Origin of the sequence: Chitinophaga dinghuensis (genome assembly GCF_003259435.1) — a bacterium.
In the GTDB taxonomy this organism is placed as follows: Bacteria; Bacteroidota; Bacteroidia; order Chitinophagales; family Chitinophagaceae; genus Chitinophaga; species Chitinophaga dinghuensis.
The window spans coordinates 57,672-115,342 of record NZ_QLMA01000010.1 but is presented as its reverse complement, the minus strand read 5'-3'; the positions used below and the strand labels follow the sequence as shown (position 1 = coordinate 115,342).

Sequence of the window (57,671 nt, the reverse complement as noted above, 5' to 3'; positions counted from 1 at the left end):
TATTTCCAAAGGCGAAATTGAATATATACGTGGTGTAAGTACCGACTACTCCATCCAGAAACTCCTGGAAAAAGAATTGATTATCATCAGCGGCCGTAGTGAAGAACTACCAGGAAAACCATTGCTGTATTCCGTTTCCCGCTCCTTTATGGACTATTTCGGCATCAATTCCCCAGCAGATCTGCCAAAACTGAGAGAACTCTTTGATGAGGAAATGGTTCAACCTACCCTCATCAATGATGAAACAGCCACCATCGGGCGCGGAGAACACTCCCAAAGCGAAGAAACCGGTCCTGAAGGCCATGCCATGATGGTATCCGGTGATGGTGAATTGTTAGATCCTGATCATCAACTGGATCACCTTACCAGTCCAGATGCCAGCTCCGATTTCGACATGATGGAAGACGAATCAACATCTGCTATTCCCGCATCTGAAGATGAAGAAGCAGAACCAGATGACGAAATCATTCATTTCGAATCCTTCCTGCAAGATCAATCAGAAGAAGATCGCAGTGGCGCCGCTGAAGATGAAGACGCAGAGCCAGATGACGCCCAAAGTGAAGATGAACAAGCGGAAGAAGAGGAATCAGATGATAATGTAGAAGACGACGAGGATGAAGCAGAAGATGATGAGGAGGAGGAGGACGCGGATGAAGAGGACGATGATGAGAACGATGAGGACGATGACGACGATGACGATGAAGAAGATGAAGATGAAGAAGAGAACGAAGATGAAGAAGGCGATGATAATCCGGGAGATGATGAGCCGGAAAATGACGATGACCATCCTGAAAAGAAATAAATCACAATGCCTTTTTGGCTAAAAAACAAGCCCGTCTCAACTAAGTAGAGACGGGCTTTTATATAAGTGAAAAAGTTCTTAGCAGATTACTGGTTGTCTCCCCCTAATCTTACAATTGTTTCCTTCAATGCTGCTGCTGCCAGATGAACGGCTATCTGCCAATCCTCTGCTGCCTTCCCATCTGCGCCATCGGAAATATATTTCAGGCAGAGAAAAGGAATATTTTCTTGTTGTGCAATCCAGGCTAATGGATATGCTTCCATATCAATCACATTATAGTCGCTGGTCACATGGCCTATTTCAAAGCTATCGCCCGTTCCGCAGATTCCCATAGGCAATCCTGCCGCCTGGAGACCATATTCCAGCACCGGCGCCTGACCAGACAACGGCGTTTCGTATTTTTCAAATCCCAATGGGCGTACATCCATATCCCGCTGTATAAAGCGATTACAGCAAACCACAGTACCTCTCTCCAAGTCATTACTCCCGGCAGAACCGAGGTTAATAATAAGATTAGGACGTTTTTCCGCAATTCTTTTAGTGAGATGATATGCTGCATTGACTTTACCAATGCCTATAAACAGCTTGTCGGCCTGATCAAATTCATGTGTACATTCAGATGCCAGTGCGAATACAAACAGGGGGTCCTGTTGCAGTAGTTGCTGCAGACTGACATTATCAACGAGAGTATTAGTTGCTTGCATAATTCGAAAATCTGCTGCAAGTTAATTCCCTTTCTGGGCAATCACATAAAAGAGTGGTGGAAAATATCTTTTTATCCAGAGGAGTACCTTTTCCATCCTGGCTATTTTCACCAGTTTTTTACGTCGGCGCATAGCGGAGAGGATCTTTCGGGCACAGACTTCCACCGGAATACCGTGTTCCTGGCCAGGGTCCATTTTCCCGAATGGCTTACCATCGCCGGTGATGGCGGAATAGGTAATAGGCGTATGGATACGTCCGGGGCAAATGATGGTCGTATATAGTTCAGGGATAGGCTGCTCCGTCTGAAGTGTCTCGAAATAGCCGTTCACAGCATGTTTGGCGGCATTATACCCGGATCGCCACGGGTATCCGAAAAGTCCTGCCATACTACTTACCACCACGATTTGTCCTTTTCCCTGTTCCTTAAAATGAGGCAGTAAAGCTTTTGTCAGCATGACTGGCCCAAAGAAATTCACTTCCATTAATTGACGGATAGCCGCAACAGAGGTGTCTATCAGCTTGGAGCGCTGGGTGACGCCTGCATTGTTGATCAGCACATCAATATGTCCAAAGATACCAATGGCGGCTGCTGCGCCGGAGGTTATCTGTTCCTGGTCGGTGACATCCATCAGCAGGGTTTCGCAATGAGGCGTATGCTGGAGGCATTCCTGGCGAACGGCTGTTAGTCGCTCTACATTCCTGGCAACGAGAATGAGGCGGGCTTTTTCCTTTGCAAGCAACAGCGCCAGCTCCCGACCAATTCCGGAGCTGGCGCCTGTAATGAGTATTACTTTATCCTGGTAAGTCATTATGATTTCAATGGTACCAATTTAACGCTTTTCCATCTTACCTTAATGCCTCCACCGGAGTGAATTTGAAGTGCAATCTGGCCGTTGGCTGCGCCGATTTTATCATCTTTCAGCTGGATCATTTCATGACCATTGAGCCAGGTGGTAACGCTGTCGCCTACTACACGGACTTTCATGGTATTCCATTCGCCCATTTTCAGGTATTGTTCTTTTTCCTGATCTGGTTTGATGAGCCATCCGCGTCCATAGGATTCGTAGATTCCGCCGGTATGTTGGTTGGGAGGGGCTACTTCTGCCTGCCAGCCGGTAATTTTGGTACCTTCCAGGGAAGAGTGGAAGAACACGCCGCTGTTACCATTGGCTTCCTGTTTGAATACGACGGTCAGTTCGAAGTTTTTGTAATCTTTATCTGTACCGAGGTAGCCGTATTCTTTATCGGGGCCGCTTTCACATACCAGTTCGCCTTTATCCACATACCATTTTTCGGTACCGTATACTTTCCATCCGTCGAGATTTTTACCATTAAAGAGAGAGATGGCTTTTTTCTGTGCGAATGTTTGGCTAGCGCCCAGGAGGATGCAGGCTCCCAGGATGAGCTTAAACAAGGGTTTTGTCATAACGAAATTTACATTTTTGCGTTTCACGAATAAAAAAAGTCCTTCGGTGATTAGCCGAAGGACTCAATATAAAATGTAAATTCTTTTTTTCTAAATTTCTTATATGAACTAACGGGCAACGTTCACCGCGCGTTTTTCGCGGATAACGGTTACTTTGATTTGGCCCGGATACTGCATCTCTGTCTGGATTTTGTTGGCAATTTCGAAAGAGAGGCGATCAGCGTCGTTATCGGAAACTTTATCACTTTCCACGATTACGCGCAGTTCACGACCTGCCTGGATAGCGTAGGCTTTTTCCACACCTTCATGGGAGAGGGCGAGGTTTTCCAGGTCTTTGATACGTTGCAGGTAGCTTTGCATGATTTCGCGGCGAGCGCCTGGGCGGGCGCCGGAGATAGCATCACAAGCCTGAACGATAGGAGAGATCACATACTGCATTTCCATCTCATCATGGTGAGCGCCGATAGCGTTAACTACAGCAGCGTGTTCGCCATATTTCTCTGCCAGTTTAGCGCCGAGGAGAGCGTGGCTCAGTTCAGTTTCTTCATCTGGCACTTTACCGATATCGTGAAGGAGACCGGCGCGTTTCGCTAATTTAGGGTTGAGGCCCAGTTCTGCGGCCATAACAGCGCAGAGGTTAGCGGTTTCTTTAGAGTGCATGAGCAGGTTCTGGCCATAGGAAGAGCGGAAACGCATTTTACCTACCAGGCGAACCAGTTCTTTATGCAGGCCATGGATACCCAATTCGATCACGGTTCTTTCACCGATATCCATTACCTGTTCTTCCAGTTGTTTCTTGGTTTTTTCAACTACTTCTTCGATACGTGCAGGGTGGATACGACCATCCTGAACGAGGCGTTGCAGGGACAGACGTGCAATTTCACGACGCAGTGGGTCGAAGGAAGAGAGTACGATTGCTTCAGGGGTATCATCCACGATCAGGTCTACGCCGGTAGCAGCTTCGATGGCACGGATGTTACGGCCTTCACGACCGATGATCTGACCTTTGATTTCGTCGCTTTCCAGGGTAAATACAGTGATCGTATTTTCGATGGTCTGTTCAGCGGCAGTACGCTGGATAGACTGGATGATGATTTTCTTCGCTTCTTTGTTCGCTTTTGTTTTAGCGTCTTCGATAATTTCCTGGATATGAGCCAGGGCTTGTGAGCGGGCTTCTTCTTTCAGGCTTTCCACCAGTTGGTGTTTTGCTTCTTCTGCAGTGAGGCCAGCTACCTTTTCCAGGCGACGGATATGTTCTTCCTGGTGTTTTTCCAATTCGGTACGTTTGATGGTAACCAGTTCCATCTGACGGTTCAGCGTATCTTTAATCGCGTCATTTTCATTGATTTGTTTCTGAACCTGTTCATTTTTCTGGTTAAGACTCTGTTCCTTTTGTTTGATACGGTTTTCAGAGTCAACGATTTTCTGATTGCGTTGGAGCACTTCCTTTTCGTGCTCGCTCTTCATTTGCAGGTATTTTTCTTTGGCTTCGAGCAATCTGTCTTTTTTCATGTTCTCGCCAGTAACCTGAGCATCGGCGATGATTTTTTTAGCTTGCTGTTCAGCCTCGTCTATTTTCTGTTGTGTATTTTTAGCAAATATCACTTTTCCTGCCGCAATCCCTATTATTAACGCTGCTATAGCAGTTATTATAAGTGTAACACCCATATGAATTCTTTAAAACTTGATTTATGTAGCATTCTCTAAGCCCTGTGCATAAAGCAGTTTCAGGGCGAGAACTGACCCGCGAAAATACAAAAAAATAGCAGTAAAGCGTGTTTAATACGTGATTATTAGCCAATTAGCTAATTCATTGTTTAACAACGCGTAACGTGTTAACCCAGTGCTTGGTTGATTAATTCTTCGAGTTTTTCGAGCTTTTCCTGTAAAAATGGGGCAGTACTAGCTTGTGCTTTGCCACCGCTGGTTACGGGGTGGGTAGCATACATAATTAGGGCCATAGCGATGTAGTCCTGAAGGTCCTTCCCTGCGTAAGCGGCCTTGAAATCAACGATTTTCTCATTCACTTCTTTCATAATGCGACGAACCTCTTCTTCTTCTTCCGGCTTAATTTTAATCCGGTAAGAGCGGTCTGCCACGACAATGTTAACTGGAATGAGTTGGTCCATTCGGATATTTAGTTTACTTCAAGTGACACTTATGCGTTCAATAGGGCGATACATCTGTCAATTTCTTTGATATAATCATTGATTTTGCCACGCATCTCCTTACGGAAGGCTTCATCTTCCTCTGCTATGGGACGAGTACCCTGGGTACTGGCAGCGATTTTCATCAGCTGTAGTTTTTCCTCCAGGCCCTGTATAACTCCCTGCTGCTCATGCAACTCCTGTTGCCTGGTGTTAAGTTCTTCCCGCAATGACGCATTTTCGGCCTGCACCTGCTGCAGCTTTTTCAGCAGCAGATGCAGTTTTTCCTCCACACGTTGTATGTATTGCTCAAGAACCATATTACTGTTTGATTATTTTCGGATCTCCGCCTGCAGTTGTGTCTGGAAGTTTTTCACCAGTTTATCCATCACACTGTCAATTTCTTTATCAGTGAGGGTTTTCTGGGTATCCAGGAAAGTGAAGCTCACGGCATACGACTTTTTGTTCGCACCCAGTTTTTCGCTCTCGAACACATCGAACAGATTGATATCCTGCAGTAAAGGCGTTTTTACAGCCCTTGCTGCTGCTTCCACGGCGGCAAATTTCACTTGTCTGTCCAGCACAAGGGCCAGATCACGACGAACTGCCGGGAAACGAGGTATTTCTTTGTAAAAGTTATTACTTTTTTGCAACAGTCCGATCATTTTATCCCAATTAAAGTCCGCAAACCAAACTGGTTGTTTGATATCAAACTGTTTCAGTTTCTGTGAAGATACGCCACCAAGGGTAACTACCACCTGATTTTTTACCTTAATTTCCCAGGATGGAGTCAGGCCGGTCCCTTCGCTTTCTGCCCATCTTAAGTCTGTATAACCCAGTTGTCTGAGTACATTGATAACATACCCTTTCAGGAAGTAGAAATCCACAGGCGCAGCTTTATGCATCCAGGTTTCTGCGGTTTTCTGACCTGTCAGGTACAGACTTAAATGATTGTTTTCGAAGTACTTACCTTCTTTAGCAAGATATGTTTTCCCGAATTCAAAGAATAACAGGTTTTCATTCTTACGGTTCAGGTTATGGGAAAATGCTTCCAGGCCAGTTTCCAGCATTGACGGACGCATGATGTCCAGTTCTACGGTGAGACTGTTCATCATTTTCACGGCAGTAGCCAGTACTTCTTCCGGATAGTATTTACTGTTAGTGATAGAGTTGGTAAAGATTTCATTGAAGCCATTACCAGCCAGGTAATCTGCAATTTTTTCCTTCACTTTTTCAGGATCAGGTTGTGCAGATAATGCTGGAGAAACAGAAACGGTAGATGGGATCTCAATGTTATCAAGTCCGTCTATACGCATTACTTCCTCTACCAGATCGGCAGGGAGACTGATATCAGGTTTGCTGAATGGAACGGCTACACGAATACCTTCTGTCGTTTCTGCGAGGATATCGAAGCCCAGGCTAACGAGGATATTCTTGATTTTATCAGCGGAGTAGTTGCTGCCACTCAGTTTGCGTACATAAGCGTAGGTGGTTTCTACTTCCGTTTTTCTTTTCACGGAAGGGTAAACATCCTGCACTTTGGAGGCTATTTGTCCGCCAGCCAGTTCCACAATCAGGTTAGCTGCGCGTTCCAGTGCGAAAACCACATTGGAGATATCCACACCTTTTTCGAAACGGGTAGCTGCGTCTGTGCGAAGGCCGTGACGGAAAGAAGTGGTACGGATCATGCCTGCATTGAAGAAGGCACTTTCCAGGAAGATTTGAGTCGTAGTATCTGTTACGCCGGAATGAGCGCCGCCGAATACGCCGGCAATACACATTCCTTCACCAGCGCCGTTGCAGATCATCAGATCGGTGGCATCCAGTTTTCTTTCTTTATCGTCCAGGGTGACGAAGATGGTATCCTGTGGCAGATTTTTAACCACGATAGCATTTCCTTTCACTGCTGTAGCGTCGAAAGCGTGTAAAGGCTGACCCGTTTCATGGAGTACGTAGTTGGTGATATCCACAATGTTGTTGATAGCGCGTACGCCGATGGCTTCCAGTTTATTTTTCAGCCAGTCAGGGGAAGGACCCACTTTTACGCCGGAGATGCTTACGCCGGAGTAACGTGGACAACCATCTGTATTTTCGATGGTGATGCTGATCGGTAATTCAGGACCGGAAGGAGTCAGGCCGTTGAATACCGGCAGTTGCACCTGGTATTTATGCGTATGTTCCAGGTTATTGAGGAATGCGCAAACATCTTTTGCCACGCCGATATGGCTCATTGCGTCCATACGGTTGGGGGTAAGACCAATTTCGTATATCCAGTCCTGTGCAACGTTGAATATTTCGCTGGCAGGAGTGCCTGGTACGAGGGAAGGATCGAGTACGAGGATGCCATCATGGCTGGTTCCCAGTCCGATTTCATCTTCGGCGCAGATCATGCCCTGGCTTTCTTCTCCTCTGATTTTTGCTTTTTTCATGGTTACGGGTTCTCCAGTAGCAGGGTAGATGGTAGCGCCGATAGGGGCTACGACTACTTTTTGTCCTGCTGCAACGTTTGGAGCGCCGCAAACGATGTGCAGTGGTTCTGCAGCACCGATGTTCACTGTAGTCAGGCTCAGTTTATCCGCATTGGGGTGTTTGGCGGCAGTGAGTACTTCTCCGATCACTAAACCTTCCAGGCTTCCTTTAACCGCTTCAAATTTTTCAAGACTTTCCACCTCGAGGCCGATACGGGTTAAGATAGTGGATAATTCCTGTGGTGTAGGCTTCACCGGTAAATAATCACATAGCCAGTTGTATGAAATCGTCATTTTATTAATCTGATCAGTTTATTATATAAGAGCCGTAAAGTTAAGCCTTGGAGCGCAAAGGCGCAAAGATTTTGGGGCGCAAAGTCACGAAGAAGCAAAGGCACAAACGATAAGTCTCACACTGAATAAAATAAATATTTATATAAACTTGATTATCAATAATAAATGATATTGTTTCGGAAGACGCGTGTCTCCCGAAACAATATCATTTATTCTCCTTTGCGATCTTATTTTCTGTGCGACTTTGCGAGATAAAACCCTTGTTCTGAGAAAAAAAAGTAAATGTGAAAATCTTTTTTTCACAAATGTGTGTGAATAATCAGACCTTTGCTAGGGATTTTCCTGGCTTTTGGTGGAAAACTAGGGTTGCGTCAGTGGATAACTGACATTTCGCCGGTGGATAACCTGTGATTGAGGCTTAATAAATTTAGTCCGTTTCGGGACAGTGATAAATGAAAAAATGCCATTACCTTAGTTTGTACGGCTCGAAAAAATTTACAATTTCTTAAAGTAGCAATAAGCGTCAGAATGCGAGAATAATGCATACCAATCAATTGTAAAGCACCAGGAAAAGCCCATTGACAGTAACCTTTTATTAACTTTTTTTAACACACTAACCATAAATGGATCTCAATCTCAAGAAAGACCGCAATGTGCGTAGAAAATCGTCCATTGAGGTATCGTCCTTAGTGTACGGAAAAGTACCACCACAGGCTAAGGAATTGGAAGAAGCTGTTTTGGGAGCCATCATGCTGGAAAAAGGTGCCTTTGATGTTGTAGTAGAGATATTAAAAGGAGAGTGTTTTTACGTAGAGGCACACCAGTTAATATTTTCCGCCATGACCCGGTTGGCCTCTAAGTCTATGCCGGTGGATATTCTGACTGTTACCGAAGAGCTGCGTTCTATGGGATCTCTGGAATCTGTTGGCGGGCCGTATACAGTGATGAAACTGACCAACGCGGTGGTTTCTTCTGCCAACATTGAGGCGCATGCGCGTATTATCCTGCAGAAATTTATCCAGCGTGAGCTGATTCGCATATCCGGAGAGATCCTTACAGAATCATACGAAGATACTGCCGATGTATTCGACCTGTTAGACAGTGCCGAATCGAAGCTGTTTGAGATTACCAATAACCACTTGCGTAAAAACTATGATTCCATCGACCGCGTATTGGTGAACACCATGAAGCGTATTGAGGATCTGCGTAATAAAGGCGATGATATTACCGGTGTTCCATCGGGATTCCCTTCTCTGGACAAGGTAACATATGGCTGGCAGTCAACGGATTTGATCATTATTGCGGCACGTCCGTCTGTGGGTAAGACCGCCTTCGCGTTGAACCTGGCCAGAAATGCGGCATTGCATCCAAGATTTCCAAAAGGCGCGGCGGTATTCTCTTTGGAGATGTCGTCCGGACAGATTGTACAACGTATTCTCTCGGCCGAGTCGGAAATCAAACTGGAAAAAATCTCCCGAGGTAAACTGGAAGAATATGAAATGAAGAAGCTGATGACCCATGGTATTGAACGCCTGGCAAAAGCGCCGATTTTCATTGACGATACTCCGGCCCTCAACATCTTTGAATTACGTGCCAAGTGTAGACGCTTGGTGCATAATCATGGCGTAGGCGTTATTATCATCGACTACCTCCAGCTGATGAGCGGAAGCGGCGATGGTAAAGGAAGTAACCGTGAACAAGAGATCAGTAAAATTTCGAGAGATCTGAAAGGACTTGCAAAAGAGTTGCAGGTACCAGTAATCGCTCTGTCACAGTTGAGTCGTGATGTGGAAAAACGAAAAGACGGTAACAAAATGCCACAGTTATCCGATTTACGTGAATCCGGAGCGATCGAGCAGGATGCGGACATGGTAATGTTCCTGTACCGTCCTGAGTATTATGAAATTAACACCAATGAAATGGGCGAATCCAATAAAGGTGAAACCCACGTTCGTATAGCCAAGCACCGTAATGGTCAACTGGATACCATTAAATTACGAGCAGTACTGGAATTCCAGCGCTTTGAAGATGATGGTAGTCTGGAAAATCCAGGTGGCGGCAATCCATTCGCTGGAATGCGTCAGCAACATGGCGGCGGTGGCGGCAATGATGAAGCAAAACTCTATATTCAGAAAGGGTCCAAAATGAATGATATGGACTTTGATGAAGGATTTGAAGATGCTCCCTTTTAGCAGGTAAAACTTATTTGCATAGAAGCCGGCGTCGTATGATGCCGGCTTTTTTTATGATATGAATTAACAGAAGAACCAATGAAACAATTGTATTTAAAGTATAGCCCCTATTATCGGGATAATTTTAGTTTAGCCTATCCCGTAGTTATCAGTCAGCTAGGTCATACCCTGGTGGCGCTATCCGATAGCCTTATTATTGGACATACGGGGAAAGTGCCGCTGGCAGCGGTTTCTCTAGGCAATAGTTTGTTCTCCATTTTTATGGTGACAGGTATTGGTATGTCGTATGGTTTAACTCCATTGATTGCACAGGAGAACGGTCGTGGTAATAAAAGCAGTATCGGCCATTTGCTTAGTCATAGTCTGATCATCAATATGACAGTAGGAATATTGTTATCAATGGTTATTTACTGGGGCAGCGGACATATGAATTTATTAGATCAGGAACCAGATGTAGTGGAACAGGCGAGGCCTTTCCTACGTTATCTTGGTTTTTCGTTTATTCCGCTTATGTTGTTCCTGACCTTCAAGCAATTTGCAGAAGGACTGGGCTTTACCCGACAGGCGATGAATATTTCCATCATTGGTAATATCATCAACATTGTAATTGGGATATCGTTGGTATATGGACTCTTTGGATTGCCGCGAATGGGCGTGGTAGGTGTGGGTATTGCCACATTTACAGACAGGCTGTTGATGGGCATCACGATGATGATATATGTATTGCGTTCGCCCCGTTTTAAGGATTATCTGCGTTCTTTTGGATTCGGCAATATCCAGTTTGCGAATATTAAGAAGATTCTGGGGATTGGAACGCCGGTGGCATTACAGTATATTTTTGAGGTGAGCGCATTCAGTGGCGCCGCTATCATGGTCGGCTGGATGGGTGCGGCGGAACTGGCTGCGCATCAGATCGCGCTGAGTCTTGCTGCTATGACCTATATGATGGCCAGTGGAATTTCTGCGGCAGCGGGTATTAAAAGCGGGAATAACTTCGGTAAGAAAGATTTCAGAGGGTTGCGTATGTCGGCCATTGCGAGTTATCATATGGTATTGGTATTGATGGGCGTTACTGCTTTGTTGTTTATGTTTGGTAATCATCTGTTACCGATGTTATATATCCAGGATCAGCAGGTGGTGAGTATTGCGGCTCGTTTGTTGATTATTGCGGCATTCTTCCAGTTATTTGACGGTACGCAGGTCGTGGGATTGGGCGTGCTTCGTGGTTTAGGAGATGTGAAAGTGCCTACTATCATAACGTTGCTGGCATACTGGGTAATGGGTATCCCATTGGGTTATTTCCTGGGTATTACCATGGGCTATGGCGTAGAAGGCATATGGTGGGCATTGTTGCTGGGATTGCTGACTGCGTCTGTGTTACTGTTCATAAGATTTCATACACGGACTAAAAAACTGGAATTAGAAGCAGATATTTAGGACTTTTGCAAAAAACTGACTGATTGTAATATGGAATTACCTGTATTTTATGCGCCGGAAATCCGGGAGGATGCGGTCTCTTATACGATGAATGAGGATACTTCGAAATATTGTATCCAGGTATTGCGGCATGAAAAGGGAGATACGGTATTGCTGGCCGATGGCAGGGGCAATAAATACACTACAGTCATTACGGACGACAACAGGAAGAAATGTGTGGTGCAGGTGAGTGGGCGGGAGCAAATGCCTGCACCATCGCCTGCGCTTCGTATAGCCATAGCATTTACAAAAAATGCTTCCAGGATTGAGTGGTTTTTGGAAAAGGCGACAGAGATTGGAATACAGACAATTATTCCGCTGGTGAGTGCGCGTACAGAGAAGGAAAAGATAAAAGCGGAGCGATTACAAAATATATTGGTATCCGCGATGTTGCAGTCGAAGCAGTTTTATCTGCCGATATTAGAGGAGCTGCAGTCGTTCGATAAATTGGTGGCGACTAATCGGGATGCGCAGCGTTTTATTGCGCATTGTTTGCCGGAGCAGAAAATTGCTTTAGAAGATGTGATGGAAGCGGGTAAGGATACTATTATCCTAATTGGACCAGAGGGAGATTTTACTTCTGATGAAATAAAAACTGCGTTGGCAGCGGGTTTTCAGCCGGTGTCATTGGGAGACACGCGTCTTCGGACTGAAACTGCCGGAATGGTCGCCGCTGTAATCATGAATATCAAATCTTAACTATTTTTCTCACCTGGATCTGTTCATTTTCATTTAGATCTGTTCATTCCATTCGCGGAAAAGATTCTTTACAGGCGTGGGTTTTCGATGATTTTTTGATCTAGTTTTGAGTGGTGAATGTTTGTTTTCAACATCAAAACTAGATCAGAAAATGATAGCCATCGGAAGTTCACGCTTATATTTTTATTGTCTGAACCTTTTGTTGGTTAACCTTTTCTTGCCTTTATCAGCATTCACTGCACTATGGGCTGCTGTATGATCTTCTTGCCTGGTATTTTCATTTCTTAACATCTAAAAATTATTAACAATGTTAACATCTGAAAGATTTAAAAGATTAGGAGAGGAGTACCAAAGAAGATTGGATTTTGCTGTTTCCTCTTATGAAAATTGGGAGTATTCTGTATTGGATTTAGAGTTACCCGAGGAGAATACAAAATGGTTGTTAGAGTATTATAAGGTAGTTTTTCCTAAACAAGAGCCTAGTGAGGAATTCTTTCAAGCCATGATTATTTGAGTGCCTTATTCTTAATTTGTTAACCTGATTTTATGAAAAAATCATCACTTATTTATACAGCAGATCCTGGTCTGCGGTTAGGGTTTCATGGCTGTGATGGTGATATTTATTCGTAATCCTAACTGTATAATATAAAGGGGTTCTTTAATCCCCGTGAAGAGATGGAATGGCCCATTGCCAACAGGGCTCATTCTGCAGAAGTGCCAAATATTTTGAGTTAATATTCCTGTAGCTATGTCTCATTCCCTTTTTTCTTAAGGGTCTGTTCATTTTCAAAGTACTGCCCTAAATCTTCTTCCATGGCTGATTCTAAGCCATTGCATTCTCATTTTCTCTCATTCTGTTCATTTTGTTCAATTTATCATGATCCTGTTCATTCTCATTCGGGGATTTTAAAGTTGAAAAACGCGGTTTTGGCTTTTCGCTTTTGAATAGTTTTGATCTATCAATTAAAAACGCCGTTATCAAAATGAGAAGCATAATAAAATACGAAGACCATAATCTATATAGTAGCATCACAATTTCAACAAACAGATGTTTGTTAACCCCTTGTTTGTTAACCCAATTTTTCTGTCATGAATCAAAAACCTACCAATTTGTATCTATTCAACAGCAACAACGGCTGACTATTTCTTGGTCGGCCCCTTAATTTTAAAAAAAATATTTACTGAAGGATCACTGGAGGATTGCAAAAGGTGTGAGGCAGAGAGGGGAGGTTCATAGGTATCTGTCGCACCGCCGGACGGGCCGGCTCTTTTCCGGCCGGCCACAGTTCCGGATTCCGACATCAGTGGTATCCTTCACATACTAACCCTTGCGTTTTCCAGGTAGTGGAGGGATGCAGCTATAGGCATCCCAATAGTGCAACCAATAACGGCTGGCCATTTCCTGGCCAGCCAACTATTGAACGCAGGTACATTTATATGGTACATGGTGTTTTACGTGGAGTTGATATTGGATGTAAAAATCCAATGAGGGAGCCTGTTGCCTAACAAATCATTGTAGATGGATTTATTACTACTGACCTATTTTTTTCGAAATACGCCATACAATTGTTGATTATTTTTTTGGGGTAACGAGTTAAAGAATGAGTAGCAGATGCGATTCGCTCGTATGCTGTGTATCCTATTCGTAAGTATTTATCTAAGTGTATGCGTTAGCGTATAGGTAAGCGTGTGTGTAAGTGCATATGTAGGTGTGTATGAAAATGTGAGTTGGAAATGTGAGTTGTGAAAGTAAATGTGAATGTGAAAGCAAATACAAATGTGAATACAAATGCAAATACAAATACAAATGCAAACGTGAATATAAATGTAGTGTATTTGTGAGTTTGGTTGGCCATAAAGTCGCTGGCCAAAGTAGGAACGATCTTTCGTGTACTGCGACAGATCAAAGTGGCTGGCCATTTGGGAGAATGGTCAGTCCTTTGATCTAAAATGAAAAACGGTTCGAAGTTCAAAGAGACATTGTATATCCATTCCACTTGTATGTATTGTCAGCCAATGAAGAATTAGTGTTGACAAGATATATGCAACCTAATGGAGTAGGCATTCGGCAAAAGGGGAGCGGTGTCACGATTTATACGTGACCCTTGTGTGCAAAGTGGCTGGCTTAGAAACAGTCAGCCCTTTGTTTCCATAACTGAAATTTTTATGATTGGAAGACCCGTAGGATGGCGAAAAGCAGCAAGTGTAGTGTGGTTATCTGCTTCTCACTACATTTTGCTGCACCTTTCGCCAGGTTGCTGAAACGGAGAAGTACTTAGTATGGCGCTAACCCATCCATGTTTGTTAACCCAATTGTTTTCACATTTCTGAGTGAAGGTGATGGATAGGTATAGCTTTGATAATGTTTTCTCCCTTTGTTGGGATTAGTGTTTTTCTATGAGATTGCTGTGTGCAACAGCCATGTTTGTTAACCCAATTATTCCCTTTTTGGGGAATTGATAAGCGGAAGTTTAAGTTAGTACTCAATTTTCAGAAGTAGTGTTTTTCTGGAAGTTATTGGAGTGCTGCGACTTTATAGTGATTAACCCAATGATTGCTGTAGTAGTTTTTGGGAGATCTTATAATTAGATCTGTTTCATGTTTGTTAATGCATTTTGTTTGAAAGAATGATTTTATTGGAGTGATATGATGACATAATGATTAGATGATTTGAAGTTTGTGAACCCAGTGTTTACTGGGACATAATTCTAGTATTGAGTTTTTATTTTTTGTTATTGGATTTTAAAGTTTTATAGGTTGAACAAGTTGTTGATTGATTAAAAACAATACGAATTCCTTCGATTGTTGTTCTGTTCCAAGGAGGCTGGCCCTGACACGGTCAGTCTCTTTTTTTTGGGTATAAATGAAAAGCGGCTGATTCCTCAGGAACCAGCCGCTTAAGATAATATAGTGATAAATGATTTTACTAACCTATTCTTTGATAGTAGGTTCCTTCAATTCTACTGGTTTATTGTTCTTGCGCACGCGCATATTCAGCAGTTCCACCGCAAAGGAGAAGGCCATAGCAAAATAAACATAGTTTTTCAGGTGTAAAGCGTGTGCCTGTTCAGCATTCCAGCCTTCAACAATCAGGATGGCGCCTACCATTACCAGGAAGGATAATGCCAGCATCTTCAGGGTAGGGTGTTTGTGGATAAAGTCGCTGATACGCGGTGCAAACAGGAACATTACAATCATGGCAATAATAACCGCGATGATCATTACCGGTATCTGACGGGCTAATCCCACCGCAGTGATGATACTGTCGAATGAGAATACCGTGTCGATCAGGATGATCTGTCCAACGATATTAAGAAAAGACGCTCCTCCTTTCTTGGAGTTGGCCGAAGCCGTTTCTTCCTCTCCTTCCAGCTTATGGTGTATTTCCAATGTGGTTTTCACCAGCAGGAATAAACCTCCACCGAGCATGATAAGATCGCGCAGACTGAACCCGTGATCGCCAATAGAGAAAAGTGGATGTACCGCACGAACAATGTAGCCAATGCAAAGCAGGAGGACAATACGTATGGCCATACCTGCAAACATCCAGATCCGCCGGGCTGCTGGTCGCTTTTCAGCAGGCAAACGGTTTAGTACAATAGATACAAAGATAACGTTGTCTATACCCAGGACGACCTCCATAAGTATAAGTGTGAGCAGACTGATGAGAGACTCAGCAGTTAGAAATTGTTCCATATAGGTTTTAGTTCAGAATAAACATGCTACTATCGGCGGAGTCCAGCACAGATCTTCTTCACAATAGTTGGCCCTTCGTAAATGAATCCGGTATATACCTGTACCAGGGACGCGCCTGCATCTAATTTTTCCTGCGCATCCTTTGCAGAAAATATGCCACCTACTGCAATAATGGGAAAATTCCCATTACTTTTTTTGTGAATATACCTGATTACCTCGGTGGACTTGTCTTTTACCGGGAGTCCACTCAAGCCGCCAGCCCCAATGGAAGCGACTTCCGAAGCGGGAGTCAGCAGATCTTCCCTGCTGATGGTGGTATTTGTGGCAACGATACCGGCCAGTTTCGTTTCCTGGATGATCTCCACGATGTCGTCCAGCTGTTCTGTAGTCAGGTCTGGCGCAATTTTCAGTAATATAGGTTTGGGCTTAGGTTGTTGATTATTGAGCGTTTGCAGGTGGTGCAGGAGTTGTTTCAATGGTTCCTTTTCCTGTAATGCACGAAGATTAGGCGTATTAGGAGAGCTCACATTTACCACAAAATAATCCACTACCGGGAAAAGGGCATGGAAACATTTTTCGTAGTCGCTGATGGCTTCTTCATTAGGAGTTACTTTATTCTTACCGATATTACCTCCAATAATGATGTTGGATTTTTTATGCTGTAGCCTTTTCGCAGCGGCCACTGCCCCTTCATTATTGAAACCCATGCGATTAATCAGGGCCTTGTCTGCCGGCAGGCGAAATAACCTCGGTAGGTCATTTCCTGGTTGTGCCACCGGGGTAACAGTACCAATCTCCACAAATCCAAAACCCAGACTGGCCAGTTCATCAATGAATTTGGCATCCTTATCGAATCCGGCAGCCAATCCTACTGGATTAGGAAATTTCAGTCCAAATACCTCGCGCTCGAGCGTTTTGTCTTTTACGCCGCAAAATGCTTCCAGGATTTGCTTGCCCAAAGGCAAAGAATAGATGGTTTTCATACCACGCATCACGCTGTGGTGAATGTTTTCCGGCGGATAGCGGAAAAGTATTTTCTTTACTAGATTGTACATGTTGCAGGCAAAGGTAGAAATTTTTTCAATCCTTTATAGTTGAATGGAGATGACCTATATTTGCACCTCATCATGTTGGCGCTCCAATCTTTTGAGGAATTGTTCAGGGAAAACCATGCCCACTGTCTTGCTTTTGCGACTCACTATACAGGTGATTCCCATGAAGCGGAGGAAATTGTGCAGCAGGTATTCCTGAAGTTATGGGAAAAAAGGGATACTATCGTAATCACCGGTCCCGTAAAGGCATACCTATTCTCTGCAATTAGGAATGCTGCCATCAGTCAATGGCGTAAAGCCGCTGTTCGCAGCGAAAAAGAAACCGCCTACGGCCTTTCCCGCGAATCCGCCACCCAAGCCGCGGATGTAAGGGAACTGGAAAAACTATACCACCAGGCCCTGGACAGACTCCCGGAAAGATGCCGGGAAGTATTCATTCTCAGCAGACATCAGCAAATGAAATATGCCGAAATCGCCGAAGCCATGAATATTTCGGTGAAGACGGTGGAAAATCAAATGGGTAAAGCCCTGAAAATTTTGCACCAGGAACTGAAAGAGTACTTGCCATTGCTGATAATATTCCTCTTCTGAAAAATATTTTCAGTAACATAGGGGAAAGCAGATAGCAGATGCGTCTATTAATAATACCAATGACTGTCATGCTATCATTAAATGGACTTTAAAAACCGTACACTGTATAATGATACCATCATTCTCTGACGAAGCACTGTATACCTTGCTCTGCAAATATCTGCTGGACGAAGCGGATGAGGAAGAGCGTGCCTGGGTAAACAGCTGGCTCACAGATCATGAGGACAATGTACAGTTATTGGAAGCGCTCCGGAAAGTATTGGATACCGCTGCTGCCCAGCAGTATGCGATTCCTGCCAATACGGATTCCTCCTGGAACCAGTTATACAGTCGCATGACCACGGAAGAACAACCGGACGCAGAACCCATCCTGACACCTGTCAGGAATTTCTCCTGGTCTACCTTCCTGAAAGTTGCCGCTGTATTGCTTGTACTAGTAGGCGTAGGCGGATGGTTCCTGGCTACCAGGCCAGCGGCCCGCTATAACGGCCCCGTAGCCGCTACCCTGGAAGATGGGAGTAAAATCGAACTGAAAGGAGATGCCTCCAGCCTCAGTGTAGCAAAAGGATTTAATGATAAAAACAGAAAAGTTGTGCTGAAAGGTAGCGCCGTCTTTGATATCGCCGCTAATGCCACACAACCATTTATCGTTTCCCTCGGTCATACCGAAGTAAAAGTCCTCGGTACAAGGTTTACTGTAAATTATGAACCCAATAAGTCTGTCCTGCAAGTGCATGTCAGCAGCGGAAAGGTAATGGTGATAGACCATTCCCGTTCCGATAGCGTTATATTAACAGAAGGTATGCTCCTGCAACAGGACGCCCAGAAACCTGATTTTCGTATAGCCGCTCATGTACTGGACCCTGAAAATAAATCCCTGGCATTCCGCAACGTGCCCCTGGAAGAAGTACTACAGTCGGTTACTGCCGTGTATGATGTAAAAGTAGTGGTAGATAATACCTCCCTGCTTAAACTGAGTATTGATTCCGATCTGACAGGAGCGCCCATCGACAGTGTCATGGAAACCCTGGCTCGTAGCATAAATGTACAATGGGAAAAAACAGGCGACAGACAATATCGCCTTTTTGAAAGACGATAGTATCACTATAATCTGTAACTCATACTTTTAATTTAACCATAATATGTCGTTAGCCGGAAAACTGTTAACGTGCCTGCTGTTTATATGCATGCCGTTACAGGTTTTGGGTTGGGATTGGCAGACAAAGGTATCCGTAAGTGTAAAAGATCAGCCTATTCGTGCTGTAGTGGAGTTGTTGGAAAAAAATTATGGTATCCGTTTTTCCTATAGCCGGGATCTTGTCAATTTATCCAGGAAAATAACATTAACTGTCCATCAGCAACGTCTGAAAACGCTGCTGGAAGACCTGTTTGGCCCTGATCGTATCCGCTATACCCGGGTAGGAGATCTTATTGTATTACAGCCCCCCAGTCAGGCTACACGTACTATCAGTGGCTATGTACAGGATGGCATTACCGGAGAAAAACTCCCCGGCGCTACCATTTGGTCGCCCTCCCTCCAGCAAGGAACCGTCACCAATCAGTTTGGCTTCTTCAGTTTTACCACTACCGCAGATACCAGCGCCGTCATTATTTCCTATATAGGCTATCAACCTAAATGGCAACAGCTGTCCTCCCAGAATAAATTCCTCAGCGTTTCGCTGGAATCCACCACCAATCTGGAAGAAGTAGTCGTAAGTGCGGCAGAATCACATAAGCTGCAAAACCAAACGCAGATGAGTAAGGTGAATATCAATTCCGCAGACGTCCGGTCGCAACCGAAATTACTCGGAGAAGCCGATCTGCTGCGTACCTTACAAGCTATCCCTGGTGTCAGCGGAGGTATGGATGGTATTTCCGGCATACATGTCCGGGGAGGAAGCCCGGATCAAAATCTTATTCTGCTGGATGGTTCGCCCATCTTCAACTTCTCCCACTTTTTCGGGGTTTTCTCCCTGTTGAATGCTGACCTGGTGAAATCTACCGATTTGTACAAAGGCGCATTCCCCGCCCGGTTTGGTGGACGCCTTTCTTCTGTCATAGATATCACCCTGAAAGATGGCGATATGAAGCAATTTCATGGTGATGTGAGCATCGGGTTGATCGCTGCTAAATTTGACCTGGAAGGCCCCATCATCAAAGATAAAACCTCCTTTATTGTGAGTGCCAGAAGATCCTATCCGGACCTCCTGTATAATACGGTTGTAAGTCTGAAGGATGGAAATAATAACTCCTCTCTGCTGGCCTATTTTTACGATGTAAACCTGAAGGTGAATCATATCTTCTCTCCGAAAGACAGGATCTTTTTCAGTTACTATAAAGGAGAAGATAAACTGAGTGTGCAGGAATCGGAAGATAAATCAGCGGTGGTGGATACCACCCGTCTCAATACGGAGTTCAATCGCTTTCAAATGGGCTGGGGGAATGTGGTGACTGCATTGAGGTGGAATCATATTTATGGTCCGAAGCTGTTCTCCAATCTCACCGCGAACTACTCTCAATATGCTTTTAATACCGAAGTAGGTTATAAGTATGCCTTGCCTGGGAGCAATGAAATGGGCGATCAGTATGGCCGCTATTATTCCAGAATGGAAACAGGGGGGCTGAAGCTGGATTTCGATTACAGACCAGAACCAACCCATAGTATGCGCTTCGGAGCTGCCGTAAATACACATTATTTCCGACCTTCTGTTTCCACATTTGTGGATAAAGGCAGTAATGTTACTCCACTGGATACGGCCGCTAATGGTCCGAAGAATACCGCTGTGGAATTACTGTTGTATGCGGAAGACGACTGGCAGCTGCTACCTTCTTTATATGCGAATATCGGATTGCATGCATCGGCTTTTATGGTGTCGGGTAGATTGTATCACAGTCTGCAACCCAGAATGGGACTGCGGTATATGCTACCGAACAACTGGGCGGTCAAAGCGGCTTATACGCACATGAACCAATATATTCACCTACTTTCCAATAATGGAACAGCATTGCCAACCGATATCTGGGTACCCTCTACGGATAAGGTGGGGCCTATGACTTCCCGGCAGGTGGCACTGGGTATTGGTAAAACCAGTAATAAACAGGCATGGGAATTCTCTCTGGAAGGGTATTATAAAACCATGCATAACATGATCGAATATACGGAGCCAACAGGTTTGCTGACGGCAGATGTGTTGCGCTGGGATCGCAATGTTAGCATAGGAAAAGGATGGAGCTATGGCGGAGAACTGATGATCACCAGAAAGAAAGGTAAACTGACGGGCTGGTTAGGTTATACGCTGGCATGGAGTACCAGACAGTTCCCCGATATCAACAACGGCCATATCTTTCCTTATAAATATGACCACCGGCACGATATAGAACTCCTGTTGAATTATGCCATCACCAAGAACTGGGAGTTTTCCGCTGCGTGGAGGTTTACCTCGGGATCACCTCTCACCTTGCCTGTAGCAAGCTATGAAGGCGTTGAAACCGGGTCTCCCTGGGACCCTTCTCCCAATGGAAACACACCGGTGGATAAATATTCATCCAGGTATAACTACAGAATGGAAAACTCACATCGGCTGGATGTTGGACTGACCTGGTTTAAACAGAAAAAAACATGGAGCCGCAGCTGGAATTTCAGTGTGTTTAATGTTTATAATCAACAGAATCCATTTTACTACTTCGTGAAAAGAGATGATGTAGAAAAACAACGCTATCTCGCTAAACTGGTTATCCTGCCGCTATTGCCCAGTATTACCTACAGTGTAAAATTCTGATGCCATGAAGAAACTACATATTTTCATATATACGTTAACGTTATTGCTGATCGCTGGCTGTGAAAGAAAGGTAGATATTACCTTTTCTTACGAAGGCAATAAGCTGGTGGTCAACAGTCTCATTCAGGCAGACAGCTCCATTTATGTAAGGGTGACCAAGAGCGTGCCGGTGAATGTTTATGATGAATCTGCCTTTCGTGAATTGGATAATGTTGCTGTGAAAATTCAGGACGATAGTGGTAATAACATTCCTGTAAGCTGTCAGCAGATTTTCGGTAAAAACTACTTCGTGTCTTCCCAAAAAGCTACTACCGGTAAGAGATATACGATTTCCGCTTCCGCTGCCGGACTTTCTCCTGTATCCGGCACAGATACGCTGCCAGCTCCGCCCCAGATATTCGGCGCAGCAGCACAACGTACTTTCAGTCGCATCACCTTCGGACTGAAAGATTACCCTATGGCAGAGAATTACTACCGGATTCGTTTATTCAAATCCGATAGTAACGGTACTATTCAGTCTGGGTTGCTGTTCCGACTTGATCCTGCCTTTAATAATAATGTGGTCGACATTATTTCTGCCTCGCCTGCAAACAGCCTTATCATGAACGATAAACGATTTGATGGCCGGGAACTCACCTTCGTATTACAGGCACAAGATCCCCTTACTCCCACCAGTTACCTCATGGTAGAAGTGACAACACTGACCTATGACGCCTATCAATACCTGAAAAGTGTTGCAGCACAACAACAGAATGTAGGTGATATCGTATCCGAGCCCGTGAGAGTTTATTCCAATATATTGGACGGCTATGGTATCGTTGCTGGCATAAATGTTAAAAGATTGGTGTTTAAAGTTGACTAAATAGGTACTTTTCTTACTCTTCTACTGTTCCATTGTTCATCGCTTCGTGAATGGCATTGGCCATTTGTACAGACTGGCTGATAATTACCCGTTGCAGTTGCTTACTCACCGCCGGTGATAACGCCTGCGATGCCGGAAAATGCCTGGCCAATAGCTCATTTGCTGCTGCCACAAGGCCATCCTGCATGTTGACAATTCTTAACTGTTCCTCCATAGCATCCTGAAAATCTGGTGAAAAAGGATCCAATATCTCATCCCAATCCATGTGAATATCAAATTACATTTTCGCGTATAACACCTGAATAAAAAATTAGTTGAACAACGAACTAGTTTTTTTCAATGGAGTTATCTAGTGAAGGTGTTGGTGCTATTGATCTGTGTATGAACATTTTCTGGAAACGTGTGTTCTCTTATCAGCGTCCCGTATTCCTAAAATTACTGTTAGCTCATTCACCATGCTGTCCTATTCTCCCTTGGCGCTGCTATGAATCCTGAACGGAAACATCATCACTAAATCAAAACGTTTCTTTATGCCCTTACAGATTCTTAAACACTTCACAAATGGAACAGATAAGCCTCATCTGGGGGAAGACATCTACACGTCGCCCTACATGCGGGAAGGCATCGTCCTCAACAAAATGCCGGATATTTCCCATTTACCGGAAAACGTGTACGCATTGCTAAAGGATGAACTGCTGATGGATGGCAACTCTAAGCAGAATTTGGCTACTTTCTGCCAGACGTGGATGGATGAAGAAGTCCATAAACTGATGGACGACTGTATTGATAAGAATATGATTGATAAAGATGAATATCCGCAGACGGCGGCCATAGAAGCCCGCTGTGTGAATATTCTCGCAGATCTATGGCATTCTCCGGCGGCCACTACTACTATTGGCTGTTCTACTACTGGTTCCAGTGAAGCGGCCATGTTGGGCGGACTCGCACTAAAATGGCAATGGCGCAAAAAACGCCAGGCAGCTGGAAAGGATACGTCAAAACCAAATCTTATCTGTGGCGCTGTCCAGATATGCTGGCATAAATTTGCCCGCTACTTTGATGTGGAACTGCGTGAAATACCGCTGGAACCCGGAAAATTAACCATGCAGCCAGAAGACGTTATCTCCCGTATAGACGAAAACACCATTGGCGTAGTACCTACTTTAGGGATTACTTTTACCTGCCTGTATGAAGATGTGAAAGCGATTTCTGATGCGCTGGATAAACATCAGAAAGATACAGGTATAGATGTACCTATTCACGTGGATGCCGCCAGCGGCGCATTCATTGCTCCTTTCATCACCCCGGATTTACAATGGGACTTCAGATTACCCAGAGTGAAATCAATCAACGCATCCGGACATAAATATGGACTCGCTCCGCTGGGAGTGGGTTGGGTAGTATGGCGCGACAGATCCGACCTGCCGGAAGACCTGATTTTTAATGTAAACTATCTGGGAGGTAACATGCCTACGTTTGCATTGAACTTCAGCCGTCCTGGAGGACAAATTATCGCCCAATATTATAATTTCCTGCGTTTAGGTAAAGAAGGGTATAAACGCATAATGGAAACTAATATGTCCCATGCGCAATATATTTCTCAGGAAATTAAAAAACTGGACATTTTTGAATTGTTCTATGATGGCCACGGCGGATTGCCTGGAGCTTCCTGGCGTATCAAGGAAGGACTCAATCCTGGATTCTCCCTCTATGATCTGAGTGACCGCCTGCGTATGAGAGGTTGGCAGATAGCTGCTTATCCACTGCCCAGCAAAATGGATAATGTAGTGATTCAACGCGTTCTTATACGCCATGGATTCAGCCGGGACATGGCAGATCTCCTCGTCAATGACATCAAGCGCTCTATTGAATATTTCAAAAAACACCCTATTACTGTCCCACTCACAAGGGAAGAAGCTGGCGGTTATGCACATAACTAACAGCGATATATGATGGCAGTCGTTGACAAACAATCGGGTTTGTCGGCGACTGCCATTTCATTTTAACATCAAACTGTGGATGCTTATGGCCGCAAATTCAACAACGAAAATTACTACTGTTAGTCTTGCCTTGATGACCGCTGCTGCGGTAATCAGTTTACGTGGTTTGCCAATGATGGCCAAGGAAGAATTAACCATGTTTTTCTATATAGGTTTCGCTACTTTTTTATACCTCATTCCGGCGTCGCTGGTGGCGGCCGAATTGGGAAGTGCCTTCAGTGATAAAGGCGGTGGTGTTTATACCTGGATGAAAGCCGGATTTGGGTCCAGACTGGGATTCCTCGCCATCTGGTTGCAATGGATACAGAACGTAGTATGGTACCCAACGGTACTGGCTTTTGCCGCTGCCTGTATTGCCTATACCATTGGAAAGCCAGAATTGGCCAATAATGGCACTTTTGTGGGCATTTTCTCTATTGTGATTTATTGGCTGGCCACCTTGCTGGCTTTTAAAGGAACAGATCTGATCAGTAAGGTAACCAGTTACGGATTTGTGGCGGGAACAGTCGTTCCTGGCGTAGTCATTATCATCATTGCCATCGTTTATATTTTAAAAGGAGAACAAATTCAATTCCTCCATCCTACCGAAAATGTGGCCAGTATTGTGAAGGAAGTAAACGGACAATTACAACCGCGCTGGGCGCCGAATATCCAGGGTATGGGAGACATCGCTTTTCTGGCTGGCATTCTCTTGCTCTTTGCAGGGGTGGAAGTACACGCCGTACATGCCCAGGAACTGAAAAATCCACAGCGGGATTTTCCCAAAGCTATTGGATTGGCCGGAATCATCATTTTCGCATTATTCACTTTCGGATCGTTGGCAGTGGCTACTGTATTGCCTTATGAACAAATAGATCTGCAAGCCGGATTAATGGAGGCTTTCCGGGTAATCTTCCTTAAAAACGGCGTACCATGGGTGACGAGTATTATCGGTATCCTGGCGGCTTTCGGCGTATTGGCAGGCGTTACTTCCTGGATAGCCGGTCCTAGCAGAGGCTTACTCTGGACCGCTAAAGAAGGCGTATTGCCTCCTTTCTGGTCTAAAACAAATGCGAACGGAATACAGATAAATATCCTGATCGTTCAGGGTTGTATCGTTAGCATACTATCCTCTCTTTATTTCTTTATGGATAATGTAAGTGTAGCCTTCTTCCTGTTGAGCGCACTGACAATAGGCTTATATCTCATTATGTATCTGATGATGTATGCTACTGGAATTAAGCTGAGATATACGATGCCCGACCTGCCGCGCTCCTATAAAGTACCGGGCGGAAATGCCGGTATGTGGCTGTTTGCCGGACTGGGCTTCGTGGCGACCCTTTTTTCTTTTGTAGTCGCTTTCTTCCCACCAACTCAACTACCGGTAGGTAGTCCGGGCTCTTATGTGGCAATGGTGGCTGGCGGTACGATCATCTTCGTGGCTTTGCCATTAATTATTGCGAAGAAACCTCATACTCATCTATAATTCAAATCAGGAAAATATGTGCAAACACCTGTGGTTTCATAGCTGTAAGATTTCCCTGATCGTACTGCTATTCCTGTTTCCGTTTATTGTATCTGCACAAACGACTCTGGACAGCCTGATGCGTAGGATTGATAGCCTCGAAGCAAAAGTGGAACTGATACAAGGACGTATTGTACGTCAAACGCCTGCTAGTCGTACGGAAACCAGAAGCGCACTGGAGTCCGGAAAGCTGGGAGGCTTTGTGGTAGCGGACTTCAAGAATACGAAACTTACTATCGGCGGTTATATTCAGGCGGATTTTATATACGACTTTAAACAACCTGGCAACACGCAATCGTTTATCCCCAGTTCTATCCCGATCAATAATGCCTCGCAGGGAATCCTTACCTTTACGCCCCGGCAGACCCGCCTCACTATTGGCTCTGAGTCGGATACCAAATTGGGAAAACTGAAAACGATACTTGAATTTGACTTGTTTAATCCGGATGGAACCTCTGTGCCGCGTCTCCGTCATGCATGGGGACAAGTAGGCCGATGGGGCGCAGGTCAATACTGGTCCGGGTTTATGGATATTGATGTATTTCCAAATACCTTGGATTATGAAGGGCCTAATGCGATGGTATTTACCAGGCAGATACAGGTACGCTATACACAACCTCTCTCCAGAAAATCAACCCTGGCATTCAGTTTCGAAAATCCCGGCAGTGATGTAAAATATCCTGTTGATTCAGGACTGACCACACGCAGGTTATTCCCTGATTTTGTCACGCAGTTTCGTTGCAACTTCACAGATGCCAGTCATATCCAGTTGGCAGGATTACTGCATCCTATCAGCTATGATGACGTTTTACAAAGGCAACATACCAGTATCGGTTGGGGATTCAACCTGACAGGTACTGTTGAAGTGAGTGCGCTTAAAAAAGACAATTTCGTATATCAGGCAACATATGGAAAAGGTATTGCCCGATATTTCAATGACCTGGGTGGCGGCGGATATGATGCCGTCGCAAAAAGTAAAGCTGATATCCAGACAATTCCGGTATTTGCCATCATGGGTTTCTATGACCACTGGTGGAGCGATCAACTCAGTACTTCCTTCGGGTATGGTTACCTGAGACTGGATGATCAGCGCTGGCAGCCGGTTACAGACTTCAGGTCCACACAATACGGCGTAGTGAACCTGCTCTATTATCCTTCTGCCTTTGTAAAATTCGGATTAGAATATTTATATGGCAAGCATATCACTATCGACAAACAGAGTGGGGATAATAGTCGGCTGCAAGTATCAATGATGTACAAATTTTAAATTACTCCTTATGAAAAAAATGAACTCGCTCTTTTGTGCACTGATTTGTACACTGTTGTTTGTCAACAGCACGCTGGCACAAAAGAGTAAATCGCCTGTAACGGAAGCGGCTATACGCAGTGCAGTGAATGAAGCATACGAGAAGTATAAGTCGGCGCCCGGAGGGGCAAATGCCAGCTACATTCCTTTCCTGGCTGATGTGGACCCCAAACTTTACGGCATTGCAGTATGTACGGCAGACGGTAAAGTATACGAAGTCGGAGACACTAAATATGAGTTTGGTATTGAATCTATCTCCAAAGTTTTCGTACTGGCGTTAGCGATGGAAGACCGCGGGCCGGAAGCTATACAGGACAGTATTGGCGTGAATGCCACAGGGATGCCTTTCAACTCCGTACTGGCGGTAGAGTTAGAACCAGCCAGAGCAGTAAATCCATTGGTAAATGCTGGCGCGATGGCCACCAATAGTTTTGTAAAAGCCCCTAACAGCGCTGCAAAGTGGACCAGGATTGATGACATTTTCGCCAAATTCGCCGGTCGCAGATTGCCGGTGATAGACAAGTTGTATGCCTCAGAAACCGCCACTAATCAGCATAATCGCGCTATTGCATGGCTGCTCTATTCCTATGGCAGGTTTTATGATAATGTAGATGAATCCGTGGATTTATATACGAAAGCCTGCTCTTACGGCACAAACACCAGAGATCTGGCGGTAATGGCAGGTACCTTGGCCAATAATGGGATTAATCCTGTTACCAAGGAACGTGTTATCAAAGCAGATCATTGTCCTAAAATCCTGGCTACCATGATCACAGAAGGATTGTATGATAGTACCGGCGATTGGGTATATCATACTGGAGTACCTGGCAAAAGTGGCGTTGGCGGAGGTATTATTGCAGTGATTCCGGGCAAACTGGCCATCGCTGTGTTTGCTCCACCACTGGATAAAGCAGGAAATAGTGTGAAAGGGCAGCTCGCTGCAAAATATATTGTGGATAAACTGGGCCTCAACCTGCTCGACGGAAGGTAATAAATTTTCTTACGGCCAGCTGCCCGCTATGGTAGCTGGCTGAGAAAAAAATGTCAGCTATTCCGTAATTTCATAGAACAAGTTCTCACCATAACAAGTTTTATAATTATGGATGTAAAGGATTATTACAAAATACTGGGCGTAGAGAAAAGTTCGACAGCAGAACAGATCAAAAAGGCTTACAGAAAGCTGGCAGTAAAATACCATCCCGATAAGAATCAAGGAGATAAGTCGGCAGAAGATAAATTCAAAGAAATCAATGAAGCATATGAAGTACTGAGTGATCCCGAAAAGCGTAAAAAATACGATCAATTCGGCGAAAACTACAAGTACTATGAGCAGCATGGCGGACGTCCGGAAGACTTTGACTGGTCGCAATACGGCGGCGCTGGCGGTGGAGGCGGACATTCCTACTCTTATTCCGGGAATATGGAGGATATGTTTGGGGGAGAAGGCAACTTTTCGGACTTCTTTGAACAACTGTTTGGCAGCCGGTTTTCAGGCGGTGGTCGCAGGCAACAGCAGCCTTCCCGGGGCCGCGATGTACAGGCAACAATGGAAGTGAGTCTGGAAGATGCTTATAATGGCGGTACCCGGCAGGTGGAAGTTAATGGCAGCCGGCTCAATCTGAAGCTGAAACCTGGTCTCTACGAAGGGCAGGTGATCCGACTGAAGGGAAAAGGCTCTCCGGGCCGTAAAGCAGGCGAAAACGGGGATTTATTGATTACTATCCAACTGGCCCCTCATCCGGGATATGAGCTGAAAGGGCAGGACTTATACGCAGATGTGGCAGTGCCGCTTTATACCGCCGTGCTGGGAGGAAAAATCACCGTGCCTACACCAGGCAGTGCGTTGAACATGAATATTCCGGCGGGCACCGATAGTGGAAAAGTATTCCGGTTGAAAGGAAAAGGCATGCCAGCATATGATAACAAAGGAACCGCAGGAGATTTATACATCAAATCAGTAATACATATCCCGACCAATCTGTCGGACAAGGAAAAAGAGTTGTTTCAGCAACTTTCACAACTAAATGGTAACAGCCATGCTTAAACTTTTTGATTACCTGGAAGATATTGCTGCCACAGAGCACATCTCGCAGTTGCGTAATCCGCCACTGCTCTATACTGCCAGTGAAATACTGAAAGAGCTGGGCTATGAAGAACTGGGAATGGCACAGGAACCGCTGGACCGCGCCATGCATGCCTGTGCAGCGCTGAATATACCAGTGAACTTCAATTTCAGGAAGGTTTACTGCTTTAAAGATGGAGAAATGATTACCGACTGGCAACTCTCAGAACTGGCCACTTATCTCTTTATGATCAACTGTAATCCATTGAATCCCGTGGTTGCCAAAGCACAACTGATATTCATGATGAAAGACAGAGTATGAGAGATGTAAACAGGACCGGCGTTCTCATCGTAATCATCATGGGAACCATCATGGCCGGGATAGATTCCAGTATCGTAAACATTTCCCTTCCTGTAATGAGTCGGCAGTTCAACTGTACGCTCGATGAAATAGAATGGGTGATCACTGTTTACATGCTGAGCTTTTCCGTACTCATGCCGTTGACTAACTGGTTGAAAAACCGTGTTGGATTCTTTAACCTGTATCTCGGCGCAATCATCCTGTTTACCATTGGGTCTTTACTTTGTGCTTTATCGAAAGATTTACCTTCATTATTGGCGGCCCGCGTGATACAGGCATTAGGCGGAGGCGCGATGGCGCCTACCTCTATGGCTATTATCTCTTATATTTTTCCTTCGCGGGTAAGAGGCTCCGTACTGGGATGGTGGGGCCTGGGCAACCTCGTAGGGCCGGCAATAGGGCCTACCTTAGGAGGAATCCTCACTGAAAAATTCGGCTGGCCATCTATCTTTTATATTAATCTGCCTATCGGTATCCTCACCGTATACATGGCTTTCAAATACCTGGGCATACTGCGTAAACAGCCACGGATAAAGCTGCCATTCGATCTCGCAGGATTCAGTACCCTAACCATCTTCCTCGTTTGTCTCCAATATGGGATTGCAAAAGCGGAACGGGTGGGAATCATGTCTCCCCAAATCCTCTTCACACTCGCTATTGCGTTTATGGCATTAATCGCTTTTATCATCATCGATAGAAGAGTGAAAACCCCGATTATCGACTTGGGACTATTCAGTAACTACGCGTTTGTCAGTTGTATATTGGTGACGATTTCCAGAGCGGCAGCGCTTTTCGGGGGACTTTTCCTCATGCCTTTTCTGTTGCAGGAACAGATGGGCTATTCGGAAGGGATGTCTGGTTTGCTGATTTTGCCCAACTCTGTATTCATGGCGGCATTGATGCCCTTTGCCGGGAAATGGTCGGATAAACATGGCAGCAGGGAAATATCGCTGGCAGGAATACTGTTGCTGGCATTATCCATGTTCCTGTTTGCGAGACTGGACAAAGGAAGCGGTATGAATGAAGTTATTATTACCATGACTATTCGCGGGCTGGGAATGGGCTTGCTACTGGCGCCCCTGAACTCCGCCACGCTTAGTTCTGTAAGTCCTCCGGAGGTCACCATGGCCTCCAGTATCAGTACGCTGATGCAGCAGGTAGGCGGCGCCCTGGGGATTGCTATGCTGGCGATTATCACACAGGGTACTTACAATAAACATATCCTGGAAGGATTTTCGAATATGCAGGCACATCATTTTGCATTGAAGCAAGGTTTTCATATATCCATGGTGATATTGTTGATAACCCTTATCCCTGCCTGGTTTATGCCACGAAGGAATGTGGTGCGGACAGCAGGAGAAGATGCGCATATTGATACTTAATAACTTATCTTGCTAGTCGTATTCTATCTTTTATTATGCCCAACAGCACTAAGAAACGTATTCTGATGATTGATGATGACGAGGACGATTATTTCCTCGTAAATGCCCTGTTGCAGGACATTTCGCCTGATCAGTATTTACTGGAGTGGGCGTCTTCTTACCAGAAGGGCATAGATGCTATTGCCCGTCAGCAGCATGATTTATACCTGGTGGATTATCGTTTAGGAAGTCATACGGGAATAGATATACTGAAATATTTCCACAAGTTAGGCTATGAAGTGCCGGTGATACTGTTTACAGGAAAAGGGGATTACCAGATTGATACCGAAGCGATGGCGGCTGGCGCATCGGAATATCTTGTAAAGAGTGAGATTACTGCCACACTACTGGAAAGGGCCATCCGATATACATTGGATAAGTATGCGCATCTGAATGAGATTGCGAAAAGTGAAAAGCGTTATTTCAGCATATTCGAAAAATCAAATGATTTAATCTTGCTGGTAGATCAACATCAGCGAATTGTAGCTGCAAATCCAGCAGCCATAAGGTTGTTTGGTTATGAAGAAAAGGTATTATACAGTTTTCATTTAAGCAGGTTATTTGCTGTTACGGAAGACGCAATGGCCTTCGCCAGCAGAGATCTCTCGCAGCATGGGATTATACAGCAGGAGTACTTGCTGCGTAATCGTACCGGCCAGCAACTGGATGTGATGATGAGCGTTTCCATGTTGGATGAAAAGAATGAGCAGTATCTATGTATTATCCAGGATATCACTGCCCGGAAACAGAAAGCCCGCGAAAAGCAGCAACAAGAGAAATTCGCCATTACCGGCCGTATTGCGCGGGTGGTAGCACATGAAGTAAGGAATCCGCTGACCAATATTTTGCTCGCTACCTCTCAGTTAAAGATGGAACCCCAGGCCGAAACAGAGGAAGCCCAGCTATATCTGGACATTATGGAAAGAAACTGCAAGCGTATTAATCAGTTAGTGAGCGCCTTGCTGGAATCCACTAAAATGGTGGAGTTAATAATGAAACCCACCTTACTCAATAGTATACTGGATAAAGCTTTACATCTGGCTGCAGACAGACTGCAGTTGAGTAATGTAGATGTGGTAAAAGAGTTGACAGATAAGCCATTGGAAGTACTTGCCGATGAAGAGAAACTGGTAATAGCATTTTTGAATATCATTATAAATGGAATAGAAGCAATGCCCCCTGGAGAAGGCGTATTGGAAATCAGTTCTACAGTAGATAACAATATGGTCGTTGTTCGTATAAGCGATAACGGTAGTGGTATCCCTGAAGAAAACCTCAATAAACTATTCGAGCCCTTTTTTACGAGTAAGACAAAGGGCACAGGATTAGGCTTAACGGCCACTCAAAATATCATATTGAATCACAAGGGATTAATCAGCGTAAAAAGTAAATTAGGAAAAGGAACCAGCTTCTTTATAACCCTACCTTTCCTGACCTGATCTGAAAAAAAAATATAAATTGCCGAAATTTGAACTATCTTTCCGGCCGATTTATACCTACTTCGTTTTAGCCACCCTAAAGAAAAGCTCCGCGTTACTCATGCTTGCAGCATTTGAGGTTCGCTTATCAGATCAAAATCAATTTTAAGTACCAACCAATTGCATGCAGGTCATGCCTGTGTCCATATTGGCTATTCATCCGACTATGCACCAACTTTACGTACATTGTCTGAGAAAGAGATCTATCTTTTCTCTAGTGTTGCTCCTGTTATCGCTTGTTACTGTAGTTAACAGTGCCATAGCTGCACGTAGAACGATTCCTGCTATTACGCAGGTGCAGGGCCCCAGCAGCGGAAATTATAAGAAAGGAGACAAACTCCGGTTCGCTGTCACATTTAATACCTCAGTAAAAATTACTGGTATTACTAAAATCCCCATTACATTAGCCAATGGCGCCCATGATGCGGTGATTGAAGCTGGGCAACCAAATAGCCCCATACAATATTTCAGTTACGTGGTGGGCCCAGGTGATGATATGAGTGGAACTGTTTCCTGGAGTAATTATATACAAGTAATGTCCGGACTCATCAAAGATGTGAATTCCACTGATTATCTGGATATCGGTAAGTATTATTTCCCGGCAGGACCAACACAGGTAACTGGCGTCATCATTGATGGTACGCCGCCAACAGTAAGTACTTTTACTACTAATGGTGCTTCAAATAGACCAAATACTAATGCCAGCTTAACTTTCAATATCGTCTTCAGCGAACCGGTTACCAATGTAACCAATAACGGTTGGGTAGCCACTGGTAGTAATGCTGTTACTACAGGCGGTTTGACTATTGCAATGAATAGCGATAAGAAGACAGGACTTGCCACATTCACCAATGTTGTCAATACAGATCCTGCTGCTATTTCTACTTTTGGCCTGGCATTAAAAGCGGCACTATGCGGAATTACTGACCTGGCGGGCAATCCGCTTGAAGCTGATGGCTCCAGTAACGTTTATTACCTGGATAAAGCGCCGCAACAACCTCCTGTGCCAACCATTACTCTGGTTGCCGGCAAGACGAACGTTAATGGCCCTTTTGACATTAGTATCTCCTTCGATAAAAGTGTTTCCGGAGCATTTGATCCTACTAAATTATCACTTTCTAACGCCTCGGCTACCTTTACTGGTACAGCTGTTGGCGGTCCCTATACCTATACTATCACTCCCAATGCAACGCCAGCTGCAGGTACCATCACCCTGCAGCTACAGGCGAATGCCATTAACGGCACAACAGGAGTGCCAAGTAATGCTTCCAATCCGGTAACAGTGAACTATGATTTACAAAGGCCTACTGTTACTATTACCCCCAATGTGGATAAAGCAGCAAATCTTTTTAAGCCAGTACTGACCTTTAATAAACCGGTAACAGGATTGACGGTGGGCGGATTAAGCGGAACGAATGGTACGCCCACATTGGTAGAAATCTCTCCCTTCGATCATACAACCTACCAGGTGAGTTTTACGCCAACGGCACTAGAAACAGATATCACTTTTGGCGTACTTGATAATGCTGCTTATGATAACTTCGGCAATGGAAATATCGCTAATTCCATTACTTATCATTATGATGTAAAACCTCCGGTGGTAGTTACCGTATCGGCACTGACTATCAGTCCTACCAACGCGAGTACTGGCGCATTTCAGATCACTTTCAGCGAAAATGTACAAACCCCGGTTACTTCAGATTTTGCAGCGGTTATGTCCACCGGACTAACTGGCGCCACAGTAACTGCAGTTACGCAGATTAGTCCTACTACTTATAAAGTGGAGTTTGGAAGTATTACCGGCGATGGTAATCTGCAGTTGCAGATACCTGCGGGTAATAATATACAGGATATGAGCGGTAATCTGCTGGTAGGGCCTGTTACAGGAAGTGCTGTCATTACATATGACCATACAGCGCCTATTCTCACATTACCTACGGCTACTACTTATAATGCCACTTTTACTTTCGTTTATACCTTCAATGAACCTGTAACCCTTGTTAATCCAAGTTTAATTACCTGGAATAATGCCACTGCTTCCGCATTTACACAGGTAGATGCCACACACTATCAGCAAACTGTTACTCCTTCATCTATTGGTAGTTTCTCTGTAAATGTACTGGCCAACTCATTTAATGATCTTGCAGGAAATCCATTAGCACAAGCATATTCGTTTACGGGTAACTACGATAATACCATCCCCACTGTAACGCTGGCGGGCCCACCTTCTTATAACAGCCCGTTTGATATTACTGCAACGCTTTCAACAGCAATGACTCCGGTCCTGACGGCAGCTGATTTCGTAATTTCCAACGGAACGATCAATAATATTAATCAATCATCCACACTACAATATACATTCCAGGTATCGCCTTCCGGACCAGGTCCCATTTCCCTGTACTTAAAGGCAGGCGTACTGACCAATGCTTTTAATGTATCCAATGCACAATCCAATACGCTCAACTGGACTTTCGATCCACTACCTTTCGATATTACATTAACAGCCCCAGCAACTGCAGTCAATACTTTCGATGTAACGGTGAATCTTTCCAAACCAGTATCACAGTTAACCGCCGGTAACCTGAATATTTCGAACGGTAGTATTACCAATATTATTAAAGTTTCTGATCAACAATATACTGTTACTGTAAGTGTTGCCGCTACTGGTCCTGTTACGATAACTGTTCCGGCTAATCAGTTTACTGACGGTGTGGGAAGACCTAATACGCAAGGCGGTCCGGCAATTGTCAATGGAGTACTGAATCATGCGCCTACTGATATTACATTAGACAATAGTACTATAGCGGAAAATAAACCAACTGGTACGGTAATAGGCAATCTTACAACCACAGACATAGACGCGGGAAATAATTTTACCTATACTTTAAGTGGTCCTGATGCGGCGAACTTCATCATCGTGGGAAATCAACTCCTTTCCAACGTGATATTTGATTATGAAACGAAATCCACTTACCAGGTTACCATTAAGTCAACAGATGATTATGGCGCTTCCTATACCAAGAGCTTTACGATCACTATTCTGGATGTAAACGAAGCACCTACAGACCTGAACATTTCTAATGATGCGGTAGTAGAAACGGCTCCTCTGGGGACTGTAGTAGGCACCCTGACATCAGTAGATCCGGATCGTAATGATACGCATACCTGGAGCCTGCCTACCGGCGCCGATAATGCAGCATTTGATATTGTAGGAGATCAATTGAAGACAAATGCACTGTTTGATTACAGTGTGAAAAATACTTATATCATTCATGTAAGGGTAACAGATGCCGGCGGACTTTCCTTTGAAAAAAATCTGACGATCAACATCATAAAAGCTACCCAGGCGCCTACAGATATCCTGTTATCGAATAATACGGTGAAAGAGAATCTGGCGCAGAATACACTCGTTGGAACATTATCAACAGTAGCCCTGAACAGTGCAGCGCCATTTACCTATACCATCCTGCCAGGAGCGGATGCGGCTAATTTCAGCATCAACGGAAATGAACTGAATACGGCAGTGGTATTTGATTATGAAACTAAATCCAGTTATCAGATTACCATTAAGGTGACCGATGCAAACAATAACACTTTGCAGAAGGATTTCACCATTCAAATACTCGATGCCAACGATGCGCCAACAGATATCACGCTCAGTAGTACTTCCGTGAACGACAGAAGTGCCGCTGGTACAGAAGTGGCCACTATCGCGGCAGTGGATCAGGATATTAATGATACCCATACTTTCACTTTTGCTGGCGGTGCGGATGATAATAAATTCATTATCACTAATAATAAACTGATCCTGAATGTTGCAGCCAGCTACGCTACACAGCCTTCTTATACAGTTAGCCTGAAAGCTACTGATGCAGGTGGTTTATCTGTAACCAAGACTTTCACTATTACTATTAATAAAGTAGCGCCGGTAGATATTACCCTCACTGGAAATACAGTTCCGGAAAACTCGGCTGTGAATACTATTGTGGGCACACTGTCTGCCGATGTGAGCGATCCTGCAGGACCGAATACTTATTCCATCCTGCCAGGCGCGGATGCCGCTAATTTTGTAATTACTGGCGACAAGTTGCAAACCAATACTGTATTTGACTATGAGACGAAGAATAGTTATACCATAACAATCCGTGTAACAGATAATGGAGGTTTGACTTTTGATAAAGTGTTCACCATTCAGGTGACAAATGTGAATGAAGCGCCAACAAATATTTCCCTCAGTAATAACGCTGTGGATGAAGGGCTACCAGTGAATACGCTTGTTGGTACTCTCTCCGCCACAGATCCTGATGCCAACGATACCTTTACCTATTCTTTCGATGGAGGTGCAGATGATGCCGCATTTACTATTACAGGCAATCAGCTGAAAACTGCCGCTGTATTTAACTACGCAACGAAGAATACTTATAATATCAAGATTAAAGTAACCGATGCGGGTGGATTGAGCTTCACGAAAGATTTCGTGATTACGGTGAATAAAGTAAACCATGCGCCTACAGATATCGCATTGGATAATAGCGCAGTTCCTGAAGAATCCATTGTAGGTACTACAGTGGGCAATCTCTCTGCAACAGACCCTGATGCCAACGATACTTTCACTTATTCTTTCGGCGGAGGTACAGATGATGCACAGTTTACGATTTCAGGAACTCAGCTGAAAACCGCTGCTGTATTTAACTACAACACGAAGAATACCTATAATATCAAGATTAAAGTAACCGATGCGGGCGGTTTGAGCTTTACCAAAGATTTCGTGATTACAGTAACGAAAGTAAATCATGCGCCTACAGACGTTATCCTGGATAATACCTCGGTGCCTGAAGGATCAATCGTAGGTACTACAGTGGGCAATCTCTCTGCTACAGATCCTGATACCGGAGATACTTTCACTTATTCTTTCGGCGGAGGTACAGATGATGCACAGTTTACCATCTCAGGTACTCAGTTGAAAACCGCTGCTGTTTTTAACTACGCAACGAAGAATACTTATAATATCAAGATTAAAGTAACCGATGCGGGCGGCCTGAGCGTCACGAAAGATTTCGTGATAACAGTAACGAAAGTGAACCATGCGCCTACAGATGTTATCCTGGATAATACCTCGGTACCTGAAGGATCTATTGTAGGTACTACAGTTGGCAATCTCTCTGCCACAGACCCGGATGCCGGCGATACCTTCACTTACTCTTTCGGAGGCGGTACAGATGATGCGCAGTTTACCATTTCAGGTACTCAGCTGAAAACCGCTGCTGTATTTAACTACAACGCGAAGAATACTTATAATATCAAGATTAAAGTAACTGATGCGGGCGGACTGAGCTTCACGAAAGATTTCGTGATAACAGTGACGAAAGTGAACCATGCGCCAACAGATATCAGTCTGAGTAATACTGCTGTGCCTGAAGGTTCCATTGTAGGTACTACAGTTGGCAATCTCACCGCCACTGATCCTGATACCGGCGATACCTTCACTTATTCTTTCGGTGGAGGCACAGATGACGCCCAGTTTACCATTTCAGGCAATCAGCTGAAAACCGCTGCTGTGTTTAATTACAGTGCGAAGAATACATATAATATTAAGATTAAAGTAACCGATGCAGGCGGCCTGAGCTTCACAAAAGATTTCGTGATTACGGTGACGAAAGTGAACCATGCCCCTACAGATATTAGTCTGGATAAAAACACGGTTCCTGAAGGATCTATAGTAGGCACTACAGTCGGTAATCTCACCGCCACTGATCCGGATGCTGGCGAAACCTTCACCTATTCTTTTGGTGGCGGTACAGATGACGCGCAGTTTACCATTGTGGGTAATCAATTGAAAACAGCTGCCGTATTCAATTACGTGACGAAGAATACTTACAGTATTAAGATTAAAGTGACCGATGCGGGTGGACTTTCTTTCACCAAAGATTTCACCATCAATGTTACCAGTACTAATCAGGCGCCTACGGATATTACCCTGGATAAGAACACGATCCTGGATAAGGCGGCGGTAGGAACCCTGATCGGTAGCTTCACCGGAACAGATCCTGATGCGGGTGAAACCTTTACCTGGGCATTCGCCGGCGGTCCGGATGATGCACAGTTTAAACTGACCGGCAATCAATTGTTCTCTAATGCCGCTATTAATTACTTGCAGAAGAGCAGTTACAAAATTCGTATACGCGTTACCGATCATGGAGGCCTGACATTCGAAAAGGATTTCACCATCAATGTGCTGTTTATTAACCAGCCGCCAACAATCGATCAGGTAACTAACCAGGTAGTTTGTGATGGTCATCAGGCGCAGGAAATCAAGCTGACAGGCTTGAGTGCCGGACCAGAGCCGAATCAGAATATCAGCATTATTGCTACCAGTAGTAATGATTTCTTCGAAAGCCTGACTACCCGCGATAATAAAGATGGAACTGGCGCTATCCGATACACTTTGAAACAAAATATCAGCGGCACTACTACGATTACAGTGCTGGTGCGGGATGATGGCGGTACGGCTAATGGCGGTGTGGACCAGAAAACGATCACCTTCCAGTTGCTGGTAAATGAACTGCCAGATGTGAAGATTGTGAGCGATAAACCCAATCCTGTTCCAGCAGGAAGTATTGTGCATCTGACAGCCAGTGGCGGCGTAAGTTATCAGTGGGGTGAAGCGCCTGGTATCGTGGATGGCAAAAACACGCCAACACTGACGCTTAAACCAGAAGCTTCCAATACATATCTGGTGACGGTTACTAACAGTAACGGCTGTACGGTAACTACAGATTTCAAACTGGAAGTATCCGGCGAAGTACAAGTAGAGGCTACCAACCTGATCACACCTAACGGCGACGGTATCAATGATCGCTGGATGGTGAAAAATATCTCAAGGTATCCAAATAATGAAGTGAGAATATTTGACAGAGCAGGAAGAATGGTCTATAACCGCAGAGGCTATGCCAATGAATGGGATGGTAAACTGAACGGACATCAGCTGGCGGAAGGTACTTATTACTACATCCTCGAGCTGGGTAACGGACAGGTAGTGAAAGGCTTTATCACTTTAATTCTTCAACAGTAAACCTATTTAACCGATGCGGAATATTCAATTCATCCGATTTGTGGTCATCAGTATAGTATTTACTGTATGCCAACTGTACAATGCTTATGGACAGGATTGGTCTAAGGGAACAGCGCCACTGCAACCTTTGGCTAGTCAATATTTTCAAAATCAATACCTGGCCAATCCGGCTTTTGCCGGTATTGATACCGGATTACATATCAACTTATCCTACCGCGGACAATGGAGCGATGTGCCTGGATCTCCGGTAACCAAGGCCGGAACGGCAGATTATTATGTAGGCAACAGAGTAGGAGCCGGCCTGAATGTATTCAATGATAAAGCCGGGTTGATCAACCGGACAAAGGTGGCCCTTACTTATGCCTATCATCTTCCATTGAATGCTTCCGGAAAAGATATGCTGCATTTTGGTTTGTCGCTGGGCATTAATGCAGAACGTTTGGATAAATCGGCCATCATTGGGGAGACGAATGACCCTACTATCGGAGGGTTCAACCGTAGAGACAATTATTTCGAGGTAGACTACGGTATGGCATATACGAATCATAACCTGACGTTACAAGCTGCTGTTCCTAATATCATGAATTACTTACGTAAGGATGAGAATAAGACAGTAGACATGACTACGGTATATGCGGCGGCTTCTTATAAGATTGAATTAAGTGACGCAGTGCCATATATAGAGCCTAAGGTATGTTTCAGAGGAGTTCGGGGCTATGATAACCTGGTGGATATCGGAGCGAATGTCGTCTTCCTTCAAAAATACCTGAATGTTTTTGGTATGTATCATACGAGCAAGAATTTTACGGTAGGGGCTGGTTTAAATTACAAGTCGATTGCCGGTTTCCAGGTTATGTATACCACTCAGACAGCAGGATTGAAGAATTACACCAGTGGTGCCCTGGAAATAGGCCTGGTGGTACATCTGTTCAGATAATCAGTCAAGATATATCTATTTAGAAAACCCAGGGTAAGCAGTCGCCACCGTGCGACTGCTTTTTTATTGGTATCTTTGTACTCAATTTTGTAACCCATTGAAAAAAGTGTTAATCTTTTTTGCATTCTGATTCCCCTTCGATCTTACTGAACTAAAGCTACTTACATATCTAGCACCTAATTACTAGTACTGCTTTACTCGTGTCGCCGTGCGCGCACTGGGTATATTTCAGGCATGGCGGAGAGAAATGAAAATATAGCGAAACAGTTCGGAGCCAACCTTAAAAAGATAAGGAAGGAAAAGAATCTGACTCAGGTAGACGTTGCTTTTGAAGCAGACCTGGAGCCAAGCTATATGACGCGCCTGGAAAATGGGCGTAGCGAGCCTAGCTTAAGTACAGTACTCATTCTGGCAAAAGCGTTAGATGTTGAAGTAAATGTGCTGTTAGAGGGAATTGAATTATAGTTTCGGTGTTAACTATAGGGTTGATAATCAATTTTCTATACTGATTCATCAGAGGGTTATTTTGATCCGGGATAGATGATATCATGATTTTTCATAACAGGTTACGTAATAAGAAAAAGGTCGGGTCCCTTGTTGTTCGTTAATCCGCCTCACCTCGCCATCTACCACTAGTTGCTCCGTAAAACCTGCCTTCGGAAAATACTCGGCATCAATGGTCAGTGTTATAGTGATCATAGAAACTGCATTTTGCTCCAATTCCTTTAATTCAGATAAGAATTTTGAAATAATGACATTTAATTTTTCGTCGTTTTTCATACCTTTTTCCGTGAATATAAGCATTTTATGAAGATAGTACAATTGTGCTAGTATTATAGTATTAATAGCTTAATACTAGTGCGATGTAATTTACCTGCATGATAAATCACGAAGAAAGACTCTATCATTTTCTCTGTAATTTGGATAAAAAAATGCGGGAACAAAACCTGCTTCAAAAGCATGTCGCTTTTGAAGCAGAGGTTGCAGATGCTTATATTAATAAAATTCTGTATGCTATCCGTAAGCCAGGGTTTGACTTAATTTGGTCTATCGCAGACGCACTGAAAATAAAACCAGGCGAACTAATGGACCCTGTTCCCTCCCCTGAAGAGTTACTCGACTTCAAGCAGGCGCTGACGGATAAGAAACTTGGAAGTAAGGAAAGAAGAAATAAGAAAATAGACGCTGGAGAACAACATCAGCGCAATACCTCCCAGTCCCAGCCGGAAGAAGGTTTTAATATCAACTAATGAGTTTGATCCCGCAATAAATGCGCTCAACGCAATGAGAATGCCGAGGGCTGCGGCAATGATTGCTAGTTTTTTCATAAAGTGATGGTTAGGATAGTAATAATTTAAAGATAACACTATTGTGTTATGAATGCAAACTCATGCGCTAATTTTTTTTATTCTTCTACTGCTTTAATCCCTGTTTGTGTGAATATTATCTTCTTTTGTTTATACAGATTACCGGTAGTCATCTTGAAAGTCTTCTTGCTCATGCCGAAAAATTCCTGGATTTCTTCGGGTGTGGACTTGTCATGGTAAGGCAGATAACCGTTATTTTCCTGTAAGAGGCGCATTATCTTCTCTCCTTCATCTTCTACACGCTTGTAGCCTGGCTGACCGAGGGCCACATCTATCTTGTCGCCCTTCACCTGACGGACAAATCCTTTCAGTTTATCCCCAATATCCACCGTACGGAATATGTCGCTGAAATGCAGCATTCCCAGATGCTGATTGTTGACAATCACTACATATCCAATCTGTGTACGACGATAGATGATCAGATCCACCGGATCTTTTTCTTTCAGTTCGATCTGCTCATTGGAGAGGGTTCCTTCTATACGCTCTGTAGCAGCCACTCTTCCTGTCATCTCATCCAGATAGATTTTCACCAGGTATTCTTGTCCGGGTACCATTTTGGAAATCTGCTGGGATGCAGGCACAAAAATATCTTTCATCAGGCCCCAATCAAGGAATGCGCCCTGATTGGTGGTACTTACCGCCTTGAGGTTCACAATATCTCCCACGATGCCATAAGGCTTTTGGGTAGTAGCGATCAGGCGATTTTCAGAATCATGGTAAATAAACACTTTCAGCTCATCACCTACTTTGGTACCGGCAGGTACAAACCGCGTTGGTAGCAGGATTTCCTGATCTACACCTTCCAGATACACACCAAAATCTGCTTTCTTATTTACCCTCAGGAGGTTGAATTCACCTACTTTTATTATCATATTCCGTTAATTAACAGGCTGCAAGTTACTTATAGATTATCGGATTGCGAGAATCATATTCTACTTACTTTTGTAACAATCGGATTAAAATCCGGTTTTATTATACCTGTAATACCGTAGAACCAACCAAACCATTCTTATGACGATTTTATTATTCACGCTGATCCTGCTGGTGGGGGCTTTCCTTGCTGGCATGCTGGGATCGCTTACCGGCCTTGGGGGCGGTGTTGTCATTATTCCATTATTAACCCTGGGCTTCCATACTGATATCCGTTATGCTATCGGTACCGCTCTTATTGCCGCTATTGCTACATCTTCTGGTTCTGCTTCCGCTTATGTAAAGGAAGGTATCACCAACATCCGACTAGGAATGTTCCTGGAAATCGCCACCACTACGGGGGCCGTTATTGGTGCTTTGATTGCCGTGTATATGCCCACCAATGTTGTGGCTATTATTTTCGGCTGTGTGCTGATCTTCTCTGCCATCATGTCTTTCAGACCCAAAAAAGATCATAGCACAGACGACGATAAGAGTGAACTGGCCCGCAAACTGCGACTGAACAGCTCTTATCCTACGCCTGCCGGTCCGGTGAATTACACTGTCAGACATGTTCCCGGCGGTTATTTCATGATGATGTTTGCCGGCGTAATGAGCGGATTACTGGGTATTGGCAGTGGCGCATTGAAAGTATTGGCCATGGATAATATCATGCGCATTCCTTTTAAAGTGTCTACCACCACCAGCAATTTCATGATTGGCGTAACAGCTGCTGCCAGCGCCGTGGTTTATCTGCAAAGGGGATATATTTCTCCGGGTCTCTGTTTACCGGTGGTAATAGGCGTGCTGCTGGGGGCTTTCGGCGGCTCAAGACTGCTAGTGAAAGCAAATGTGAAAGGACTTCGTTTAGTCTTTAGCGTAGTCATCACATTCCTGGCCGTACAGATGATTTATAATGGTTACACCGGAAAACTGTAGTGAACATGAAGCGTTATTTATCTAAAAATTACTGGGCTGACAGAGATATTCAGCAACTTATTGGCAAGCAATTGCGTTTTGGTGTGATTCTCTCCAGTATCCTGGTATTGGTGGGCGGCATCATTTATTTGTATCGTCATGGGGCGGAAATGCCGTCCTATAGAGAGTTTACCGGGGTGAGAGCCGGATTGGACAGCTTCACCGGAATTATCCATGGCGTACGCGGCATTCATGGTATGGAAATCATCCAGTTGGGCGTTGTGTGTCTGATTGCCACACCTATTTTGCGGGTAGCATTTTCCGCAGTCGCTTTCCTCCTGGAGAAGGATTATTTGTATGTGATCCTGACCCTTGTGGTATTAGGCGTCATTATCTTTAGTATGACTGGCAATCTCGCAGGATAATAGTATTGTTTATTTTTAGGGAGACAGCCTTCACTCGCGAGTGAAGGCTGTCTCTTTATATACTATAACCAACCGGTATTCTGACCATATGCCGGTCCTGTAGACACAGCGTTGATCTGATCCTGCGGAATGGGTCGCAGTAAATTTTTCGGACTCTGAAAATTGGCCCTGCAATCAGGCGTATGCTGCTTGATACGTACTTCCAGTTGCCCTGTGCGCACAAGGTCCAGCCAGCGTACATTTTCACCTGCCAACTCTCTTGAACGCTCATCCAGGATGAAATTCAGGGTGAGATCGGCTGCGGTGATATCCATCAACGCTTTGTTGCCGCTAGGATAAGCCGCCCTTTCACGCACTGCATTCACATAAGGCACGGCATCGGTTATACGTCCGTCCATCATCAGGGCTTCTGCTGCAATCAGGTAGGTTTCTGCGAGCCGGTATGCAATCACCGGACGAATAGAAGGCGCGTTCATGTCGGAGCGCTTCGTGTCTACATACTTACTTAACGCAGGACCCATCCGGGGATTATATTGTGTTGAAGGAATCAACGTATAAGGAGCTGCTGCAATCTGCGCTGCGGTTCGTGGCCCCTGCGGCAGATAGATGGCCGTGTCTCCCAATTTAAATTTCGGCCCGCCTGCTACCGCTCCTGCAGGCGCCCCTGCAGGCAATGGATTCGGCCATTTCGGAATGCTGCTGGCATTGTTGCAATACCATACCGTTTGGAAAGTTTTGTAGTAACGGGTATCATTCACGCGCTCTTTGAAAATGGTATCAATCAGCCATAATGTAGGAATAGTACGGATGTACGGGCGACCATCTGCAATATCGCGTTGCATACCGTCTACTTTTTCATACTGTGGCACAAACAGATGCACCAGCATATTATCCGGCGTCCGGTTATCCTGATTAGGAGATCCGTTGTAAGCCAGACTGGACGTATGCTGTACCGCCCATAATACTTCGTTGCTGCCTTCATTTCCTTCGGCAAATACAGACGCGAAATCCGGTAACAAAGAAACCCCTGATGCGCCGGCATTATTGATCACATCCATGGCCATCGTATAGGCGTCGTGGTAGTCGGTACCTTGTTTGGCTTTGCCGCCTGCACGTGTAAGGAAAACCTTTGCCAGTACATGTTTGGCCGCTACTGCTGTAGCTCTTCCCGGATCAACGCCTTTAGTACGCGGACTCAAAGGCAGGTCCGCAATGGCATCTTTCAAATCCTGAATGATTGTATTATACACATCTGCCATTGGATCGCGTTTGGCGGAAGTAGAGGGTGTTGAATTGAATTTTGTATTCAACGTTACGTCGCCCCAAAGCTGCACCAGTACGAAGTAATAATTAGCGCGAAGGAATTTTGCTTCTGCTACCATTCTTTTCTTCAGATCGTCGCTGATGCCTGTTACATCCGGCGCAAACTGAATCACAGCATTACAAGTATTGATATAGGTATAACAGTTATTCCAGAGCGAATTGCCTTTGCCATCAGTAGCCTGGTAGGAAGGCGCTAAAAGAAACATATCAGAATTACCATCATTGCCACGCATGAACTCATCTGTAGCTGGAGTGGTGAGCGAAAAATAATCTTCGCAACCCCAGATAGTGCGCGTACCGGCATAAGAAGCAGTCAGTGCTGCATTCAATCCTTGGGTGGATTTATAAAAATCAGGTGTTAATACGCCGTGCGGTTGTTCTACTAACATCTTTTTGCATCCGCTGAAGAGCAATACTGTAGCGAGTATGCAAGTGAAGAGAAATATTTTCTTCATAACGATCTCTTTAAAAATTATAAAGTGAGGTTTACACCGAAAATCATGGACCAGGTACCAGGGGTATCAGCATTGATATTGCCGGCAGACTCAGGGTCTACGCCATGGTATTTGTTTCTGTACTCAGAAAACAGGATGAATGGGTCCTGCGCAGTAGCATATATGCGCAGCGATTTTGCTTTCAGTCGTTGTACAAATGACTGCGGCACATTGTAACCCAGACTGAGACTTCTTATTTTCAGGAAGCTACCATCGATGTAACCCAATGTGGAATTGTATTGTGTTTGTGTGGAAGAGTTATTCGGTTTTGGATAATAATTCTCTCCACTGCCAGGCGTCCAGTAGTGTACATTCAGGTTGTTATAGTTCCCCTGGAAAGTATTGGCATATCCGCCGCCATATAGTTTACTGTTGAGTAATCCTCCAATTCTTGCGAACACCACTACGGTAAAGTCCAGGCCCTTGTAACTGAAACGGTTGGTCATACCGCCTTCCCATTTGGGTTGTGCACTACCGATGATGGTTTTATCGGCGGCGCTGAAAGTGCTGTCTCCATTTACATCGCGAATACGAATATTCCCAATTACAGAAGTAGGACCTGTTACTTTTTGTTTGTAAGCCAGGGCAGTAGCGGAATCAAGTTTAGTATCCTGCCAGATGCCAATTCGTTGATAGTCGTAGTATACGCCAATTGGTTGGCCGACGAACCAACCGTTCGCAATATCTTGTTGGATACCGTTATACAACTGCGTGATTTTACCGCGATTGAGGAACCAGTTCAGATCTGTTGTCCAGTTGAAACCGTTGGCTGTCTTGGATTGTACGTTGACGGTTGCTACGTGTAACTCTACGCCACGATTCTCCGTTTTGCCCACATTTACGAGTACGTTTCCTGGTAAACCGTTGGTGCCAGGGAGTTTCTGCGGTAACAGCAGATTGCTTGTCTGTTGAATATAAGCGTCTACGCTACCGGTAATTCTGTTGTTGAGGAAGCCGAAATCGAGGCCCACATTGGAAGTGGTGGTATATTCCCATTGCAGGTTCATATTGGGAGCGGCATTCAGATAAGCGCCGGTGATATTGGTACTACCGAAGTTATAGTTGATAGCTGTAAGCGAACCCATTGTCTGGTAAGGATCTATGGCGGTATTTCCTGTACGTCCATAGCTCATACGCAGTTTCAGGTTGGAGACAGATGACGAATTCCTGGCCCAGGGTTCCTGGCTGATATTCCAGCTGACAGCCGCAGAAGGGAAACCTTTGAACTGGTTGCCTGGAGCGAGTCTGGAGCTACCATCGGAACGCATGGTGAGTGTAAGGAGATACCGGTCGTCGAAACTGTAGAAGAGTCGGCCCATATAGGAAATGATATCCCATTTCGGATCGGACCCGCTACCGGAAAGGTTTGATCCATATTGTGGATTAGCGAATTCCAGGTTGTCGTACAACAAGTTATTGTTGGTGTATTTCGTATTGCGTGTATTGGATTCTTGCACGCTATACAATCCTGTGAAATTAAAACGATGCTTGCGAATGGATTTATCGTAGTACAGCAGGTTTTCTACGGTGAAGCTGGTGTTCTGACTGTAGTTGGTTTCGCTGGTGTTTAATCCGCCTAAGTTGTTAGAGGTTTTGTTCGCGTAGAAGTTACCGTAATTATCATTTTTTACTTCTGCGCCTGCATTCAGTCTGTATTTGAGTCCTGGTATGATATTAACGTCCAGGTAAGCGGTAGTGAAAGTGCCGGTTCTTTTTCTTCTTTCCACGACTGCGCCGGGGAGGAAATTGGCTAACGGGTTCCATATCTGCGCAGCGCTACCGGCTACAAAATCATTCAGTACCGCTCCGGTGCTGTCGAATGCCGGCGCCATCGGGCTGGCGCGTAATACTTGTCCCATTGGGTTGGCATTTTCACCGATAGTAGTGGAGAAGTTATTGAGCGAACTCAAACCCACTTTGAACGTCTTATTGATTTGATGATCCACGCTGATTCTGGCGGTGAATCTTTCAAATGACTGACCGGGATATACGCCGGTTTCTTTGTAATAACCGCCGGACATGCTGTATTGCGTCCGTTCATTACCGCCTGAAATACCAATCTGGTGGTTGGTTTGCAGACCTGTACGATAAACGAGATCCTGCCAGTCGGTACTACGGCCTTTGGCAAGTCCATCTCTCTCGATGGCATCGAATCCATCCAGCATGATTTTAGGATCATCGGGACTGCTGTACTTTACATTGTCTGCATTGTAAAGCGCCCATTTTTTCAGGCCAGCATACTGTTGGGAATTCATCAGATCATATTTGCCGGAAGGTTTTACGAAGCCGGCGTAACCGCCATAGGTAATGGTGGTACCATTTGCGCTGCCATGTTTAGTGGTCACGATGATTACGCCGTTTGCGCCGCGTGAGCCGTAGATAGCAGTGGCAGACGCATCTTTAAGTACCTGTATGGAGCTCACATCGTCTGGGTTGATATCATTGATATCGCCGTTGAAAGGAATTCCGTCTACTACGAACAGTGGGGAGTTGGTGGCTTTAATGGAGCGGCTGCCACGTATCAGGATAGTGGGTTTAGCGCCGGGTTTACTGTTGCCTCCATTTTTTTGTATGTCGATACCAGCTCCCTGTCCTTTTAAGGCCTGGCTAAGATTGGCGGAGGGAACATCTTTCAGCGCTTGTGCATTGATAGAGGTGATAGATCCCGTGAGATCGGATCTTTTCTGTGTGCCATATCCTACTACCACCACTTCATTCAGTTCTCCTTTGTTGGCGTTGAGTTGAATATTCATGTGTGGCATATCGGTGGTGCCGATTTCTACTTCTTTGGTAAGAAATCCGGTGTAGGTAATGCGCAGAATGGAATTAGGAGGCACGGCGAGGGAGAAGGTACCATCAACAGCGGTGGCGGCTCCTTTGCTGGAGCCTTTTACCAGTACGTTTGCGCCGGGTAATGGTTCTCCATTTTGAGAAGTAACGCGGCCATGTATGTTTACACTTTGCTGTGCATATAACGTAGACGAGTACACGCAATTAATAAACAGTAACAAGAGGTATGCGAATTTTCGTATACCGGGTGGAATTTGTCTTTTCCTGATGTGGGAAAGTACTTTCATAACGTTTGTTTTTTTGGATGATAAAAGGGTGTAGATATCCGTGTCGGCAACATGGTTGGAATGTTGCCGGCAATACGAAGCAGGGCCGCATTACTGCGACCTTTCAGGATTGTTGGTATGTTCTGTTATTGTTTCTTTACAGCGTTCGTGGGAACGTCGTTATCTACTACCACTGGCAGCTTACCGGGTACAACAATACCTTCGCTCTTGTTGCCACTCACCTGAAGGAAGGTGGAAGTGCTTGCGGGTGGAGTAATGTTTTTGAACTGAATGTTTTTTGAGTCAGCAATTTTTGCAACGGGTTCATTTCCTCCTGTGGAGGGGAGTTTCCATTTGCTGTAAGTAATATTTTCCAAGTCGTAACCTATGATGGCCGGTCTTTCGTCTGTTTTATCTGAAGTAAATACTACGTTATTGCATCTGATATTCTTGGCATGCCGGATATAGAGACCGTATGCGGGAATTTTCTTGCCGAACATCTTGATTTCCGGATAGTCGGCCGGTCTTTCTTCCAGTACGATTTTCGCGTCTTCAGCGGCGCCTTCTCCGGGAATATTGATTCGGATATTCTCCATGTAAACGCCATCGATATAATGATCCTGAATGCCACTGATCAGCATGCCTGTCCAGGTCCCTCTTTTCACACTTACGTTACGGATATGGATGTTATTGATAGTGCCGGGCTCTTGTTTTTGATCCCCTTCCCGGAAGGTTTTGAGTCGGGCGCCGAGCCGCATAATGATAGGCATATTCACCGTATCCATTTCTACGTTGGAGATGCTGATATTCTTGATATGGGAGCCATCTACAGAGAAGATTTTAATGCCTCCTTCTCTGGCGAAATTGACTTTTATATTGTTAACGGAGATATCTTCAAAGTTGCCGGCAGATTCGGTACCGAATTTTATCGCGCCTTCGCCGGTGTTGATGCGTATATTCGATACCGTTACATTCCTGCATGGGAATGGACTGGTGGTTTTAAAGCAGATGGCGTCGTCGCCACTGTTGATATCGCAATCGCGGATGTTCACGTTTTCGCAGCAGTCGATATCGATGCCGTCATTGTTGCCGAGTCCGCGGCTGTAGATACTGATTTTTTCTGTGAGGATATTTTTACAATGGAAAAAGTGCATGGTCCAGGCGGTGGGGCCGGTGAGATGAACTTCTTTCACAATAATATTATTACTGCGTACAAACCGGATGAGGAAAGGTCTTCTGCTATGACCGCCTGAGGCGTATACTAGTTTGCCCTGGCCGTTGATAGTGCCTTTTCCGGTGATGCCGGTATTATTTACATTGACGGCGCCGATGAGCGCATAGCCCATTTGCTGGCCAAGTCCATCTTTGAAACCGTCTACCACCTGATAATCGTTGATATCGGTGCTGCCGAGGAGGGTAGCGTCTTTGTCGAGGTTAAGCGTAACATTATTTTTCAGGAGGAGGGTGCCTGTGAGCCAGGTACCGGCAGGGAAATGTACGGTGCCGCCGCCGGAAGAGGAGCAGCTGTCGATTGCAGATTGAATGACAGTTGTATTCAGCGTTTTGCCGTCACCGTTAGCTCCAAACTTCTCTATTTCAAAAATGGCATTTTGTGCCAATGCATGATTCACAGCAAACAGGAACAGCAAAACAGCGCACAATAAAGATGGCTGTTTCATTTGACCAGTTGTTGATGGATGAAAAAATGGGTAACCGTTTACAGGTTACCCATTCTTATGGTTGATTAAAGCGTTGTTGTTTCTATTTTGATAACAGAAGCGATTTGGTCTGGCGCTTGTGCCGGAACAGTTACCACTATACCATCTGCATCAGCAGTCGTGTTCAGTTTAGCGTTGCCAGTGAGCATAGAGGCTTTGCTTACTTTGTTTTTCAGACCAGGAACGACCAGTTTACCATCTGTAGGCCAGTTGAAAACATGGAGGTAGTAAGTAGTTTTCTTACCTTCTGTTTTCTGAGTGCAGCGGCCCCATGAGAGGGTAGGCAGACTACTGCCGGAAGTGCCGTAGATAGCTTCTCCGTTCACTTTCATCCATTTGCCGATAGCAGCGAGGTCGTCGATGCTTTGTTGTGGGAAAGAGCCATCGCCGGTAGGACCTACGTTCAGCAGGTAGTTACCATTTTTAGAAGCGATATCGATGAGGTTTCTCACCATTGTTTCAGGTGATTTCCATTTATTATCCCAGCTTTTGTAGCCCCATGTACCGTTCATGGTCATGCATGTTTCCCAATCGCGGCCATCCAGTTCTTCTTTGGTAGGAATTTTCTGTTCAGGCGTTTTGTAATCTCCCGCGAAATTCGGGCGTTTCAGCCGATCGTTGGTAATAATATTAGGTTGCAGTTTGAGTACGTCCTGTAATTTCTGTGCGTATTCATCTGTCATATTAGTAGGCGTATCCCACCAGAGAACGGCAACGTCTCCATAATTGGTGAGCAGTTCTTTCACTTGTGGCACAGCAACGTTGTCGATGTATTCAGACATGGTAGCAGTGGTTTGAGCGGGGTCCCAGTGGCCGCTGTGTTCAGCGGTGTAAGCGTCGATTTTGGCGCTGTCTGGGTTAGGCCATCCTTCGGAGGCTACTTTGCGTGCGGCTGCGCCGCCTGGGTTGTTCCAGTCTTGTGCCTGAGAGTAGTAGAAGCCTAATTTGATACCGTATTTTTTACAGGCGGCGGCGAGTGGTTTCAGAACATCTTTACCATACGGTGTCGCATCTACGATATTGAATTTGCTGGCATTGGATTTGAACATGGCGAAGCCGTCGTGGTGCTTAGCGGTGATCACTATATATTTCATGCCCGCGTCTTTCGCCATTTTCACCCATGCATCCGCATCATATTTAACAGGATTGAATTGTTTGGCAAATTGTTGGTATTCCGCTACTGGAATTTTAGCGCGGTTCATGATCCATTCGCCGCCGCGTTGAACTTGCTGGCCTTTGTACCAACCGGCAGGAACTGCGTAATCGCCCCAGTGGATGAACATCCCGAATCTGGCTTCTCTCCACCATTTCATTCGTTGTTCGCGGGAAGCGTCTGCAGTGATGGCTGCAGCTGTTTTAGTCTTTGTTTGTGCAGGCAGACATTGTGAGATGGCCAGCAATGCCGTGAGGCAGCAGGTCAGTTTTTTCATCATGGAATCTGTTTTAAAGTTTTTATGCAATCGTTTGCATTACCTTTTCAAAAAATAAGCGCGAATGCGCTTTTTCATTGATTTTCAATACAGAATTAGTGTTGTTGGTACGCTTTACAATTGTTCTACTAAAATCTATAAAAAAAATGGAAACGCCTGATTTGATTTTGGCTTTTGCAGGTATTTTTTTCGCTAAAAAAATAAAACCGCTGCAGTGGTGAGCTGAGCGGTTTCAGGAGATAAATATTATGACAGGCCCTTATTAAGCAGTTTCCATTTGTTTCAGCTCCAGCACGTTGGTGGTCCAGCGGCGGAGTTTTGCAGTCATGTCCGGATTGTTGAGGAGAGACTGGCCATAGGAAGGGATCATTTGTTTCAGTTTTTGCTGCCAGGCTTCTGTTTCTACTTCTTCGCGGAAGCAGCGTTTCAGAAGATTGAGCATGATAGATACAGCGGTGGAAGCGCCAGGAGAAGCACCCAGCAGTGCAGCGATGGAACCATCGGCAGCGCTGACAACTTCGGTACCGAATTCGAGGATACCGCCATGTACAGGATCTTTTTTGATTACTTGTACGCGTTGGCCTGCGATTTCGAGTTCCCAGTCTTTCATGGTTGCATCAGGGAAATATTCGCGGAGGGCGTCCAGTCGATCTTCTGGTTTCTGACGTACCTGAGCGATCAGGTATTTGGTCAGTGGGATGTTATCGAGGCCGGCAGACACCATTGGGTGAATGTTATTGGCTTTGATAGACATGGGTAGATCGAAGATGGAGCCATTTTTCAGGAATTTGGTAGAGAAACCTGCGTAAGGTCCGAAGAGCAGGGCTTTCTGACCATCGATCATGCGGGTATCCAGGTGTGGCACAGACATAGGCGGAGCGCCCACGGAGGCTTTACCATATACTTTAGCCTGGTGTTTGGCAATGATTTCCGGGTTATTGCAACGAAGCCATTGGCCGCTTACAGGGAAACCGCCGAAGCCTTTACCTTCCGGAATTCCTGATTTTTCCAGCAGCGGGAGGGAACCGCCACCAGCGCCAATGAATACGAATTGAGCATGGAGTACGTTCTTTTCGCGGGTTTCACGGTTTTTCACTTTCACAGTCCAGCCGCCGTCATCTGATTTTCTCAGATCGCGTACATCATGGTTGAAGTGTAAAGACACACCATCCATCTGTTGCAGATGTTTGAACAGCTCGCGGGTTAAAGCCCCGAAGTTCACATCTGTACCCATTTCCATGTGAGTGGCTGCCACTTTCTGTTTAGGATCGCGGTTTTCCATTACCAACGGCATCCATTCCGCTAGCTGACCGTGATCTTCAGAATATTCCATGTTGTGGAAAAGGTGGCATTGTTGGAGAGCTTTGTAACGCTTTCGCAGGTAATCAACATTCTCTTCACCCCAAACAAAGCTCATATGAGGAATACTTTGTATAAATGACTGGGGATTGGAAATGATGTTATTTTCTACCAAATAAGCCCAGAATTGGCGGGAAACTTCAAACTGCTCAGCAATGTTCACAGCTTTCTTGATTTCCACAGACCCATCCTCTTTCTGCGGCGTGTAATTCAACTCGCAGAATGCAGAGTGACCCGTACCTGCGTTGTTCCATGCGTCGGAACTTTCAGCAGCAGCTACATCGAGTCTTTCATAAATGGCAATGGTAATTTCCGGTTGTAATTCCTTCAGGAGAATCCCAAGGGTGGCACTCATAATCCCAGCGCCAATTAAAACCACATCCGGACCTGTTTCAGACGTACTCTTGCTTCTAAACATAACCCCTATTTAATTCGAGGTGCAAAGTTACAATACAAACTATTAAGCAGGGTGAATTATCTGTCCGATTGGCATCAAATTAACAAACTAATTACAATTCTTTCTGAATAAATTGAAAGTTTAATATCAATCGTACAGAGTAATACGTTATATTAAAAAAAATTCTATGTGGAGTTTAAAATTCCTGAAACTTTTTTCTGGTAAACTTATCAAGTGTTTTTAGAGAGATTTTTGACCCTCGGGAGTAATCCCGTAAATCTTATTTTATATTTATGTTAACCCTGATCCCGACCTTTTTTATCCCATTTCAATAGATATAATTTTATGTTATGATGAACAGAAGAGATTTCCTCCAAGGCATTTCAGCAGCGGTAATAATTTCTGCCTGCGGAAAATTTGCCCAGGCAGCCAACCGCTCCCACTTCGATAGCGAAACCATTTTCCGCTTTGCCATTGGCTCTGATTGGCACTATGGCGAACCCAATACGCCCTATGAACAATACTTCCAGGATCTGAAACTGGCATTTGACAATGCCAGCAAAACTGCTCCCTGCGACTGTTTCATCCTCAACGGAGATGTTATCCACAATAACCCGGAACTGCTGCAACCAGCCTCCACACTCTTCAAAACCATTCATCCAAAGGTATTTGCCACCCGTGGGAATCACGACCGGGTAACCGCAGGCGCCTGGGAAAATGCATGGGGGCTCCCACTGCAACATGATCAGGTAATCAATAACCAGGTACTCCTCTTCGGCGATACCTCCGATATTGAAGGGAACTTCCTCCCGCCAGATATAGCCTGGTTTACTGAGAAGCTGGCCAAGTATCGCCGCGCTAAGAATATTTTCATCTTCCTACATATTACGCCTGTAAAATGGACCCAGTTTTCGGCAGATTCTCCCGATTTTGCCAAACTCATCCGTCAATATCCTAATGTGAAAGCCATCTTCAATGGGCATGATCACGATCAGGACAATGTGAAACTCCTCGATGATACGATTCCTTTTCTCTTTGATAGTCACATTGGCGGTAGCTGGGGGACTAAATATCGTGGCTTCCGTATCGTAGAAGTGAAGAAGGATAACAGCATGCTGACCTATATGCTAAACCCTACAGAGAAAATGAATGAGTATCGCCGTGCGGCGCTTGCTTCCAAATAATTTGGCGTTTTTTCTGCAAAGTGAGTAACTTGACGCCGTCTGAAAAACCGGTATTATCAAGACTTATTATGCGTCCCGAAGAAATTGAACAGTTGCACAACTTTAGATACCCTGCACTCTATAAACAGTTATATGCAGACGGTATGTTGAACTGGGGAGCCTTTGGCCCGGAATGGTATCAAAAGATATTTCCCACGCTAAAGGAGCACCCGCCTTTATTATTGTACGCCAACGACCTGGAATTGCTCAATACCAGCATGGTAGCAGATTATATGGAAGAAGGAATGCTCTTCGCTGATCCGATACATAAATTTGTACCTATTGCAACTTCCGGTGCAGGCGACTGGTTTGCCTTGTATTATAATCTCCAGGATGGAGAAGATGTACCAGTAGTATTGGTTTGGCATGATTCCAATGAAGCATGTATCCTCGCTAAAAACTTGCAGGACTTCATTTTCCTGCAAATGCTGGAAACAGTGACTGATATGGATACCAACTATCCAGGGTTGCTCGCCAGCGGCGATATGGCGGATAACTGCCGCAAATGGTTGCAATCACATGCACCTTATCTGACGGCGCGCCAGCAGGAAATAATACAATCTACTTTTGCTAAAGGAACATTGACCAGTGCTGAACTACGCGATATCCTCGAGGCAGAAATCAATTTCCAGTGGATGGATAGTAGCTTCCCTTATCAGGAAGAAATATAATTATTACTAGTGCAGGCCGTCTCTATAAATTAGAGACGGCCTTTTTAAAAGCTTTCCTCTATAGCCGACGCTCGTCTCCCCCATACATCTCTCTTCATATACCCCAACTGGTTATACGGCGCCTTTTTAGTATATTTAATACAGGATCAATCCTCTCCACTATACATTTCAATTACTTCTTTATGGAACAACAGTCTATCTGCCGAACAAGTAGAAATACGACTTCTTACAGGACTGCCGGCCCACAGGATGGGACTTTAATAATATTTATCCATGGCTGGCCTGAACTCTCTTTCATGTGGCATAAACAGATGGACTATTTTTCAAATAAAGGGTATTATGTTGTAGCGCCTGATATGAGAGGGTATGGGAATTCTTCTGTATATAATCGTTATGAAGATTACTGTATGGAGGAAATAGTGAAAGACATGCTGCAACTGTTGCAGTGTCTGAACCGACCCAATGCGATCTGGATAGGGCACGACTGGGGCGCTCCTGTTGTCTGGAGTATCGCAAGCCACCATCCGGAAGTTTGCCGCGCAATTGCCAACCTTTGTGTACCCTATTACCCAAATGGTTTTGCACCGGAAAACCTGATCCCACTTGTTAACAGAGATATTTACCCCCTGGATTCCTTTCCTGCCGGGCAATGGGATTATCAATTATATTATACATCCCATTTTGAGGAAGGGCAAAAAGCATTTGAAGCGGATATTTCCAGAACGTTCCGCGCCTTCATGCGTTCGGGAAATCCTGCGGGGGAAGGTAAACCCGGACCAACTGCCACATTGCAGCAATTGGGAGGCTGGTTCGGCGGCGCTGGAATTGCACCAGATGTTCCTGCTGATCCGGCAGTCCTTACTACGGAGGATTTACAGGAATACATTAACGCGTTTTCAAAAAATGGTTTCTTTGGTCCCAATGCCTGGTATATGAATGCCGAACGCAATATCAAATATGCTCAACAGTCGGTAAACGGAGGCGTTCTTTCATTGCCAGTCCTTTTTCTTCATGCTGCATATGATTGGATCTGTGATACATTACATTCGAAATTAGCAGATCCTATGCGGACTTTCTGCACAAATCTTCGGGAAGAAACTGTGTATAGTGGCCACTGGATGGTACAGGAGAAACCTGATGATGTCAATCGTTTTTTAGAGAACTGGATGCAACAGGAGCTGGGCTTGTGAAGTTGCGATAATTATTAAGGTATTTTAAAAACCAAGCGGCCAACTCTTTATGGAGTTGGCCGCTTTTATATGGCTATTTAATGGCAAGTCGGATTTTTTCAATATCAACTGTTCTGATATACTCCGGAATATTTACATATTGTTTATGAAAACCAAAATTGCCCTGTTCCAGTTCTGCAATCGCATCTTCTTTTTTCCAATGCTGTACCACAATTCTGTACATAGCCGTTACTACGCCGGTTCTGTCGCTTCCATGCTGGCAATGTATCAGTATAGGTTTAGGCGCTTGTTGCAGCGCTTTCAGTGCGGCAATGATTTCCTGATCCGTAAATTTTTTCGCTTCCATTTCTACATGATACAAGCGGAAATTTGTATTACCGCTGGCCATGCTATCACTGTGGTGCGTGCGAAGGTTTAATACGCTGGCTATCCCGAAATGATGCAAAGCAATAAAACCACTGCTATCCGGTTGTGCTGATCTGAAAATACTATCGCTGACCTGGAATAAGTTTTTGACATTGCCTATCTCCTTTTTCGTAGCCCATTGCTGCGCATGGGCCATGATAGCTGTAGTGAGACAAATAGCTGTCAGTATAAATTTTCTCATCAGTAGTCGGTATTTTGTTGAGACGCAATATTTGGATTGGCATTGATCTCTGATAAAGGAATCGGCATGATGGTTTTCGTATTGGGATAAGCTATGCTAATGGAAGTGCCTCCGGTTTTATATTTGGTAAAGGCTTGTTTCCATCTGGTCAGGTCAAACAGACGGTGTCCTTCAAAGCATAGTTCCTTTCTGCGTTCATTTTTGATGAGGGTGAGCAATGCTGCGCCGGTGGCTGTTGTAGGAGCAACCGTACC

45 protein-coding genes (2 of these 45 cut by a window edge) are annotated in these 57,671 nt (G+C 44.8%); 26 read left to right on the top strand and 19 right to left on the bottom strand.

Features of this window, described 5'->3' with window-relative positions; translation table 11 throughout:
- Positions 1-802 carry the 3' portion of an SMC-Scp complex subunit ScpB gene (gene scpB, locus CLV59_RS25615; protein WP_111594958.1) on the top strand. 338 nt of this gene lie to the left of the window's left edge, so only the last 802 of its 1,140 coding nucleotides appear in the window; its start codon lies beyond the left edge, outside the window; the stop codon is at positions 800-802.
- 86 nt (positions 803-888) lie between these two features.
- Here scpB and CLV59_RS25610 read toward each other — a convergent pair whose 3' ends face one another.
- From CLV59_RS25610 to pheT, 7 genes are all read right to left on the bottom strand, one after another.
- Positions 889-1,506 carry a 5'-methylthioadenosine/S-adenosylhomocysteine nucleosidase family protein gene (locus tag CLV59_RS25610; RefSeq protein WP_111594957.1) on the bottom strand — a complete coding sequence of 206 codons (618 nt, stop codon included), beginning with the start codon at positions 1,504-1,506 and terminating at the stop codon, positions 889-891.
- Positions 1,507-1,527: 21 nt separating this feature from the next.
- Positions 1,528-2,316 carry an SDR family oxidoreductase gene (locus tag CLV59_RS25605; protein WP_111594956.1) on the bottom strand — a complete coding sequence of 263 codons (789 nt, stop codon included), beginning with the start codon at positions 2,314-2,316 and terminating at the stop codon, positions 1,528-1,530.
- Positions 2,316-2,933, bottom strand: a complete 618-nt coding sequence (locus CLV59_RS25600; protein ID WP_111594955.1) for a 3-keto-disaccharide hydrolase — start codon at positions 2,931-2,933, stop codon at positions 2,316-2,318. Before CLV59_RS25600 ends, CLV59_RS25605 begins: the two co-directional genes overlap by 1 nt.
- A gap of 108 nt (positions 2,934-3,041) precedes the next feature.
- Positions 3,042-4,601: a ribonuclease Y gene (gene rny / locus CLV59_RS25595; protein ID WP_111594954.1), complete on the bottom strand. Its 1,560-nt coding sequence runs from the start codon at positions 4,599-4,601 to the stop codon at positions 3,042-3,044.
- Positions 4,602-4,768: 167 nt separating this feature from the next.
- Positions 4,769-5,062 carry a cell division protein ZapA gene (locus CLV59_RS25590; RefSeq protein ID WP_111594953.1) on the bottom strand — a complete coding sequence of 98 codons (294 nt, stop codon included), beginning with the start codon at positions 5,060-5,062 and terminating at the stop codon, positions 4,769-4,771.
- A 29-nt stretch (positions 5,063-5,091) separates the two neighbouring features.
- A complete protein-coding gene (locus CLV59_RS25585) occupies positions 5,092-5,400 on the bottom strand; it encodes a hypothetical protein (RefSeq protein ID WP_111594952.1) in 309 nt (102 codons plus the stop codon).
- A 12-nt stretch (positions 5,401-5,412) separates the two neighbouring features.
- Positions 5,413-7,842, bottom strand: coding sequence for a phenylalanine--tRNA ligase subunit beta (gene pheT / locus CLV59_RS25580; protein ID WP_111594951.1), 2,430 nt, complete (start codon positions 7,840-7,842; stop codon positions 5,413-5,415).
- 623 nt (positions 7,843-8,465) lie between these two features.
- Here pheT and dnaB point away from each other — a divergent pair.
- The 4 genes from dnaB to CLV59_RS25560 all read left to right on the top strand — a co-directional run bounded on the left by dnaB (position 8,466) and on the right by CLV59_RS25560 (position 12,723).
- Entirely contained in the window at positions 8,466-10,034 is a 1,569-nt protein-coding gene (gene dnaB / locus CLV59_RS25575) for a replicative DNA helicase (RefSeq protein ID WP_111594950.1), read from the top strand.
- A gap of 78 nt (positions 10,035-10,112) precedes the next feature.
- Complete coding sequence (locus CLV59_RS25570; protein ID WP_111594949.1) at positions 10,113-11,471, top strand: MATE family efflux transporter; 1,359 nt, start codon at positions 10,113-10,115, stop codon at positions 11,469-11,471.
- A 30-nt stretch (positions 11,472-11,501) separates the two neighbouring features.
- Positions 11,502-12,209: a 16S rRNA (uracil(1498)-N(3))-methyltransferase gene (locus tag CLV59_RS25565; protein WP_111594948.1), complete on the top strand. Its 708-nt coding sequence runs from the start codon at positions 11,502-11,504 to the stop codon at positions 12,207-12,209.
- A gap of 307 nt (positions 12,210-12,516) precedes the next feature.
- Positions 12,517-12,723, top strand: coding sequence for a hypothetical protein (locus tag CLV59_RS25560; protein ID WP_111594947.1), 207 nt, complete (start codon positions 12,517-12,519; stop codon positions 12,721-12,723).
- Between the two features lie 2,417 nt (positions 12,724-15,140).
- Here the strand turns inward: CLV59_RS25560 and CLV59_RS25550 are convergent.
- Both CLV59_RS25550 and CLV59_RS25545 read right to left on the bottom strand, forming a co-directional pair.
- Entirely contained in the window at positions 15,141-15,905 is a 765-nt protein-coding gene (locus CLV59_RS25550; RefSeq protein ID WP_111594945.1) for a TerC family protein, read from the bottom strand.
- A gap of 29 nt (positions 15,906-15,934) precedes the next feature.
- Complete coding sequence (locus CLV59_RS25545) at positions 15,935-16,960, bottom strand: quinone-dependent dihydroorotate dehydrogenase (protein ID WP_111594944.1); 1,026 nt, start codon at positions 16,958-16,960, stop codon at positions 15,935-15,937.
- A 72-nt stretch (positions 16,961-17,032) separates the two neighbouring features.
- Between CLV59_RS25545 and CLV59_RS25540 the strand changes: the two genes are divergently transcribed.
- The 4 genes from CLV59_RS25540 (at position 17,033) to CLV59_RS25525 (ending at position 22,189) form a co-directional block, all read left to right on the top strand.
- Positions 17,033-17,548, top strand: a complete 516-nt coding sequence (locus CLV59_RS25540; RefSeq protein WP_111594943.1) for an RNA polymerase sigma-70 factor — start codon at positions 17,033-17,035, stop codon at positions 17,546-17,548.
- 109 nt (positions 17,549-17,657) lie between these two features.
- Positions 17,658-18,647, top strand: a complete 990-nt coding sequence (locus CLV59_RS25535) for a FecR family protein (RefSeq protein WP_111594942.1) — start codon at positions 17,658-17,660, stop codon at positions 18,645-18,647.
- 43 nt (positions 18,648-18,690) lie between these two features.
- Entirely contained in the window at positions 18,691-21,327 is a 2,637-nt protein-coding gene (locus CLV59_RS25530) for a TonB-dependent receptor (protein ID WP_111594941.1), read from the top strand.
- 4 nt (positions 21,328-21,331) lie between these two features.
- On the top strand, positions 21,332-22,189 hold the full coding sequence (locus tag CLV59_RS25525) for a DUF4249 domain-containing protein (protein WP_111594940.1): 858 nt from the start codon (positions 21,332-21,334) through the stop codon (positions 22,187-22,189).
- A gap of 13 nt (positions 22,190-22,202) precedes the next feature.
- Here CLV59_RS25525 and CLV59_RS25520 read toward each other — a convergent pair whose 3' ends face one another.
- Positions 22,203-22,454, bottom strand: coding sequence for a P-loop NTPase family protein (locus tag CLV59_RS25520; RefSeq protein WP_111594939.1), 252 nt, complete (start codon positions 22,452-22,454; stop codon positions 22,203-22,205).
- Between the two features lie 265 nt (positions 22,455-22,719).
- Here CLV59_RS25520 and CLV59_RS25515 point away from each other — a divergent pair, with 265 nt between their 5' ends.
- The 11 genes from CLV59_RS25515 to CLV59_RS25465 all read left to right on the top strand — a co-directional run bounded on the left by CLV59_RS25515 (position 22,720) and on the right by CLV59_RS25465 (position 40,795).
- Positions 22,720-24,129, top strand: coding sequence for a glutamate decarboxylase (locus CLV59_RS25515; RefSeq protein ID WP_111594938.1), 1,410 nt, complete (start codon positions 22,720-22,722; stop codon positions 24,127-24,129).
- An 85-nt stretch (positions 24,130-24,214) separates the two neighbouring features.
- Positions 24,215-25,654: an APC family permease gene (locus CLV59_RS25510; protein WP_111594937.1), complete on the top strand. Its 1,440-nt coding sequence runs from the start codon at positions 24,215-24,217 to the stop codon at positions 25,652-25,654.
- 16 nt (positions 25,655-25,670) lie between these two features.
- Positions 25,671-26,960 carry a DcaP family trimeric outer membrane transporter gene (locus CLV59_RS25505; RefSeq protein WP_111594936.1) on the top strand — a complete coding sequence of 430 codons (1,290 nt, stop codon included), beginning with the start codon at positions 25,671-25,673 and terminating at the stop codon, positions 26,958-26,960.
- Positions 26,961-26,970: 10 nt separating this feature from the next.
- On the top strand, positions 26,971-27,990 hold the full coding sequence (glsA, locus tag CLV59_RS25500) for a glutaminase A (RefSeq protein ID WP_211324025.1): 1,020 nt from the start codon (positions 26,971-26,973) through the stop codon (positions 27,988-27,990).
- Between the two features lie 108 nt (positions 27,991-28,098).
- Positions 28,099-29,043: a DnaJ C-terminal domain-containing protein gene (locus CLV59_RS25495; protein ID WP_111594935.1), complete on the top strand. Its 945-nt coding sequence runs from the start codon at positions 28,099-28,101 to the stop codon at positions 29,041-29,043.
- Positions 29,036-29,383 (top strand): hypothetical protein, encoded by a 348-nt coding sequence (locus CLV59_RS25490; RefSeq protein WP_146616318.1) that lies wholly within the window; start codon positions 29,036-29,038, stop codon positions 29,381-29,383. Before CLV59_RS25495 ends, CLV59_RS25490 begins: the two co-directional genes overlap by 8 nt.
- Positions 29,380-30,804, top strand: a complete 1,425-nt coding sequence (locus tag CLV59_RS25485) for a DHA2 family efflux MFS transporter permease subunit (protein ID WP_111594933.1) — start codon at positions 29,380-29,382, stop codon at positions 30,802-30,804. The genes CLV59_RS25490 and CLV59_RS25485 overlap by 4 nt, the downstream gene beginning before the upstream one ends.
- A 35-nt stretch (positions 30,805-30,839) precedes the next feature.
- Positions 30,840-32,282 carry a hybrid sensor histidine kinase/response regulator gene (locus CLV59_RS25480; protein WP_111594932.1) on the top strand — a complete coding sequence of 481 codons (1,443 nt, stop codon included), beginning with the start codon at positions 30,840-30,842 and terminating at the stop codon, positions 32,280-32,282.
- A gap of 205 nt (positions 32,283-32,487) precedes the next feature.
- Positions 32,488-39,393 (top strand): cadherin domain-containing protein, encoded by a 6,906-nt coding sequence (locus CLV59_RS25475; RefSeq protein WP_170137926.1) that lies wholly within the window; start codon positions 32,488-32,490, stop codon positions 39,391-39,393.
- A 13-nt stretch (positions 39,394-39,406) separates the two neighbouring features.
- Complete coding sequence (locus CLV59_RS25470; RefSeq protein WP_111594930.1) at positions 39,407-40,330, top strand: PorP/SprF family type IX secretion system membrane protein; 924 nt, start codon at positions 39,407-39,409, stop codon at positions 40,328-40,330.
- 234 nt (positions 40,331-40,564) lie between these two features.
- Positions 40,565-40,795: a helix-turn-helix domain-containing protein gene (locus CLV59_RS25465; RefSeq protein ID WP_111594929.1), complete on the top strand. Its 231-nt coding sequence runs from the start codon at positions 40,565-40,567 to the stop codon at positions 40,793-40,795.
- 81 nt (positions 40,796-40,876) lie between these two features.
- Here the strand turns inward: CLV59_RS25465 and CLV59_RS25460 are convergent, their stop codons facing one another.
- The gene (locus tag CLV59_RS25460; RefSeq protein ID WP_146616317.1) at positions 40,877-41,110 is read right to left on the bottom strand and encodes a hypothetical protein; all 234 of its coding nucleotides are present in this window, start codon (positions 41,108-41,110) and stop codon (positions 40,877-40,879) included.
- A 98-nt stretch (positions 41,111-41,208) separates the two neighbouring features.
- Between CLV59_RS25460 and CLV59_RS25455 the strand changes: the two genes are divergently transcribed.
- On the top strand, positions 41,209-41,580 hold the full coding sequence (locus CLV59_RS25455; RefSeq protein WP_111594927.1) for a helix-turn-helix domain-containing protein: 372 nt from the start codon (positions 41,209-41,211) through the stop codon (positions 41,578-41,580).
- Positions 41,581-41,735: 155 nt separating this feature from the next.
- Here CLV59_RS25455 and CLV59_RS25450 read toward each other — a convergent pair whose 3' ends face one another.
- Positions 41,736-42,569: a CvfB family protein gene (locus tag CLV59_RS25450; RefSeq protein WP_245950954.1), complete on the bottom strand. Its 834-nt coding sequence runs from the start codon at positions 42,567-42,569 to the stop codon at positions 41,736-41,738.
- A 139-nt stretch (positions 42,570-42,708) separates the two neighbouring features.
- On the opposite strand from CLV59_RS25450, the gene CLV59_RS25445 reads away from it, so the two are divergent.
- On the top strand, positions 42,709-43,545 hold the full coding sequence (locus tag CLV59_RS25445) for a sulfite exporter TauE/SafE family protein (RefSeq protein WP_111594926.1): 837 nt from the start codon (positions 42,709-42,711) through the stop codon (positions 43,543-43,545).
- Positions 43,546-43,550: 5 nt separating this feature from the next.
- The gene (locus CLV59_RS25440) at positions 43,551-43,949 is read left to right on the top strand and encodes a DUF1634 domain-containing protein (RefSeq protein WP_111594925.1); all 399 of its coding nucleotides are present in this window, start codon (positions 43,551-43,553) and stop codon (positions 43,947-43,949) included.
- 62 nt (positions 43,950-44,011) lie between these two features.
- On the opposite strand, the gene CLV59_RS25435 is transcribed toward CLV59_RS25440, so the two are convergent.
- The 5 genes from CLV59_RS25435 to CLV59_RS25415 form a co-directional block, all read right to left on the bottom strand.
- Complete coding sequence (locus tag CLV59_RS25435; RefSeq protein ID WP_111594924.1) at positions 44,012-45,727, bottom strand: RagB/SusD family nutrient uptake outer membrane protein; 1,716 nt, start codon at positions 45,725-45,727, stop codon at positions 44,012-44,014.
- A gap of 17 nt (positions 45,728-45,744) precedes the next feature.
- Entirely contained in the window at positions 45,745-48,843 is a 3,099-nt protein-coding gene (locus CLV59_RS25430) for a SusC/RagA family TonB-linked outer membrane protein (protein WP_111594923.1), read from the bottom strand.
- 125 nt (positions 48,844-48,968) lie between these two features.
- The gene (locus CLV59_RS25425) at positions 48,969-50,501 is read right to left on the bottom strand and encodes a glycoside hydrolase family 28 protein (protein WP_111594922.1); all 1,533 of its coding nucleotides are present in this window, start codon (positions 50,499-50,501) and stop codon (positions 48,969-48,971) included.
- 65 nt (positions 50,502-50,566) lie between these two features.
- Positions 50,567-51,973 carry an alpha-L-fucosidase gene (locus CLV59_RS25420; RefSeq protein ID WP_245950953.1) on the bottom strand — a complete coding sequence of 469 codons (1,407 nt, stop codon included), beginning with the start codon at positions 51,971-51,973 and terminating at the stop codon, positions 50,567-50,569.
- Positions 51,974-52,232: 259 nt separating this feature from the next.
- Positions 52,233-53,747 (bottom strand): malate:quinone oxidoreductase, encoded by a 1,515-nt coding sequence (locus CLV59_RS25415; RefSeq protein WP_111594921.1) that lies wholly within the window; start codon positions 53,745-53,747, stop codon positions 52,233-52,235.
- A 329-nt stretch (positions 53,748-54,076) separates the two neighbouring features.
- On the opposite strand from CLV59_RS25415, the gene CLV59_RS25410 reads away from it, so the two are divergent.
- From CLV59_RS25410 to CLV59_RS25400, 3 genes are all read left to right on the top strand, one after another.
- On the top strand, positions 54,077-54,910 hold the full coding sequence (locus tag CLV59_RS25410) for a metallophosphoesterase family protein (protein WP_111594920.1): 834 nt from the start codon (positions 54,077-54,079) through the stop codon (positions 54,908-54,910).
- Between the two features lie 68 nt (positions 54,911-54,978).
- A complete protein-coding gene (locus tag CLV59_RS25405) occupies positions 54,979-55,620 on the top strand; it encodes an SMI1/KNR4 family protein (protein WP_111594919.1) in 642 nt (213 codons plus the stop codon).
- Between the two features lie 182 nt (positions 55,621-55,802).
- The gene (locus CLV59_RS25400) at positions 55,803-56,810 is read left to right on the top strand and encodes an alpha/beta hydrolase (RefSeq protein ID WP_111594918.1); all 1,008 of its coding nucleotides are present in this window, start codon (positions 55,803-55,805) and stop codon (positions 56,808-56,810) included.
- Between the two features lie 73 nt (positions 56,811-56,883).
- On the opposite strand, the gene CLV59_RS25395 is transcribed toward CLV59_RS25400, so the two are convergent.
- On the bottom strand, positions 56,884-57,417 hold the full coding sequence (locus CLV59_RS25395) for a dual specificity protein phosphatase family protein (protein ID WP_111594917.1): 534 nt from the start codon (positions 57,415-57,417) through the stop codon (positions 56,884-56,886).
- Positions 57,417-57,671 carry the 3' portion of a RagB/SusD family nutrient uptake outer membrane protein gene (locus tag CLV59_RS25390; RefSeq protein WP_111594916.1) on the bottom strand. It continues 1,203 nt past the right edge of the window, so 255 of the gene's 1,458 nt are visible here — the last part of the coding sequence; its start codon lies beyond the right edge, outside the window — the gene reads right to left on this strand; it ends in the stop codon at positions 57,417-57,419. The genes CLV59_RS25395 and CLV59_RS25390 overlap by 1 nt, the downstream gene beginning before the upstream one ends.

What these genes read in the sequence shown, in the direction of transcription:
- CLV59_RS25475 (WP_170137926.1), top strand. Translation starts at nt 32,488, where the DNA reads ATGCACCAACTTTACGTACATTGTCTGAGAAAGAGATCTATCTTTTCT.
- CLV59_RS25540 (WP_111594943.1), top strand. Translation starts at nt 17,033, where the DNA reads ATGTTGGCGCTCCAATCTTTTGAGGAATTGTTCAGGGAAAACCATGCC.
- pheT (WP_111594951.1), bottom strand. Translation starts at nt 7,842, where the DNA reads ATGACGATTTCATACAACTGGCTATGTGATTATTTACCGGTGAAGCCT.
- CLV59_RS25405 (WP_111594919.1), top strand. Translation starts at nt 54,979, where the DNA reads ATGCGTCCCGAAGAAATTGAACAGTTGCACAACTTTAGATACCCTGCA.
- CLV59_RS25410 (WP_111594920.1), top strand. Translation starts at nt 54,077, where the DNA reads ATGATGAACAGAAGAGATTTCCTCCAAGGCATTTCAGCAGCGGTAATA.
- CLV59_RS25550 (WP_111594945.1), bottom strand. Translation starts at nt 15,905, where the DNA reads ATGGAACAATTTCTAACTGCTGAGTCTCTCATCAGTCTGCTCACACTT.
- CLV59_RS25460 (WP_146616317.1), bottom strand. Translation starts at nt 41,110, where the DNA reads ATGAAAAACGACGAAAAATTAAATGTCATTATTTCAAAATTCTTATCT.
- CLV59_RS25395 (WP_111594917.1), bottom strand. Translation starts at nt 57,417, where the DNA reads ATGAGAAAATTTATACTGACAGCTATTTGTCTCACTACAGCTATCATG.
- CLV59_RS25420 (WP_245950953.1), bottom strand. Translation starts at nt 51,973, where the DNA reads ATGATGAAAAAACTGACCTGCTGCCTCACGGCATTGCTGGCCATCTCA.
- CLV59_RS25545 (WP_111594944.1), bottom strand. Translation starts at nt 16,960, where the DNA reads ATGTACAATCTAGTAAAGAAAATACTTTTCCGCTATCCGCCGGAAAAC.
- CLV59_RS25585 (WP_111594952.1), bottom strand. Translation starts at nt 5,400, where the DNA reads ATGGTTCTTGAGCAATACATACAACGTGTGGAGGAAAAACTGCATCTG.
- CLV59_RS25505 (WP_111594936.1), top strand. Translation starts at nt 25,671, where the DNA reads ATGTGCAAACACCTGTGGTTTCATAGCTGTAAGATTTCCCTGATCGTA.
- CLV59_RS25490 (WP_146616318.1), top strand. Translation starts at nt 29,036, where the DNA reads ATGCTTAAACTTTTTGATTACCTGGAAGATATTGCTGCCACAGAGCAC.
- CLV59_RS25535 (WP_111594942.1), top strand. Translation starts at nt 17,658, where the DNA reads ATGATACCATCATTCTCTGACGAAGCACTGTATACCTTGCTCTGCAAA.
- CLV59_RS25470 (WP_111594930.1), top strand. Translation starts at nt 39,407, where the DNA reads ATGCGGAATATTCAATTCATCCGATTTGTGGTCATCAGTATAGTATTT.
- CLV59_RS25425 (WP_111594922.1), bottom strand. Translation starts at nt 50,501, where the DNA reads ATGAAACAGCCATCTTTATTGTGCGCTGTTTTGCTGTTCCTGTTTGCT.
- CLV59_RS25605 (WP_111594956.1), bottom strand. Translation starts at nt 2,316, where the DNA reads ATGACTTACCAGGATAAAGTAATACTCATTACAGGCGCCAGCTCCGGA.
- CLV59_RS25610 (WP_111594957.1), bottom strand. Translation starts at nt 1,506, where the DNA reads ATGCAAGCAACTAATACTCTCGTTGATAATGTCAGTCTGCAGCAACTA.
- CLV59_RS25510 (WP_111594937.1), top strand. Translation starts at nt 24,215, where the DNA reads ATGGCCGCAAATTCAACAACGAAAATTACTACTGTTAGTCTTGCCTTG.
- CLV59_RS25430 (WP_111594923.1), bottom strand. Translation starts at nt 48,843, where the DNA reads ATGAAAGTACTTTCCCACATCAGGAAAAGACAAATTCCACCCGGTATA.
- CLV59_RS25480 (WP_111594932.1), top strand. Translation starts at nt 30,840, where the DNA reads ATGCCCAACAGCACTAAGAAACGTATTCTGATGATTGATGATGACGAG.
- CLV59_RS25520 (WP_111594939.1), bottom strand. Translation starts at nt 22,454, where the DNA reads ATGGATTGGGATGAGATATTGGATCCTTTTTCACCAGATTTTCAGGAT.
- CLV59_RS25455 (WP_111594927.1), top strand. Translation starts at nt 41,209, where the DNA reads ATGATAAATCACGAAGAAAGACTCTATCATTTTCTCTGTAATTTGGAT.
- CLV59_RS25400 (WP_111594918.1), top strand. Translation starts at nt 55,803, where the DNA reads ATGGAACAACAGTCTATCTGCCGAACAAGTAGAAATACGACTTCTTAC.
- CLV59_RS25450 (WP_245950954.1), bottom strand. Translation starts at nt 42,569, where the DNA reads ATGATAATAAAAGTAGGTGAATTCAACCTCCTGAGGGTAAATAAGAAA.
- CLV59_RS25440 (WP_111594925.1), top strand. Translation starts at nt 43,551, where the DNA reads ATGAAGCGTTATTTATCTAAAAATTACTGGGCTGACAGAGATATTCAG.
- CLV59_RS25435 (WP_111594924.1), bottom strand. Translation starts at nt 45,727, where the DNA reads ATGAAGAAAATATTTCTCTTCACTTGCATACTCGCTACAGTATTGCTC.
- CLV59_RS25530 (WP_111594941.1), top strand. Translation starts at nt 18,691, where the DNA reads ATGTCGTTAGCCGGAAAACTGTTAACGTGCCTGCTGTTTATATGCATG.
- CLV59_RS25590 (WP_111594953.1), bottom strand. Translation starts at nt 5,062, where the DNA reads ATGGACCAACTCATTCCAGTTAACATTGTCGTGGCAGACCGCTCTTAC.
- CLV59_RS25495 (WP_111594935.1), top strand. Translation starts at nt 28,099, where the DNA reads ATGGATGTAAAGGATTATTACAAAATACTGGGCGTAGAGAAAAGTTCG.
- dnaB (WP_111594950.1), top strand. Translation starts at nt 8,466, where the DNA reads ATGGATCTCAATCTCAAGAAAGACCGCAATGTGCGTAGAAAATCGTCC.
- glsA (WP_211324025.1), top strand. Translation starts at nt 26,971, where the DNA reads ATGAAAAAAATGAACTCGCTCTTTTGTGCACTGATTTGTACACTGTTG.
- CLV59_RS25415 (WP_111594921.1), bottom strand. Translation starts at nt 53,747, where the DNA reads ATGTTTAGAAGCAAGAGTACGTCTGAAACAGGTCCGGATGTGGTTTTA.
- CLV59_RS25485 (WP_111594933.1), top strand. Translation starts at nt 29,380, where the DNA reads ATGAGAGATGTAAACAGGACCGGCGTTCTCATCGTAATCATCATGGGA.
- CLV59_RS25465 (WP_111594929.1), top strand. Translation starts at nt 40,565, where the DNA reads ATGGCGGAGAGAAATGAAAATATAGCGAAACAGTTCGGAGCCAACCTT.
- CLV59_RS25525 (WP_111594940.1), top strand. Translation starts at nt 21,332, where the DNA reads ATGAAGAAACTACATATTTTCATATATACGTTAACGTTATTGCTGATC.
- rny (WP_111594954.1), bottom strand. Translation starts at nt 4,601, where the DNA reads ATGGGTGTTACACTTATAATAACTGCTATAGCAGCGTTAATAATAGGG.
- CLV59_RS25515 (WP_111594938.1), top strand. Translation starts at nt 22,720, where the DNA reads ATGCCCTTACAGATTCTTAAACACTTCACAAATGGAACAGATAAGCCT.
- CLV59_RS25445 (WP_111594926.1), top strand. Translation starts at nt 42,709, where the DNA reads ATGACGATTTTATTATTCACGCTGATCCTGCTGGTGGGGGCTTTCCTT.
- CLV59_RS25560 (WP_111594947.1), top strand. Translation starts at nt 12,517, where the DNA reads ATGTTAACATCTGAAAGATTTAAAAGATTAGGAGAGGAGTACCAAAGA.
- CLV59_RS25600 (WP_111594955.1), bottom strand. Translation starts at nt 2,933, where the DNA reads ATGACAAAACCCTTGTTTAAGCTCATCCTGGGAGCCTGCATCCTCCTG.
- CLV59_RS25570 (WP_111594949.1), top strand. Translation starts at nt 10,113, where the DNA reads ATGAAACAATTGTATTTAAAGTATAGCCCCTATTATCGGGATAATTTT.
- CLV59_RS25565 (WP_111594948.1), top strand. Translation starts at nt 11,502, where the DNA reads ATGGAATTACCTGTATTTTATGCGCCGGAAATCCGGGAGGATGCGGTC.